Source organism: Candidatus Borrarchaeum sp., assembly GCF_019058535.1.
In the GTDB taxonomy this organism is placed as follows: Archaea; Asgardarchaeota; Sifarchaeia; order Borrarchaeales; family Borrarchaeaceae; genus Borrarchaeum; species Borrarchaeum weybense.
In genome coordinates, this window is record NZ_JAHPYX010000173.1 from 1 (window position 1) to 45,920 (window position 45,920).

Consider the following 45,920-nt stretch of genomic DNA (forward strand, 5'->3'; position numbering starts at 1 on the left):
ACCCATGCCCATGCCGCGTCCCATACCCATACCACGACCCATGCCCATGCCCATGCCCGCATGCATTGGAGCGGTAGGACCTGTAACGGGTGTTAAACTTCCTGCAAGATACTGATCTACAGCTTCTTTTACAGAAATGCCGAAAACACCAGCATGAATTTTTATTCCCAGTTGCTGGAGGGCTATGAAGGCGTTAGGGCCAAAATTTCCTGAGATGACGGCTTTAGCACCCAGATTACCGATTAATTGTGCGGCTTGAATGCCTGCGCCTCCCATAGCGCCCATAGCGGGATTATTTTCCGTGGTAACTTCTTTGATTTCCTTTTTATCCAAATCAATATCTACGATCGTATAGATAGGACATCGTCCAAACACGGGTGACACCATGTCGTCCAATCCCCCTTGACTTTGTGAACTCACAACAATTCGTTCGATCATATTTTCACCTCCAAAAAATATACAGATTTAAAATCTAAGGTGATCATAATAGGTCAATCCTTAAACAAGATTTGCTTTGAAATGTCTATATAGCAAATTCTTAAAGTCTTTTAGTCCAAATTCTGCCATTTCATGAAATTTGGGGTTTTACGAATGAAGTTCATGAAATTTATTAGCTGAGTCATAGTTTCAGCATGAACCACATGTTCCATTTTGCACGCATCTTCTGACGCAATTTTTTTATCGATCCCAAGAAATCTTTGTAGGAATTCTTTCAATACTTCATGCCTTTTGACTACGGTTTTTGCTAAAACCTCACCATCTTGCGTTAAAGTTATGGGATTGTAACGTTCATAGGAGACGAAGCCCTTTTTGTATAACTTTTGAATCATTTCTGTCACACTAGCTGGTCGAATAGATAGTTTCTTAGCAATATCAGAAACTCTAGCTTGACCTTTACTTTGTATAAGTTGGTAAATGGTTTTTAGGTATTCTTCTTCGATTTTGTTTATCTTATTTTTCTCCATTTTTTGTTCAAACACCTAAATCTGATTTTAAATACTAGGATTTTTCAGGGTGCTTTTCTTTCGCCTATCTCGGTAATTATATCCTTAAGTAACTCATGCTTGGTTTCAATAACTTGAATGTAAAAACTATCGAATGTGATAACAAGATTAATTTATGGGTGATTTAGGTAAACCTAAACCTGTATTTATGTGCTTATGCACAATTTATAAGTCTTACTCTGATAACGAAATATGATCATAAATGTCAACTAAAATAATGAACTGCATTAATCTAAGAAGAAATCAATCTTATTTTAAGTTTCACTTTGTTCAGGAACTATTATTAATTCTCTTCCTTCAATTAGCATTTATATAGATCGTTAAGTATGTATTAAGTGAGTATCCATGACCGACTCAGTTACTTTTAAAGGAAAGCAATATTTTGTTGAAAGAGAAGCTGAAACAGGTAGATCCCGGCTCTTTCGTTATCACGAGGGAATTAGCGACATTGAAGAGATCGAAGATTTGGCAGATCTTACTTCTCTCCAAAGTCTTATTCTCTGTGAGAATACGATAAAAGAAATTTCGGGTCTGGAAACGCTCACCAGCCTCCAAGAGCTGTACCTCAATAAAAACCAGATCGAAGAGATTAAAGGTCTGGATAACTTGACGAAGCTTAGAAGATTAGGTCTATATCGGAACAAGATTAGTGAGATCAAGGGTCTGGAAACGCTTACAAATCTCGAATATCTGAATCTCTCACGCAACCAAATTTCTGAGCTTAAGGAATTGGAGACGCTGATCAACCTTAAAGAGTTGGATCTCACCATCAATCAAATAACTGAGATTAAGGGATTAGAAAAACTCGCCAATCTCGAACGAATAAGTCTTAGAGTCAACCCGATAAAACAGGAACACCAGCATTTACTGAGCAGAACGTGGTTTCATGGGCAGAAGTTTGTTAAATTCTGTCAAGAGCAAAGTTAAAAAAGAATTTTTATGGCACCTTTTTTTTGCTGATCTCCGCTATTATGTCCTTCAGTGAATCAAGTTTAGTTTCGGTAACTTGAACATAATAGCTATCGAACGCATACGTTGGTCCCTTCTTTAGGGGCTCTTTAATGAATACCTTATCGACTTTTTGTTGATCGCCTAACCATTCAGCTATCAATATTCCTTTCCGTTTTGGTTCATTCCTAAACGGGTTTTCTAAAATTGTCATATCGGATAACGCATCATCTCTTATATCAATAATGGCAAAATACGCGGTCTCCCCGAAACGAGGAAAAACTGGAGATTTTAAACCTTGATCCTCTTCTATTGGTACAGCGATGCGTATCAGTTCCTTTTTCTTAGGTTCTAGTAAGATGAGGACGTTATCGATATTCTCCACTTGGTTTTTTATGTTCGCTTTAAGTTTCTCAACTAGTAGTTGAGCCTTCTCCACATCAATGTGTGCATCTACCTCAATCTTCAATTCAGCGAAAAAATACTTGCCAGAACCTCGTGCACGTATCCACTGTACTTTTTTGACACCAGAAGTTTCTAGGGCTATTTCTTTTATCTGCTCTCGGGCGTCATAAGGAATAGAAGCATCAAGTAACACTTTTGTAGAAGCTTTGAAAGTTTCATAGCCAGCCCTAATTACAAAAATTGCTGCGATAATTGCAGCGATGGCATCCATAATATATATGCCGAAAAATGCCCCCGAAACTCCAATTAGCACAGCCAACGAGGCAAAAACATCTACACGGCTGTGTTCGCCATCAGCAAGCAAACTTGGAGAGTTAGTTTGTTTACCGATTTTGATTTTATATGTGGAAATTACGAACAGTGTGATGATAGAAACAATTGCAGTAATAATTCCAACTATTGGATTTTCTATTACTTGAATAGCCACAAAACGATCAATAGCTGCTGTTATCATTTCATAAGCGCCATAAAAAATAGCGAGGGAGATAAATAAACTGACGAAATTTTCGATTTTATGGAATCCATACGGGAAGTCCTCAGTAGGTGGGCGTTCTGAAATTTTAATCCCGACGGCCACTGCAAGAGATGGGAAGACATCTGACAAAGAGTTAATTCCATCAGCGATGAGAGAGATACTTGCCGTAATAGAGCCCGCTAAGAATTTTATAATTGAAAGAAAAACGTTTATGCCCGTGCCTATTATCGCTGCGTTTCGAATTTTGGCAATATCTGATTCTTTTGTCAATTAGTCCACCTAAACACGCTCTCTGCAAAAATGGATGGACAGGTAATTATGCCATGATAAATCATTCAATGCCGATGTGCCTGACATGCTGTCTCATCAGTTACTTCTTGCAATTCCCCTCGTTTCCATGCCTCAATGGTGTCCTTTACGGTCCCCATTGCACCAACGTAAACCATTATACCCATTTGCTCGAACATTTGGACTGCCCGTTGACCCAATCCAGAGCATAACATAATGTCCACTTTATGTGCGTGCATAAGTTCAGGCGGGAGGCCTGTTCCACCCATATGCTCACTTGTGTTTGACACAATTTCGACTTTCTCGGTTTCTGAATCCCAAATTGTGTACGTCGGCACTCTTCCGAAGTGCTGTCCTACCATATCTTCTAAGCCTTTATTTCCCATACTTGGAACACTTATTCTCATTTTTTACCCTCATTTCACTGTGCAGGTCTTAAATTTATATTATTAAAAGGTGATCTCTTTTTAATTATAACAATAGTATGATGTTTTGTGAGGCCAATTTTTATAAAGTTTATTATGCACAAAATTCTTGTAGAATTAAATATCTTTTTGTTGAGTAATTAACTAAAAAGTCGAATTTAATAATTCATAATGCAACAAACATTTTAAATAGTTAAATTCTATTGAAATACAGAAATTTAATAAGACATTGACAGAAAAGTAAGTAAGTTCATCACAGAAAAATTTATATATTTTTGTGCATAATCCCATTATTGATGATAATCAACAAACTAATGAGGTGAATAAAAAATGTCATATGGTCAAGGTGGTAGAGGTGGTAGAGGACGCTATCGTTGGATGTATCAGATGACTGGGCTTCCTGGATGGATGCGATTTGGTTTCTCTCCAGGGTGGTTGGGTAGATCTCCGACTGGATTGCCGCCTGCAGCACAGTGGATTACGCAAAGCGGATTATTACCCCAATTTACATCATATCTTCAATCAGGGCAACCAACAACTGTACCAACTCCTGGTATGATGCCACAAGTACCTTTCCAACCAGGGACAGTTCCAGTAGTACAAGAAAAACAAGTGCTTACACAACAATTAGATTTCCTTAGAAATCAAATAGAAGGCATTCGCAAGAGACTAGAAGAAATTGAGAGGGAGGGGTAAAGATGAGACGGGGTAGAGGTGTCAGATTAGGTTCTACTACCTCTTGGTCCTGCAGATGGTTTCCATGGCTGCCTAGAAGGTGGTGGGCAATGCCCTATCTTTGTAGCCTTCCTATCTCTAACAGATTAGTGAGGTGATGAAAATGGGTTATCGATATCGTTGGATGTATCAGATGACTGGGCTTCCTGGATGGATGCGATTTGGTTTCTCTCCAGGGTGGTTGGGTAGATCTCCGACTGGATTGCCTCCAACCGCACAATGGATCATGCAGAGCGGACTAATGCCGCAGTTTTTGTCCTACCTCCAATCAGCACAACCTACATCAGGAGTACCAACTTTAGGCATGATGGCGACAACGCCTTTCCAACCAGGGACATTACCAGCTGAGCAAGAAAAACAAATGCTCACACAACAACTACAGTTCCTTGAAGATCAAATAGAAACCGTTCGAAAACGATTAGAAGAACTTGAAAAGGAGGGATAAAGCTGGGACGAGGTGGACGCGGTAGAGGTGTCGGATTCGGTCCAAATACCTCTTGGTCCTGCAGATGGTTTCCATGGCTGCCTAGAAGGTGGTGGGCAATGCCCTATCTTTACGGATCTGGTGCTCCCTACAAATCTAGTCCAATAGTTCAGCCAGAAGCTATGCCGCCACCACAAGAAAGAGAAATGCTTGAGCAAAACTTGACATTGTTAGAAGGTCAACTAGGCGAAATTAAAAGTCGACTTTCAGAACTTGTAAAGGATAAAACCAAAACAAAGTATAAAGGGATGTTGCAGAGTAGAATTAAAGTATGTCCTTATTGTGGTGAAACTAATATTCCTGAGAGTCTTTTCTGCACGCAATGTGGTGCTTCTCTTACTCCCGAAAAAGATTTTGTACCTCCATCCCCTGGTACAACATCAATGTCCCCAAAATACTCGCCTGTTCCGAAGCCTTATCCGACTCAGATGACAGATGCACAACTTACTCTCGCAAGGAAAGACGAAGGCATCTCTGTTCTTTTAACTATCGTCCTTGCAGGTCTTGGACATTTGTTTGTAGGTAAAATTAGGCGTGGTCTTGTCTTCCTTGTTATTACTATTGGATTATGGATCTTTGGTGCAGGTCTATCATGGATCTTTGGTGCAGGTCTATCATGGATCTTTGGTGCAGGTCTATTCATTCTGCCTGCGCTTGTGTGGTATTTATATGCAATCTACGATAGCTACCAATTAACGAAGCGATATAATGGAGCACTTTACAATTTGAGACGCCCACCGCAAGAAGACGAATTTTAAATAAATGGGTTTTTGATGCCCGCTTCAATAATTTTTTTATTATTTGCCACACGCTTGTGCATTCTCACAAGGTCATTCTTGTATAAGGTCTCTAACATAATTCGATGAAATCGCAAGAATAATTTAAAATTCAAGGCATATCTCCAACAAATGCAGACAGTCGCATAGGCTGCCTGCTATCAACAATTTTTTTAAAATGCGTGTTATGTTTCGTCGCACTTGGTTACGCTGACTACTTTCTAGGGAAAAACTTTGATAATATTTAAAAAAGAACACGTCCTAAGATAAAGCGTTATTGCATTAACGGATGGAATCTGCGACAATCATGTGTATTTAGCTATAACAATTCATACAGTACTTTTTGTTGGATACTCATCCAATTCAAGGTAAAGGCGCAGAACATCGGATGAATTCAAATACCCATTCTTTCCGATCTCCTATAAATTGGCTTCTATACAACAGATTAAGAACTGTGTAGATTCTTGGGAGAGAATAAATTGTTGGACACTAGATTTGAATGGAAAAAACGAGTTTTAGATTTGGGCCATTATGAAAAGATATCCCTTGATGAAGCGATCTCTCTAAAGTTAAATACGCTTGTTTTAGATGAGGCCAACCTTAATCGGCCTCTTAGCATTAGTTTAATTATTCCTACTAAAATAGACATTGAGAATGGAGAGACTCGAAAGTTAGAATTAAAGGTTCTTGGTGAAGTTTTGTCAGAATGTAGCAAACTTGTAGATCTTGGATATCTTGACGAAATAATTGTAATTGATGGCTCAACAGATAGCCAAGGGAAGCCTTCATATACGGTTCTAGAAAAAGTTGTTGAAACGGCATCTGAGGAATTAGGGTTATTCAAAGAACAGATTAAATTGTTAAATGCCTACATGAGTGAACGCATTAAAGCGAAGAAAGGCTTTTTTGATTTTGTTTTAAAGGTTGTAAATCAGTTTGATGAGAATATGGGTAAAGTATTAGCAAAATATGGGGCATTTAACGTTGCTGGGAGATTTGGCGTCCCTCCAGGTAAAGGCGCAGGGATATGGCTATCAACCCCGATTACTATCGGTGACGTCGTATGCTTCGTAGATTCAGACATAAAGGGTTTTAAAAAGGAGTTTGTTGTCGGCTTATGCCACCCGATCATTTATACAAAAACCGTAGAAGATTCCGCGATTAAATATGTAAAAGCCTATTATCATAGATTGACAACACGATTAAGCGATAAAAGTGATGTAACAAAACTCGGAGGACGTGTCACTCGTCTTCTCGCAAAGCCACTAATGAAAGTGATTGCAAATCATTTCAATGTATTTGAAGGAATCGAAACTTTTAGATATCCACTTTCTGGTGAAGCGGCCCTATCACGAGACGTTCTTGAAATGTTACGGATTCCATATCATTATGGAATTGAAATCTCAACTCTGCTACAATTATGTGAAACGATAGGTATAATTCCTCTAGCGCAAGTCGATCTTGGACTTTTCCAGCACATAGGACAGTCCTTAACTGGTTTGTGGAAAATGTCCGAACAGATTATCATGACATTGAAAGATCATCTTCATTCGCATGGTATAGATTTCTCCCATGAAGATTTACTCAAAACAATACTTTCAGAATATGAAATTACAGCAAAAGAAATGTTAGAAGCCGATGCGAATACAGTTGAAACACTTCAAAATAAATTCGAAGAATTCATTAAAAAAAAGTTTGTATTCTCATTAGAGGAGGAAACAGAAAGGATCAACAAATATACTGAAATTATTCGAGCACTGTTAATAAAAAAGTGGCTTGAAAGCGAAGGAAAAACGCTTTACCTACCACCTTGGCGAATGATTGAAAAAGAAACAGATGCGTACTTTCAAATTCGTGAAATGTTAAGAAGAAGGAGCATTCAAAGTACCTGGTCACGTATACATGCAGTAGGCTTGATTTAGGACAAAGAAAATCCACTTTAATTTTGTCACAGCAAATAAATGGATGAATGTGTACAGTTTTGAAAACGTTTTGGAGTTGAAACGGTGGAACGTAGAACGATTGGAGTCTGTTATTCCGCATATATTAACGAAGATTGTACCCCTAATGATTTGGCAGAAAGTATTCTGAAGATTCACGAAGAATTTAAAGAATCAAGTTATGATGTAAAATTTTATGTAACTATTTTTGATCCAAATAAACAGAATGCCGTTTCAGTTATAAAAGAATTGAGAAAAAAACATCGGTTACCGCTCCGCATACTAGAAGAACCTCTAGATTCCAAATATTCAGGTTATTGCACAAAAGGCCATTCGATGTCAAACGGTGCCATTATAGCGTATTTAAATGGTTGTGATTTCGTTGGTTTCATGGATGGCGATGAAACCATCCCTGAAGGTAAGTTTCCTCATATGCTTGAATCAATAAAAAAATACGATGCAGATATTTGTTTTGTTGATATGCCGCGTTCGGCATTTTCAGGATTAATAACAAACTCCTTGCTAGTCTATTTTACATGTTATCTCGATTACAACGTGCCTGGGTTTATTTCAGGTTACTATTTACTTACAAAAAACTTAGCGAAAAAACTATTTAATATTCAAAACGAAGAGCAAATAAAAGAAGAATTGGATAACACTATCGATATCTCTCCAAATATGTTTATCAAATTATCCAATTCTCTTGAGAGTTCCATCGACAATTACAGAACATGGGCCATTGATACGTCAATTGTTGTATTAAGTCTTTTGGAACACAACGCCAAATGCTGTGCTGCGAAAGTAACACCAAAGGTAGATCGAAGTGCTCTAAGATATGATGATGCGGGTGTTGGTACAATTGAAAAAATGTTCAACGAACTGATCGGTGGAATTACACGGATGATTGCACTTTTAGATATCAATAAACGAACACCAACGATTCCAAAAAACCCACCAACTTATGGTGACCTAGAAGAAGAGATTGAACATAAGCCAATTGATACTGATCCCTATAAAAAAATAGTTGTACAATATAATAAGGAAAGAAAGGACGAATATGAAAAACTTGTCTCAATACGTCCTGGCTATTTTGAAACAGCGCTTAATGTGACGAATTTAGACATTGTTTGTCAGAACCATGGAACGTTGCTTAGAAAACTCATATCAGAGATAGATAAGACAAATTACGGATTTATCGGTCGTTGTCTCGTTACAGTCTGTATGCAGTTTATGATATTACGAGTCGAACTTTTAAAAAAGGCATATGCTGAAGGAAAAGAACTCGAAGCATTTGCAGATGAAATTCAATTGAAAGTGACTGAAACACTTGTTAGTTAATTTTTCCATCAGTTCACTAAGAACTCAAAGATAACAGAGAGTTAGATACTAAATTAACTGAATAACAGAGGTAAAACCTTATTTTTGACGATTTTTGACCACATGAAGTTTTGCAAGACGTTTCTGAAATTCAGATCCACAGCACTAGAGATAAGAAATCTATGAATTCGAAAGGCAATTGTTTTAGGGGGCTCATCTAAACCAAACATATATGCTTCAATGTTGTCCCTTACTAATTCTTCGAAAGGGTCTATTCGACTACAAAATAATGGTTTTCGACTTGCACCAGCCTCAATGATTGGCAAACCAAAGCCTTCCTCTTTGCTGGGAACAAAGACTATATCTGCAAGATTATAAATGTCAGAGATACCCCATTTGATAATCCGACCTTCCTTCCTGACCCTCTCTTTACTTATGAGGTTATGACAAAAAATGACATCTTTAGATACGCCTAATTTTGTTGAAGTGTCTTTCAAGTAGCGCATATATTTTTTACCAGCTATGTATGCCTGGTTATCAGGCGGTCCAGATATCAATAATTTAATATTACCAGTGCGTATCAGATTGCGCAACTCATTAACAACATAGAGCGCAAGTTCAATATTTTTCCGAGGAGTCACCCTTACGGGGACTAAAATAATATAATCATTGTGATTAATCTCCAGATGTTCTTTAAGTTCCAACGTGTGTTTGTCTAACTTTAAAAAATCATCGAGATCGATTCCATTTGGAATTACTGTGATATCTTCTATCCTAAATTGTTCATGTTCTGTTTCTGCAAACTGCATGGCTCTAAAGTGAGTAATTGTGACGTATTCAATATTTTTGTGTGCATGGTGTACTTCTGTGAATGGATATTGGTTGAGTCGATCCTGATACATATCCCGAAATACTATGGAATCGTGAATCCAATATATCATTTTGCCGCTACATTTTTCAGCGACTTCGTTGATAGCTACAAGCGCTGGAAAATTGAAGGGCATTGAAGGGATATTGTGGACTATAATCTTGTCTATTTCATTTTCCTCAAGAATTTGACACAGTCGGGTTTTAATTCTTTCTTTTATTCTGTTAAAGCCTACTAGATTCTCATCTGACAAGCCTTTTTGAAAGATAATATCCTGTATTAGCACAATATCTGGATGGAATCCATGTAATTCTGGGATCTGATGTTCAATGACGTTTTTACCCTCCCATCCGCCTCCACCACGTCCAAAAATTAGATGAATTTCATCCAAATATTCACAAAGGTGTTCAGTATGCTCAGAAATTACGCTTTCAACACCTCCGTGTTCCAAATGTGGCGCCGTATAGTGTATAATTGCTAACTTTTTCTTTTCTGATGGGGTCATCATCAGTCCCTCAAAAGAGATACTTTAACTCTATATATATAGTCTTTTTGACTTTTTATGAAAATATAGTTGATTCTGCTTCTTTATTCTGACGTAGAATCGGATAATACTCAAACGTAAGATCGTAGTGTTCCTTTTAAATTTTTGAAATTAGTCTGATTATGCTGTTCCAACTTTCCACAAAATCTTTTTCGACTATTAGATCCACATATTCTGTAAGAGTAAAGTTTCTTGGAGTGACACCTATCGCTACTTTCGCATGTTTCAACATACAAATATCGCCACTACTATCACCAAAGGCAATTATTTTATCCATAGGCACATTATATTTGTTGATTATTGATTCTAAGGCATGTAATTTACAAACTGAATGTCTTTTGCATCTAGGATCATTATTTCTCCAGCAGGGTTGCGTAATTAATTTGCCAGTCAGACGACCTTCATTTATTTCGACTATGTTTCCCCAGATCTCATCGATCTGTAGTTTTTTAGCTAGACGTTGAATAAGAAAGGTATAAGAATCGCTAATTATTGCTGTTAAAAACTTTTCTTTTTTTAGAAAATTAATTAGACGCTGGGCTCCTCGGCGAATTTCTATTTGATCAAAAATATCAATAACTCTAGAAGCGGAAACATTTTCAAGCAAACGAGCGACTTCTATACTGATTTGATAGGCATATTTGCCTTTTGACGCTTGATCAATTTGCACAAGCTTTTGCTTAAAATCCAATTCATTGGCCAGTACATCAATTGTACGCTTTGCTAAAAGGGTTCCATCCATATCAAATGCAGCCAGTCCTCTCATTAGGAGGTCACCTTTCGTTTAAGACTTTTTTATAGACATTTAATGTTCTTTTTGCAGCTAATTCCCATGTGAATAGGCGTTCAACTCGTTTTCTTCCAGCATGGCCAAATTTTTTTCTTAACTTTTCATCTTGTAAAAGAGTGATGACGGCCTTAGCTAACTCATTATGATTTTTAGGTGGAACTACGAATCCACATTTATTTTGTTTTACTACTTCTGGAACTGCACAGTTGTTAAAAGCAACAACAGGTCTTTCTGTTGCCATTGCTTCCGCTGGAGGTATGCCGAACCCCTCCCATAAACTTGGGAAGCAAAACACATCACATGCCGCGTACATCAGTGGAACATCTTCATCTGGAACAAAACCTGTGAAAATTACAGAAGATCTATGCTCTTTCTTAACAAGCTGCTTTAGATTAAGAATGTCAAAACGTGCGCCTCCTGCAATAAGGAACTTTGCATTAGGGAGCTCTTTTAGGATCAGGGGAACGGCCTTAAGTAGAAATTGCACGCCTTTGTAGGGAGCTAAGCGTCCTAAAAATAGTATAACAGGTAGTTCTACCTTATATCTCTCTAAAATTTGATGTGCATACTTTACATTTTCCGGTGTGAACCGGGTGAGATCAATACCATTGTAAATGACGGTAATCTTTTTTGGGGACACTTTGTATACAGAACAGAGTTCTTTTTTCAAATAGTTAGAGACAGTAATAATATGGTCATTTCCTTTTCTCAATGCAAAGAATGTCTCGATCTTATGGTCAATCATTTTTAACTTTTGACCAATATCGCGCCATATCCACGTGGGTGCAAATCCATGATAGGTAAAAACGTGGGGCATAGTCTCTGTGAGATTCAGATAATTGCCAACATAAATCCCAGGATGGTACATAGTGTGGACGAGGGAATAGTCTCTTAATAACCCTTTAGTGTAAAACGGTGTTAATATATTTCGAAGAAACTTAATCGTCGATCCTCGGAATTTTATCTCGTTTAATTTTATTTTTTCTCTATCCGCTTCAATTTCACATCCTCTTGTAAAAACATCAATTTCTAGTCCTAGTTTTACTAAGCGCTTAGCCAATTCAAGAATGTGAACTACCTGGCCAGAACCTTTATGAAGCGTTGAACGGAAAATGGCAACTCGCATAGATTCACAACACAATTTAATATCTACATATTTTCTTCATTTTACAAGAGAATTATTCTATTCATGAAATTTGATCTAAATGTCTGAAAAATTAGGATAAACTGAAAGAGTTGATGTGCAATACTATTTCCTTTTCTTTGTTCGTTTGCGCTGCATTTTTCGTTATTTTTTCTTTTTTCATTTCGCGCGCATTTATCCACGACCTAACTTTTCGATATCTTATCGTTTTCGTTTAAGTCCACCAACAAGTTTTTTTAAGCCCTGTTTCAGTGAGTCAACCTCTTTTTTGGCTTTATATTCTAATGATTCGACGATATCTCTAAATGAAGTCAACTTTAAGACCATTTCGACAATTTCCAGTTGATTCTTAGGTGTATCAAGGTTAAGGGGATAAGAAACGACTTTCATGCCATAGCGCGTAATCCGATTCTTGAGAGGTTCCTCTATTTTGTCAATCACATGGACATCGACCAAGCCACGTAGGACTTTTGAAAGTCCAATGGCGGAAGCTGCCAATCCCGTCCCTTGAAATGCTAGAAGGCTATCTGAATCAAGTTTTGTTTCTGTAATTGGACTAACAAAAATAATCTGCCCTACAGCATTTTTTAGGGCTTCTTGTAAATGTTGGATCCTTAAGATCGCTAATATGGACCTGGCTGGAGGCTTTGGAATAAGAATAACTTCTGAATTTAAGATCGCAGTTTGCGCCTCCTGTGAAAGTGTAACGGATTCAAATGCATCATACATCGAAGCTATGGAAATTTTTTGTTTACTAGGCTCTTCACCTTCACTTAATTCTTTAGAGTTTAATTCTAATTCAAGTTCATCATTTGAAAGAGGCATAACTGATGCTTCTGTAATGTTTTTTGAAATTTCGTTTATGCAAGTGCTTAATTGACGATTTTTTTTAAGGCCATGAGTAATAAGAATATTTGGTGCAAGAAAAAGATCACCCATCTCATCAAGTTCTTTCACTGCAGGAAAATTCTCGTCAATTTTCTGAAGAAAAGTACTAATTTCCAGTGAATCATTATGTTTTCCAGTCCACTTAGTTTCATTTAATTGATTCATAAGAAGCAGCAATACATTTGTTAATTGTGGGTAGACGCGAATATCATAAAAATTGAAAAAATCAAAGGTATCCACAATTACATTAACATCTACGTCTTTTGGAGAGATAATTTGTAAGAATCCGTTAAGAAACTTTAAACTTTCCTTTCCGCTTACAAGGATACTTATCAATTTAATCTCCGCATACCTATCATTTGATGAATCTTAAATAGTTTTTGAATACGTTTTTAAAAGTCCGTTGGGAGAACAACGGGCTAGGATTATCCTATTTTTCAAGAGAGGTAATGAAAATCTTTTTAATTTCAAAAACTCAAATAGTTTACAAGATTAATTACTATCAATTTTGTTTTCTAAGCACCGCCGAAGAATTAAAGCTGTGTTCTCGATGGGAAAAATAGACAACTTACGTAGAAAATTCAAGCGCTACAGCGAAATAACCCAGGTTGATGAAATCGCACGAAGACTTTTTGTTATGAATGCGTTCGACGGATGCTTGACAATCTTAGGAATTCTTGTTGGAGCATACGTTGCGGGAGTCTTTGAGGCACGTATTATTATCGGCGTTGGTTTCGGTTCAAGCATAGCCATGGGCATGTCGGGACTATTTGGTGCGTATATGGCTGAAGCAGCAGAGAGAAAAAAGAAAGTTCAAGAACTAGAGCAATCACTTCTAACGAATTTGGAAGATTCCATTATAGTAAAAGCATCTCGTTTTTCGTCAATTTACGTTGCAATTATTGATGCTTTAGCACCCTTTGTTGCAGCCCAGGTCTCATTAATACCCATATATCTCTCACTTTTTGATATATGTGCTGTTAGACTAGCTATGGAAATATCAATGGTTCTAATAATCGCCATACTTTTTATGTTAGGTGTTTTTCTCGGTCGCATCTCAAAGGATAATTTAATTATCTCAGGATTGAAGATGGTGGTCGCAGGTCTTATAACATTCGCAATAATTCTTATTCTTGGAATTTAACGAGTCTACCTTAAACGCTCAGGAGAGACACCACTCTTGAATAAAATATTCTTTGAAAGAAAATTAAAGAGATTCTGAGGACACTAACTACAAAAGCGTGTGAAAAATGTAGGCGCGCAATACAAATTTAAAATAATATTGCAGAACGTGTATTCATTAGTCTTGGATTACAGATTTTTTTGAGAGCTTTATAGACATTGTTTACGAAGAGCTGTTTATGGAGTGTAATCAAAAGATTCGTGCTCCATTTAATAAATGGACATTACAAACCTATACATATGCCATTTCGCCAATGTCCATAAAGATCTTTTCAATTTCATTCTGATTGTTATCTTTGGTAATTGAGCCTGACAAAATGTAATGGTATCTTATGATGGCGATTTAGTTCACATCACGAATCTTATGATATTTTAATGTGTCCATCTTGAGAATCCTTGGACAAATATTTGCTTGAGGGTTGGTTGATCTTGTATATAAATATTTCTTTGTATAATTATTAGAAAAGGCTTATATATTAGTAAATTTATACAAAACGAACATTATACCAAAAAAAGAATATGGGAGAACTAGAAAAATGCCATTTGCAGGTGCTGTTGGAGTACCCGCACCCGCTGTAACCATTGGTATGAGCGGTTTAATTTTTCCATTATGGGCAATCGGTGCTGCTATCTTTTTAGGCTATGAATTTACCCCAGCAGAGGGTAAAGCTCTCGGTGCCACCTGTCTAGTTGGTTGCTACTCGTTGAGTTTCCAGGGGTTTTGGCATATTATTGCTAACCCACTAGGTGGTGTCTTCAGCATCATCTTTGCCACAATCCCATTCATGTATGCCGTTACCTGGCTCGTCGGATTCATGGTTAATACTTTTGGATTTGATGGCAAAGTATTAGGGCAAGTATGTCTACAAGAAATGGTACCGCAAATCATAGCCTCGGTAGCATGTTGGATGGCTGGTGGAACTCAACCAATGTTGCAAATTGACTTGTGGTTCTATATCCTTGTGCTATTTGGATTCTTCCTCTTTACACATGGATATGGCGGAAAAGGCGGTGCGTATTACTGCGGGTTGTTCTGTTTCCTCTCCTGGATTGCGACAATACATCTACAGTTCTGGTGGAGTGGAATATTCGATCCAGGTCCCTTCTGGTGAGAATTCCACCATTTTTTATCCGGTAGAGGTCATATCCTCCTTTTTCTTTTTTTTTTAATTCTATAATATCTTTTTTAAGAAAAAATGTACGCGTCTCTTCTTTAAACACAAATACTTTAACTTAAACGGCAGGAAGCCTCGTCTAACAAGTTGGGAAGGAGGATGTCACGTGCCTATTTTCTCTTTGTATTATATATGGGTGAATATCATGAGTTATATTCTATTCATCCAGAATAGTAGCCAATTTCTTTAGCATAACGATAAGCCTCAAGAATTGATTCGACATGCATCCCCTTAAACAAACTATTTGCTGAAGAAAACAAATAACCTCCTCCTGGTGCCCCTTGTTCAATACATCGCTCCACGTCTTTTTGTACCAAGTGGAGATTAGATTGAGTAAGCACATTTGTTACATCTAGGTTTCCTGCTAAAACAAGTTTTTCACCATATTGTTCCTTAATCTTACCCATATCCACACCGACATCAGGTTCAAGTGCATGAACTCCTGCGAATCCTGCTTCGATAATTAAAGGAAGTAATTGCTCAATCTGTCCATCAGAGTGCCATATCACTGGGACTTCGGAAGCTGCAACAATTTCCTTATATCTTGGGAGAATCATATCGCGAAACGTTTCGAGGGAGATCATGGGACCTTTACTATCAGCTACATCATCACCGATCATAATAAAATCCACTTCAGCAGCGTTAGCTTGTTCAATCATTGCAATTGTCCATTCAGTACTCCGTCTTATTAAAGCTTCAACCAACTCCCGATTTCTGTGTATTGCAACAAAGAAATTCTGTATGCCCATGCTCATGTAGCTTAATACAAAACAAACATCGTGAAAGGCGTAGTACAATGCATGATCTCCGTAGTTCTTTCTAGATTCTTTCATCATTTCTGTAGGAAACCATTCTTCTGCGAACTCTAGCGGTGGTGAGTATTTTTCTACATCATCTAAAGCCTTTACAACGCCTCCCAAATACCAATGATTTTTGAAAATCCGTCCCCATTCATCAGTTCCAGTTCTCCAAGCGTTAGTGCTTTTAGGGTGTCCAACTGCTATTGGCATACAATCAATACCAAGTCTTTCGCGAGTTTCATATGGATCTCCATCACCATTACAAATTGCATCCATTATTACCCCTTCAATCCAAGCTTCAAAGAGGGGAACTCGGTCGGGTTCTTTAAACTGAAATGTTGTCAAAACTCGTTCTCTTGAATTCATAATCATCCAACCGATACAGGATATTGTCTAAAGAATGATATTAATTTGTTCCTTTAATTTCACTGAGGTTTCAGTAACTTCACATCGATAAGCAAAAATTTCTACACCCTCTGAAACAGCCAGTCGTAATGTATCTGCAAAATCGGGATCAATCTCATCATTTGGAGAAAAAGCAGATGCGTCCCCTCTTTGAATAACAAAAATGACACAAGCACGATATCCTTCTTTCTTAGCTTTTATCAATTCTAGTATATGTCTTCTGCCCCTTATTGTTGGGGCATCAGGAAAAAAGGCATGCCCATTTTTAACTAGGGTGCAAGATTTAACCTCTAACAAGCATTGTTTTTCATTCGATTTTAGAAAAAAATCAAACCGACTAGAGCCGTATGTGTATTCTCTTCGAACGAGTTCATATTCAGAGAATTCTTTTAACCGGGAATCTTTTAGTGCTTCAGTTATCAAATCATTTGGGAGTCTGGAGTCGACAGAAACTAAGCCTGTCGGAGTATAAACTCCTAACATATCCCAGTTAGTCTTTCTTTTTTCATTCAAGGTAATTTTTCGTAAGAGAATTTCAGTTTTAGGTACTAATAACTCTGTCATGCGCCCAGGGTCAGCAACATGTGCAAGGTGCTTTTCGTTATTAACTTCGACCTCTGCTACAAAACGATTTAAGCGCTTTAAAAAAACACCTTTGAGCAATTCACCAGTTATTTTCATAGTCAACTCCATCTAAAAATATGATAAAACAAATAACTTTGTTTTGTTATAGCGAAAAAGTCTTTTACAAAAAGTTCAGTTCGCATTGTTGTAGTATGACTCATCTTTAAGATACTTACAGTTTTTTACATCACGTAAGTTGCAAATATCATTTACAAATTTTCCCCCAATCGATCCCTTGATGAAATTGCAGTAGTTTCCAATTCTTTTCTTTTTCAAATACGGGCAAGGAATCTTATAAATTGCTTTCTCAAGAGCTGCTGTAATCTCTTGCTCTATCCAAGGAATTTTTTCAATTGCTTCTGGATTGATCCTTTTTTGCTCAAGAATCGAGATAATTGGATAGAGAGCTGTTGAGATTTCTTTCAAAAGTAAATCTGTACCGTCGCTTGTGTTTAAATCATTTTCAGCATCTTCAACAATACCAATGACGATTTCACTACTGAGTGGTTGAAAAGCTGCTCGAACATCGTGAAATGATATCTTATTGATTTTTCTTTTTTCTAATACTACACGTCCCAATTGAAACATAGTGTCAAGTAAACCCGAAAACATAACTTCATCTAAACTCTTCTTCGTTCCCGTTTTGTAGTTGAATATACAACGTTCATTTTTAACCAAAAGTATATTATGTATCATCAGACTTCAAACCAAAACCTAACTGATTTTTTGTATGGTCATTACACTTATTAAACCTATAAAGACTTTTCGTACTCAGTCTTTTAAAGCGTTTAAACGGTTCAATTTAACTTTCAATTCTTCCAATTTGTCAATCCTTTAAAGATTATTTACCTTATTGTGTTGTGTGCCCGTAGTTTTACTTTGGGAAATTTTCTGACAATGTTAACCAAAATACTTAATTATAACAAATACGTGCAAAAGTCAAGGGAGTAGTCACAGAGATGGAAGCAGAAAACTACATAAGAAGAGGCAAAGTTTATCATAGCAGAGGACAATACAGAAAAGCCATTGAAGACTATGAAAGGGCTGTGAAAGCCGATCCAAGAAATATAAGCTTTCAAGCATGGGTCGGTATGGGAAAAGCATACCTTGCATTGGAAGAATATGAGAAGGCGATCGAATCTTATCAAGAAGTTGTAAGAATCAAGTTCAAACATATTGCGGCATGGATCAACATGGGGGTAGCATACTTCAAGTTAGGTGAGTATAAGAAGGCAATCGACTGCTATCAGAAAGCATTGAAAATCAACTCTATGCATACGGGTGCATTATACAACATGGGATTAGCATACGAAAAGTTAGACAAGTACAAAGTGGGGTTAGCACAAGAAAGTCAGCACTTAAAAAAAGCTATTGAGTGCTATCAAAAAGCGTTGAACATCAACCCGAATGATACAAAAATATGGTTTAGCTTGGGATGGATTTACAATGATATGGGAGAGTACAATAAAGCAATTGAAGTCTATCAAAAAGCCGTGGAAATAAAACCTGCATATGACGATGCATGGATTCAAACGGGCGTAGTGTATGAAAATTTAAATAATATTTTTAAGGCTATTGTATGCTACCAGAATGCATTGAATATCAACCCTGGCAACACAGAGGCTTTAGAATATATGGGAATAGCTTATGAGAAATTAAAAAAGTATAGAAAGGCTATAGAATGTTATCAGAGGCTAGGAAAGCATGAAAAAGTCATTGAATGCACAAAAAAGGTAGTAGAATCAAATCCTGGAGATATAGAAGCATGGTACAATTTAGGTGTTCATTATGAAATGATAGGAGAGTATAGAGACGCGATAACTGCTTTTCAGAAAGTAGTAGCCATCAATGAAGATGATAAGGACACATGGTACCACTTGGGATTGACTTATGGAGAGTTACATGAATACAGCAACGCAATTCACGCCTATCGAAAAGTAGTGAACGTTAACCCTGCGGATGCAGATGTATGGTTCAATATGGGTGGAATTTATAGAGAGTTAGGCGAATTCGATAAGGCTATCGATTGCTATCAAAGAGTTTTAAACATAAAACTTCATGATGAAAATGCATATCTTAACATGGGATTGGTTTATGGGATTTTAGGAGAGTATAATAACGCTATTGAAACATATCAGAAAGCTGCAGACATCAATCCGCATGAAAAAACGTATTTTAACATGGGCATAATTTGCGGAATTTTAAATGACTACAATAATGCAATAAAATGCTACCGAAAAGCTGTGGAACTAAATCCAGAATACGCAAAAGCATGGAATAATATGGGAAATACAGTCAGAAAGTTGGGAGCTCATAATAGAGCGATTGATTTCTTCAACAAAGCCGTGGAACTCAACCCTGAGTTTCTAGATGCGTGGTTCAGTATGGGTGTTACCTATGGAGAATTAGGAGAATATTCTAAAGAGATTGATTGTTATGAAACTGCCCTGAAGATTGATCCAAATCACAGTAATGCTAAAAATAATCTAGCAAAAGCACTCAAAAAACATTCAAGAAAATAGAAAAGTAAAAAAGTGCTTTAGAAAACAGATCTATTAATTATTTTTCTTCTCTTTCATCAAGAAGACGTTTTGCTTTACCTTCTTGCCTAGGTATCCCATCCTCTTCAACAAGTTCAACATTAACTCGAATTCTGACAGTTTCATACAATGCTCTTGTTATATCTCGCTGAAGAGCAATTCTAGCGTGTGTATCATTAAAGTTATTTGTTTCAGCGTATACAGTAATTTCATCCATAACCCCTTTTGTCCATAATTTGATATAATAGTTGTAACCAATCTCTGGAAACTGCATAATGACCTCTTCAATTTGTTTTGGAAAGATATTCACACCTCTAATAATGAATCCATCATCAATTCTACCTTTAATTCGTGAAATCCTCTGATGAGTTCTACCACATCCGCAAATATCTCCTTCTAATACTGAGCAAAGATCACCCGTTCTGAAGCGAATACAGGGAAACGCTTCTTTTGTAAGCGCAGTAAGGACCATCTCTCCGTCTTCATTAGGACCTAATAACTCATCTGTTTCTGGATCAAGAACTTCAAATAGAAAATGATCTTCCCAGACATGCATTCCATTCTTTTCTGGACATTCGCAAGATACGCCAGGACCAACAAGTTCTGTTAGACCATAGTTATCATATACATCAATCTGAAGACCTTCCTCAATTTTCTTTCGAGTGCCTTCAGACCAATTCTCTGCTCCTAACATTCCTATTCTAAGGGATAGTTCACCGCTAATGCCTTCCTTCTTTGCCGTTTCCGCCATTTTCAAGCCAAAGCTTGGGATCGCATGAAAAGATGTCACTTTGAAATCTCTCATAAACTCAAGTTGTTTAAGCGTCATTCCACCACCGAAAGGAATCACCATGGCACCAACTCGTTGAGCTCCTTGTAAATACCCCATCCCGCCAGTAAATAACCCATGTGAAACGGTATTCTGAAATCTATCCGCAGCAGTTACTCCGATGGATGTAAGGTTTCTTGCAATGAGTTCAGTCCATGTATCGATATCTTGCGCGGTATAAAACGCTGTGGAAGGTGTCCCTGTGGTACCAGACGTCGCATGAATACGAACAACCCTTTCTATCGGAACCCCTAATAGCCCAAACGGAAATGCTTTTCGAAAGTCTTCTTTTGTCATAAATGGAAGGGTGCGAATGTCATCCAGCGTACGAATTTCATCAGGAGTAATTCCGTGTTCCTTCATTTTCGTGCGATAATAAGGCACTTCATAGCCTCTTGAAACAGTTTCTTTTAGCCTTTTAAATTGTAGTTTTTTTAGTTCTCGTTTTGGTAAGGTTTCTTCCTTATGACGAATCAACGTATGTTTTCCTCTGTTAATTGTTGTGTTCGGCAGTTAATGCACATGTATTTCCTCAAATAACCATTCGGGTACATCTTAAAAGTTTCAATTAAAAACTTTTATGGAAAATGAGAATTTTGAAAAAATCAGTCAACATGGTTTAACCATTTTCCATATTGTACGAGTCCCCACATTGCAAAAGCTGCACGTTCAGGGATTGGGTATACAGGTATGTCGAATTTTTCCAATTTACGTGAGAAAACAGCTGCCAGTTCTCCCCCAACGCAAGCAACAACAATAGGTTTTTTGAATCTTTGTGCGTTCTGTACAACTTCCACTGCTTCAATTTCTAGAGAAGGGGTTTGAAACAGGAGAATTACTAAAGCTGCATCAATCTCGTCAGACTTAAGACCCAGTTCCAAGGCAATACGATATCTCTCTGCGTCAGTATCCCCTGTTAGATCAACAGGATTACGAGCAACACAATAAGGAGGATAATGTTGCATCATCTGATGTTGTACATCTTCAGAAAGTAGCGGAACCTTCAAACCAAGTTGTTCTAGTTTATCTACAGACATAACACCAGCTCCTCCTCCGTTTGTGACAATCAGGATTCTATCACCCTTTGCATATGGTTGAAAGGCTAATGCATTTGCTAAATCGAGCATCTGTTCAGAATTTTCGACACGGAGAATTCCTAATTGCCTGATCACCGCATCAATTACTTCATCGGTACCCGCTAACGCACCAGTATGCGAGGCAGCGGCAGAAGCACCTCCTTTTGTCCTACCGGCTTTCATAAGAACTATAGGTTTCTGTTTCGTCACCTTCTTTGCAACGCGAATAAATGTATTACCATTCTCAATGCTCTCTAAATAAGCAGTTATAACCTTAGTCAAAGGATCGTTTGCAAGATATTCTACAAGATCACTTTCGTCAACATCAGCTTTATTACCTATACTGATTGCTTTTGACAGCCCTAATCCTTCTGCAGCAGTCCAGTCAAGTAATGAACTCATAAACGCTCCGCTCTGACTCACAATTGCTATCGGACCTGAATTTGGTCTTGACATCCTTACGATCGGGAGAAAGATTGTGTCAACATGGGTATTGGAATCAAACACCCCAATGCAATTTGGACCAAGCAGCCTCATGTGAAACTTTTTGGCGAGGTGTATTATCTCTTGTTCAAGAATTATCCCCTCGCCCCCGATCTCAGCAAATCCTGCGGATACGACAATGACGCACTTAACACCTTTTTCGCCACATTCTTGCATTACTTGGGGTACAAATTTAGCAGGAATTGCAATAACAGCTAAATCTATTTCTTCTGGAATATCTTTGACACTCGCATAGCATTTTATACCGATAATTTCATCTAAACGAGGGTTTACAGGGTATGCTTTTCCTTTAAACTGCCCCATCGCAAAATTCTGAAAAATTACATTGCCAATTTTGCCTATTGTAGATGATGCACCAATAACTGCAACGCTTTTTGGTGCAAAGAAGCATTCTAATGAACTCATATCATGAAATATATCAATCATCGCCAAACCTCATATTATACAGACATACATGTTTATGCTTTTTATTTTGATTAAGTTGGTAAACTTAAGAATAATTAGCTCATACAAAATTATCGATCATGTGAAGTACCTCAACAGCTTCACAAAAGTAATAATCTAATATATCTTAAAAAAGATATGGGAGATTCACTGAATAAAAAATAGATCTATAAGAGTCCCAGAGAATTGCAATGAGAACTTAAATAAACTCTTGGAAATTTAGAAACGTCCAGAGGTGGGAATCACTCTTTGAAAAGAGCTAAAGAACTTGACACAGGCAATGTCGAATATAAACTTACTCTAACGAATCTTCTAACAAATCAGCAGAAATTAGATAGTCTAGCTACACAAATGCACTTTCGCCTTGGTGAAGGTGGCGGCGAGGCAATCTACTTAATAGGCGTAGAAGATGATGGTAGGCTTATTGGAATCTCAGAAACCGAACTTGAAGAATCAGAAAATACTCTAACAGAAATTGCAGCATTAATCAACGCACAAGTTTCTCGAATACGTATAAGAGATGGTGAAGAGGGGAAAGTTGGAGAATATCTCATACGGAGAATCATCGGCGCAGAAGATCTGCCAATTGACATCACAATTGATACTGTGGGTAATGTAGATTCTGGGAAAAGTACAATAATCGGCTGTCTGATCTCTAATGATTTAGATGACGGGCGAGGATCTGCCAGATTAAAGGTGCTTCGCCATCTACATGAAATTGAAAGTGGTAGAACAAGTTCGGTTTCGCATCAAGTGTTAGGATTTGACGCGAAGGGGCGAACTGTTAATTATTCTTCACCTTCTGCTTCAGTTTCTCCATTAACGATGAGCGAAGTGGTTGAAAATAGTTCTAAAATTATTTCATTCGTTGATTTAGCTGGGCATGAACGTTATCTTAAAACTACGATTTTTGGACTCGCAGGGTATGCACCAGATTACAGTCTCCTTGTAATAGGTGCTAATGCAGGCGTTCTTCGAATGACCAAGGAACATCTTGGGGTTTCAGCAGCTCTAAAAATTCCAATGATTGTGGTAATAAATAAAATCGACTTAGTTAACCTAGAAATAACAAAAAGAACCCAGGATCAAGTAAAATCAGTTTTAAAATTACCCGGCGTTGATAAAATCCCTATGATTATTAAAAATTATGATGATATGGTTGTTGCTTCGAAACACATTCCATCTGGTCGTGTTGCACCTATATTCAAGATTTCTTGTGTAACTGGAGAAGGATTTGACTTATTACGTAATTTTCTTAACTTGGTTCCTGCTCGTTTGAAATGGGATGAATACGAAGATGATGAGTTCCTACTTTATATCGACGAAGTATTCAGCGTTTCAGGCGTTGGAACTGTTGTAAGCGGTACTATAAATCGAGGAACAATTCATGCAAATGACATTGTAAAACTTGGACCCTTTTCAGGAGGAAACCCATTCAAAGAAACAAGGATCCGTTCAATTCATTACAAAAGAGTACCCGTCAAGCATTTACACGCTGGACAAAGTGGAACATATGCTTTACATGGCATTGATTATAATGATGTGCGTAAGGGTATGATATTGACGCAGAGAAATGATATCCCAGTAGTTAGATCATTCTCAGCTAATGTTTTCGTTCTGTATCATCCAACAACGATAAGAATGGGTTATGAAGCTGTAATACACGTTAATACTGTTCGACAAACCGCAAAAATAATTGAAATGTCTGAAGCTCCGTTAAGGACTGGTCAAAGAGCAAATGTCACATTTCGCTTTAAATATAAGCCAGAATACATTATGGAAGGTCAAAAAATCCTATTTCGTGAAGGGAGAACAAAAGGAATTGGAATAATCACATCTATAGAGAATTGAGTTGTTGAGTGTTGATGCACACATATCGTTTCAATGACCGTGAAATTTGATTCACCTCGTTATTCTTTTTTCGGTGTTTTGTGGCGACTATATCTGGCTTTTTGCAAAAAGTATAAAAATAATGTTCAAACACTGTGTCGATGATATAATATGGACATAAAAGATTTCGTAAAACGCCATCCGTTATTGATCTTCTTTGTTCTGGCGTTTGCTCTATCATTGATCAGCTTACTTTTTGTAGTCGGGCCGAGCGTAATCTTGGGCACCACGGAGCCAGCAGAGGAACTGCTCCTGTTCATGATCTTGGCTATGCTCGTCGGCCCCAGCGTAGCAGGTATCCTGCTGACCGGGCTCGTCTATGGGATGACGGGCTTTCGGGAGCTTCTATCCCGGTTGATCAGGTGGCGGGTAGGCGCTCGCTGGTATGCAGTAGCACTCCTGACCTCCCCGATCTTGGCGACGGCGACACTCTTCGCACTTTCACTAACCTCCCCGGTATTTCTCCCCGGCATAGTCACTACGGACGACAAGGCGTCCCTTCTGCTGTTCGGTATCGTGGGTGGGCTTATGGTGGGCTTCCTTGAGGAACTAGGCTGGACGGGGTTCGCTGTGCCCAGGCTGAGGCTGCGTTACGGTGTGCTTGCTACCGGGCTCATCATGGGCGTCTTGTGGGGAGCGTGGCACCTCCTTATTCCAGGATATTTGACTATCTTCCCCGCGTTCTTTTGGTCTGTTGTGATACTGCCGGCCTACAGGGTGCTCATGGTGTGGGTCTACGACCGTACTGGAAGCCTGCTCGTGGCGATGCTCATGCACGCGAGTCTTTCAGCTAGCGTGCCCCTGATCCTCATGCCACTGGCGATATCAGGGGTGCCCCTCTTGACCTGGTACCTCGTATTGGCCGCCGCGCTGTGGGGCGTCGTTGTAGCCACTGGAAAGCAATTAGTACGAGCACCTCGCGATATTGAAAAAATATAAGTGTAAAAAAAGACCCTGGTTAATTCATTTTTGAAAAGAAAAGATTTCATTGAAAAGATATGAGTGTATCATCAGAGATTTTCTGAAGAATATTTCATTCTGTTTTTTCTACTCGGATTTTGCTGCCAGCACGAACCTTTTTGAAAACCTTAGGATCGACAGGTATTTTTCCGAAAACGTTAACTTCGCTTGCAGGTCTTATTTCATTCCCTCGACTCATAGGAGTTGGACCAAAGAAAATACACATCGCAGTACCAGGAGGCCAATAGGCTAGATCACCCATATTAACTGTTTCCTGAGCATTTTCCTCATCTGTTTCTATTGGGATGCTAAAATAGATTTCATCACCCCAGGTATTTGCACTAGCCTCAAAAGGGAGTGCATTCCAAATTGCTTCAGCTGTTTTAGGGTTTTTCTCAGTTAATTCTGCAATTACTTCTCCTGTAGCCTCAGTAATAATCTTAATTTTTTTTGTCATCTAAACTAACCACCTGCAAATCTGTTAAAAAAATTTACTCGTTATTATTTTCTTCTTCATAAAACTCGGCTCAATCAAGATCTTCGTCTTCTAAATCTTCGTCTTCTAAATCTTCTTCGGCTCCTAGTGCTTCTAGTTCTGCCTCCAAGTCAGTAAGATCAATTTCTTCTTCGTCCTCTCCTTCTTCCTCTTCTTCCTCAAGGTACTTTTGTGCATTCTTGATCCATTTTCTCAATGATTTGGTCGACACATCTGCTGTTTCCGCTACCATATCTACTTCAAGTGTAGCCAACTCTTCAATTGAGGTTACACCCAAGCTAATTATTTTTTCAGCACTTTTCTTGCCAATTCCATCTAATTGCATAAACTCTTTCGATATTTCTGCTATTTCTGCCTCTGAAAGTCTTTCTTCTGGAACTTCTTCTAATTCTTCCTCTACTAACTCATCTAATTCTGCTTCTATCTCTTCCTCTCCTAGTGCTTCTAGTTCCGCTTCTAGATCTTCTAGTTCCTCTAATTCTTGTTCAACAGCTTTCTTACGAGCTTTTTTAGTCTTCTCTTTGATCTTTCTTTTTAGAGGCTCTGCACGCAAAGCCCAATAGTTTTTACTATAATGATAATCTTTATTCCCGATGCCCCAGTTTCCTTCACACTTCGGACACGTTGCAGGAAATTTATCGAGTTTATTATACCCAGGTTGGTTGAAGCTTAAAATCTCACCACAATGATGGCAAATAACTCTTGTTTGAAATGTAAATCGATCATCAATCGTCCATTCACTACTCAAAAGAAATCACCGTATTATTCAGTTGATTTTGTATTAAAAAAATTGCTTTTTAAACATATCTTTTCAGTTTATGGGCTTATTAGGTTGAGCAAAATTAGCCTGTAAAAACTAATTTATTTAACAGCAAAGAAAAAAAATCATATTTGCTGAGAACCTGAGAAATCATATTCTTGGCTCTAATAAAACTCAATATTTGAGATTTGCGCATTTCATCCCCCTTCTGCTTGGGGTCTTGCGAAAATAGTATAAAAAATTTATTCGCGGATTATACAATACCTAAAAAGATAGGCGTTAAATACCTCGACTATAATTGTTCCAGACTTCTTTATGTAGTCGTTCGGGAACGCCACCACCTTCAGCAGCCACATCTAAGTCAAATCCATGTCCTACACGGTTGCCATTTTTTAGAGCAAAGCCGATTTTTGCTATACCTCTAGCTTGTCTTTCAGCTGTTCTGCGTTCAACAAAGCCTGACTGGGGGGAAACTTGAAGAACAAGTTTTTTGTTTGACTCATCAATAAGCAATGTTATTGGGCTATCTGAGGAATTTCCTTCAATGAAGTCTGTGCCTACAAAGGATAGAATAACTTCACTAACCATATCAATCACCTAAAGAATCCACACGTAACTTTTTAATAAACATTATGATAGTAGTCTCCGCAAAATTAAAAGAACTTTTAAACTTACTAGTAAAATCTTCCTCAATTAAGTTCGATCGAGAGAGACAAAATGATTGCAATTTATAATTTAGACGAACTAACTAGTGAAGATCGACAGAAGCTAACTGAAAGATCTAGAGTACTCGAACGCTCAATAATAGAAACAGTTAACGAAATAATTACTTCTGTAAAAACATCTGGAGACAAAGCTCTTATTGAATTAACTGCAAAATATGACAGAGTTACAATTCAGAACGTTGAAATAAATGAAATTGACATAACTAAGGCATATAATAAAACCCCTGAGAATCAGATACACGCGTTAGAAAGATTATTCAAGCTGCTTTTTGAATATAACACAAAATTCTTTGAGCGGTTTCCAAGACACTTCGAGATGTCATTAAGCAATGAGGTAAAGATCACTAATAGATGGATTCCTCTAGACAGAATAGGCATTTATGTTCCGGGTGGAAAAGCTAGATACCCATCAACTGTCCTCATGGCAACCGTTCCAGCAATAGTTGCAGGTGTTGAAGAAATTGTTATATGCTCACCGCCAACACTCTCTGGATTGATTGACAATGGAACTCTTGCAGCAATTCAAATTATTAAGAATCTTTCACAATGCAAAGTCAGAGTTTTTTCGGTGGGAGGCTCGCAAGCGATTGCAGCGATGGCTTATGGAACTGAAAGTGTACCAGTCGTGTCAAAAATTTTAGGGCCAGGAGGACTTTACCCAACAGTAGCAAAATACATAGTAAGTGGGGATGTTGGAATAGATATGCTAGCAGGTCCTAGCGAAGCTATAATATTTGCCACAGATGAGACTATAAATCTAGAAGCGATTGCTTGTGAACTTTTTGCACAATCTGAACACGGAAACGATTCTGCAGCGATTTGTCTTACAACGAGTAGAGATTTAGCTGAACAGGTAAAAGTTTTTGTGGAAGAGTTAATCAAAGATTCACCCAGGAAGCGATATATAGAAGAAAGTCTAGGACGTTATGGTGCAATTATCGTTACCAAAAAGATAAGCCAAGCCGTTGAATTTATCAATGATTATGCTCCTGAACACTTACTTATTCTCTCTAGTGACCCAACACCTATTAGTAAATTGATAAAAAATGCAGGAACAATTCTTCTCAATACTCCAATACCATTTGAAGATTATGGTGGTGCTGGCTCAAATCATATTCTTCCAACTGGAAAGGTCGCAAAATGGAGAACTGGTCTATCTGTACTTGATTGCGGTAAGTTTGTTCCAATAGTTGAGGCACCAAGTTCTGCAGTTGAAGATTATGGTCCGATAGCGAAGATTTTGTCAGAAATGGAGAATCTACCAGCCCACTACAGATGCTTTGAATATCAACTTTGAAACTTATCGCTTTTTGAGAAAGAGTTATATATTCTTAAAAAAAATGCAATTGCGCGGGGATTGTTAGGTGAAGCTGATGTGGAGGAATCGTTTCCATCTATTTAACCAAGTTTCTTTCTGATTTTCACTCCATTAACGTGATCTTTGACCCCGCAAATAAGTTTTCTCAAGTTATATCGTTAGACACACTCATAGAGTGTTTAGTTTTTACTCATATTATGTAAAGGTGTTGATAAAATGCAACAATTGAAATTAGTAATTCCCAAAGGATCACTAGGGGAACGAACACTGAAATTATTTTCAGAGGCAAATTATGCCATTAAAGGCGATGACAGGACATACAGGCCATACATAAATGATCCTGAGTTAAGCGTAAAAATCCTTAGACCACAAGAGATCCCCTCTTTGGTTGAACAAGGCGCACATGATATTGGGATAAGTGGTGAAGATTGGATTCAAGAATCTCAATCAGATGTAGAGATTTTAACAAAACTAGAATATGGACATGTGAAGATCGTATTAGCTGTTCCAGAGATATGGGAAGACGTAAAAAGTTTTTCTGATCTTCTAAGAAAATTCTTTGTTAAAGGAAATCCATTAAGAATTAGTACAGAATATATTAATACAGTTACAGAATATATACTCAAAAATGAAGAATATAAGGAACGGTTTGGTGACAAAAAGCCATTGGTTATTACCCCTTGGGGTAAAAGTGGTGAAAATCCATCAGTAATCCTTCATCTATCATTTGGTGCAACAGAATCTAAGCCCCCAGAAGATGCTGATGCGATTATTGATAACACAGAAACTGGTACAACAATTAGAGCAAACAATTTGAAAATCATAGAACAAATAGGTGACTCTCAGGCTGTTTTATTGGCAAATATGGAGAGCCTGAAAGATCCTTGGAAACGAGAGAAAATGTCTGATGTGCTTACCTTATTGCAAGGCGTCGTTGATGCACGGAAACGGCTTCATATATTTATGAACGTCAAGGAAGAAAATGTAGACACCCTCCTTGCCACTTTACCTGCATTAAAACGCCCTACAATCTCTCCCCTTGCTGAAGAAGGATGGGTTGCACTCAATACTGTAATTCCTCGAGATTTATTTATTGAACTAATTCCTAAACTTAGAAAGCTTGCTCAAGGTCTTGTTGTACACACACCAAGACAAGTTCTTTCTCTTGAAGAGATAAGAAAATTAAACACTTTCAAATCATAAAAGTAGGGAATTTAAATGGACTGGGAAAATCTCATTAGAGAAGAAACAAGGTCATTGAAATCATGGGAAGATCCTGCCCTTGAACTATTAAGTGATAGCAAACCAACAGAAATAGTTCGCCTAAGTACCAGTGAAAATTACTTCATTGAAAAAGAATGGCTTGATACATTATTCGAAGATGCCATGAAAGAAGTAGACATAAGAGCCTATCCTACTGAACGGAGTTTAAACGCGCGTCGAGCAATGGCAGAATTCTTTAATATAAAAGTAAGCGAAGTTGTAATTGGGAACGGATCTGACGAGTTAATTGAGCTGCTCCCACGGATATTCATTAATCCTGGTGATGAAATAATCGCTATTGATCCTACATTTTCTGTTTATAAAATTACTACAGAACTAGCAGGAGGACGATATATCCCAGTTTCCCTAGGAAAGGATTTCAATCTCGACTGTAACGAGATACTGGAAAAGACTTCTGACAAAACGAAGCTTATCGTAATGTGTTCACCAAACAATCCTACTGGCAATCAATTTTCTGAAGAACAAATAAGAGAACTACTTACTCAAACTGATAAAATCGTCATAGTGGATGAAGCATATGTGGAATTTGCAGATTACTCGGTGTTACCACTAATTCGCGAATTTGATAATTTAATCGTGTTCAGTACATTCTCAAAATCAGCAGGAATTGCAGGTTTGCGACTGGGGTTCTTATTCACCAATGAGATGTTAGCATCCTATTTTCTAAGAGTCATTGGTCCATTTTCAGTGAATCTCATTGCACAACAGATGACAATTAAACTACTTCAAAATTTTAATTATGTTCGAAAGAAAGCTGAAGAAATAAAAAAAGAACGCGAATACTTAGGAAAGGAATTATCACAGTTTCCTGTTAAAGTCTTTCCATCGAAAGCAAACTTTCTCCTGGTTAAAATTCAACATGATGACCTATCGGCGACAGAAGTCGTCAACGAATTAATGAAAAAAGGTATCTTAGTCAGAGATCTAAGTAGTCATCCACTGCTACAAAATTGTTTTCGTACTGCAGTCGGGACGAGAAAAATGAATAACACTTTGTTGATCAATTTGAGGGACATTCTGGAGAGATAAGGAACATTACCATACTGAGTTTATTGGAAACTTCATTTTTAGTTCACAGAAACCTTTTACGGACTTCTTTTTCTGGAAAGTAAAGTTACCCCTTAGTTTGGGTGCTGACGGGGATTTTCCCTGCAGTGTTTTTCCACGTTTGGACAGATGTCGGGGAAGCCGTTGCTGGTATTGTTGAAACCTTGATTATTTTACGCCAATATGTTTCTTTTTTATCGTCGGTCATGGTTACTCCATCCTTGTATCCGCTACTAGACGATAGGGCGAACAAAAAGGCATGACTGAAATAGCATGCTCTACGTTTCCGACAACAAAGTAAATCCATAGATACCAAAAAGCGATCATTTAGTCATCGTCTTTATTTAAGTGAACTTCACTTGAATGAAACTGTTTGGCATGAAAAGATTTGAAAATATTTAAACACTCTTGGCCTATTGCTACTTGTTTGACAAAGTTGATAAAACTAGTAAGCCGTGCAAGTGTCTCTGTTTTCGGTATACCTAATAAAAGTTTGTATGCCAACTTTTTATAACTTTCTTAGGTGATATAGGGATAGCACTCTCCTAATGGTCTTTACTGTGTTATATGAAAAAGTTTCCAACCATTTTTTCATAAAAATGCCAAAAAGAGACTGAACTCATATTTTAATCCGAAATTTACTGTTTAAGATGACAGAAATCAGTTTTAATTCTGTTACACAAATTCTGGTTTTTGAGGAAAAGTTTCAACCAATTGACTATCGTTTTACACGTTATAAGTTTTTTTAAGCGCTCAGTCATGGTTCTCTTCAATTTAAGGGTATTTTTTTTCTTCCACCGCAAGTGCAATTTTCCTGAGATAGGTGTTAAAGAAATGCTGGGCATGGGCGAAAAGTTTATAAAAAAGTTAGGTATCCCTAAAATATAAAAAGTTAGGTATCCCTAAAATATAAAAAGTTAGTACACCTAAAACTCCTAATGACTATTCGTTCACCGTAAAATACTCTGAAATCTATGTCTTTTAGAAAATAAGAACGGAGAATATGAGAAATGACCGAACAAACATTGAATAAGTTGAAACCCGGAGAAAAGTGTATAGTCAAGGCAGTTAAAGGCAAAGGACCAGTGAGCCGTAGAATCCGCGATATGGGTATCGTTCCAGGGACCAAAATCGAGGTGATTAAAGTTGCACCATTAGGTGACCCTGTGCAATTCCTTTTGAAGGGATATCACCTTACTCTACGAAATGCAGAAGCTAAAAACGTTTTTGTGGAGGTCATATAACCAATGAAGTCAATTATCCTAACAATTGCTGAACGAAAAAGGAAGTTTAGTGGAGGGAAGTTGTTTTGAAAGAGATTGTAGTTGCGTTAGAAGGAAATCCAAACACAGGGAAGAGTACTGTCTTCAACAATCTCACAGGTGCCCGTCAAAAGGTAGGTAATTGGCCAGGCAAGACTGTCGAAAAGAAAGAAGGGATCTGTAATTACGGTGACTATAGAATTAAATTCGTGGATCTTCCTGGTACATACTCTCTCTCGGCATATACTATCGAAGAAGTGATCGCTAGAAACTTTATCATCGAAGAAAAGCCAGACGTAGTGGTTGACATCGTTGATGCCACCAATCTCGAAAGAAATCTCTATCTTGCCATTCAAACAATCGAACTTGGTGCTAAGATAGTTATTGCGCTAAACTTAATGGACCAAGCAAAGAAATCAGGGTACAAAATTGATGTTAAGGAGCTATCACAGCAATTAGGTTGTCCTGTGGTCCCGACTGTAGCGACTAAGAAGGAAGGGATGGAAAAACTATTGGAAACTATTGCCAATGTAGCAAGTGGGAAGATAAGAATGAATTACAGGAATATCGATTATGGGCGTGACGTGGAATCAAAGATTTCTGAACTTGAAATCCTTATTGAGAAACATAATTCAGGGCTGAAGCAAAAATATTCGATACGATGGCTTGCAGTTGCACTCCTAGAAGAAGACCCAGATGTACTTAAGACCGTTTTTGGTATTGGAGGTGAAGAAGAGTGACGGCAGTATATACTAAAAAACGGCGAAACATATATGATGAAGCAGAAATCATTCTGAAAGATTTGAAAGAAAAATATGAAGACGGCTTAGAGACTATAATTGCAGATGCGAAATATCGCCGTATAGGACAAATCGTCAACAAGACCTTAACAAAGCCATCAGTTGAAGTCGAGAATCTCTCTGATAAGATCGATAAAATTATGACACACAGGGTTTTAGGAATTCCGATTTTTTTGGGAATTATGTACTTAATGTTTGTATTCGTGTTTAATGTAGGAGGCCTTTTCATCAATTTATTCGATGAGAGTTTCGGCGTGCTCGGTGAAACTGTAACAGCAGCAATGGAGGCAGGTGGTGCCCCACCATGGCTTATTGGACTTGTTGTTGATGGAATCATAGCTGGTATCGGTTCAATATTTGTATTTTGGCCGCCTATCATATTACTTTTCCTTGTGTTGACTATTCTGGAACAGAGTGGGTACCTAGCAAGAGCAGCATTTGTTATGGATAGAGTTATGCACGCAATGGGGCTTCATGGAAAGACTTTCATTAGCCTATTGCTTGGCTTTGGATGCAACGTGCCCGCAATCATGGCGACACGAACCCTTGAGACGAGAAGAGATAGACTAATTGCCATCATGGTAAACCCTCTAATCCCATGTGCAGCGAGATTGGAAGTTTTCGTTTTCCTTGGCGCCGCACTTTTTGTACCGTTACATGCAACGCTAGTAGTCTGGTCATTAGTGATTCTGAGTTTAATATTAGTCGTACTCGTAGGACGTGCAATCAGGCACTTCTTATTGCCTGGACCAACTGCTCCATTTGTGATGGAACTGCCGCCATATAGAGCCCCTACTATCAGGGGGGTGCTAATGGCAACCTGGGAACGTGCATTCACCTTTTTGAAAAAGGCTGGAGGAGTCATTGTGCTTCTAGTCATACTTATCTGGGCTTTAGCGTACTTCCCAGAGGGTGTAGAGTACGGAGGTAAAGAAAGTATCGCTGGTATGATAGGTAGCGGTTTGGCAGAAGTGTTAGAGCCTACAATGGGTGCGGACTGGAGAGCATCTATGGCGCTAATATTTGGATTCTTGGCAAAAGAGGTTGTCATTGCCACGTTTGCAATCTTGTACGGCGCTGGAAGTGAAGAAGGACTTGTAGCAACTCTCCAAATGTCTATGACACCATTGGCAGCATACAGTTTAATGGTATTTACCTTGCTCTATATACCGTGCCTGGTAACTATTCCCGTCATTAAAAAAGAAACGAATTCTTGGAAATGGACTGCGTTCGCTGTGCTATATGGAATAGCGCTGGCATGGGGTCTTTCTACTGCCATATTCCAGATTGGTCTAGCGCTGGGGTTAGGATAACTGTGTTCGTCTTTCCTCTTTCCAATTCCTTTTTTATTTTTGACAATCACTTTTTTATAACGTACCTGGGGATGTTTCAAGAATTATGATCATTGAATTACTAAAAATAATAAAAGAAAAAGAATTTGTAAACAAAAAAGAACTCAAAAGAGATCTAAATGTTAACGAGCATGTTATTGAGAGTATGATCGAGCATTTAATCCAAAAGAAATATTTAAAATTACTTGGTGATGCTAATGTCACTTTTGAGCCAATTAACTGCTCAATCCTTACTTCTGATGGTTGCATTGGTTGCCACAAATCGCTTGGAGGGTTATCTACAAAATTATATCTACTTACAAATAAAGGATCAAAATTTATCAGTAAAGTAACGCGCATGCGTCAGGCACATTCTGATAGTGTGGAGGGAAAGGGATGAGTCTTAGAATAAAAAAATTAATGGAATGTTTCTTAGAATTGATCGGCTCAAAAGGGTCATATAAAGATGAAGACTATCTGGCAATTGCTGAAGAACTTAACGTATTACCTGCTATGATGAAGCAGGTTGTTGATTTCGCATTAGAACAGAATTATGTAACGGCCAACGGCGGAAAACTATATCTTACGGATAAGGGAAGCGAACAAATAGAAATTCATCGACAGCAATATATCCACGATAAATTTCTCTTTCCAAAAAGGAGGCGTAAAAGGAGGAGGTACGGACAATTAAAAAGTGCTAAGGAATGGCATGAACACTGGCATGACGCGCATGATTTGGATGATTATGAAATTAAAAAGTTTGTTGAAGATGGACTGTTAAGTCCGTCGATTGATCGCATAGAGCACGTTATTCCATTATCTATGGTGGAAGGAGGGCAAAGAGTGCTTCTAAAGTTTATGTTTGGAAAGAGAAATTTACTTCGACGGTTGGCAGAGTTAGGTATGACGCCCGAGACAGAAATAATTGTCAAGAAAGGTTCCCATATTAAGGGATCTGTGCGGATCAACGTACGAGGTATGTTCTTAGCTCTCGGTCCAGACGTTGCACGATTTATTTTTGTTGAACCTTTTCCTTAATTAATTCTAGAAACTCTCTGGAAGACAATCGATCCTAATTATAAACTCTTCTTGTTGCTTTGCTTTGACTTCTTGATTGAAAGCGTTGATTACTGGCAAATCCTCAGCAAGCAATAAAGAGGAGCGTCAGTCGGTAATTCAAGCCAAGGATTGTCCATCTTCTCTTGATCTATTTCGCTCAACTCCAGTAATGAGCATTAAAAATTCGTTCATAGACTTTTACAATTATAAGTTCACACAACTAATAATGATACTCGTTTTAGTTAATTTCATAAACTAACAGACTTCACATAGAATCTCGAATTTTATGTTTCTTTATTAAATAAAAACAAAGTTTTTGTAGGTTACCTGTTCAGTTTTTGGATAGTTGAAAACTATTAACAAACAAAGGGGAATGATGTATGCGAGTTGGAAAAATAACTCGAAAGACGAAAGAAACTGACATTTCCGTTAAAATTGAACTAGACGGAATGGGAAAAAGTGAAATTGATACTGAATTCCACTTCTTAAATCATTTATTAACAGCTCTTTCGAAACATTCTTTAATTGATATGCAAATTACGGCTAAAGGTGATCTTGCCCACCACATCATCGAGGATGTTGGTATATGCTTGGGTCAAGCTTTTAATAAAGCACTGAAAGATAAAAAAGGAATTAAACGTTTTGGAAGTGCTTATGTCCCGATGGATGATGCTTTAGTTCGTGCAGTCGTGGACATAGGCGGAAGACCTTGGCACAACATTGAATTGAATTTTAAGTCAACAAAAGTCGAAGATGTGACTGCTCAAGACGTATACCATTTTCTCGTTTCGTTTACCTATAATGCCATTATGAATTTGCACCTTACTACGCTTACAGGAGATGACAATCATCATATCTCAGAAGCCGCATTCAAGGCACTTGCATTAGCACTTAAAGATGCTGTACGATTCGATGATATACAATCTGAAATTCCATCAACGAAAGGTGTTTTGTAGTGGTTAGGATTGCGATTATTAATTATGGGGCCGGAAATCTCCGTTCAATATCTAATGGGCTGAGAAAAGCAGGAAGCGAACCACAGATCATAACAACACCAAGTGAGATAAAATCGATGGATGCTGTTATCCTCCCAGGCGTTGGTGCATTTCGTGATGCAATTAACAATCTGAAAGAATTCATAGAACCAATAAAAGATGCAGTAAACGAAGGAAAAACACTTCTTGGCATTTGTTTAGGGTTACAACTCCTCTTTACTGAAAGTGAAGAAGGAGGACTATATCAAGGGATGGACCTGCTTCCAGGAAGAGTAGTCAAACTACCAGATACTGTGAAAATTCCACAAATCGGCTGGAATGACCTAGAAATCGTTAAGAAAGACAATCCATTATGCAATGGCAGATCCCAAATTAAAAATGGTTCATTTGTTTATTTTGTCCATTCTTACTATAGCAATCTTACAAAAGAAGACTTAATAATGGCAAAAACGGAATACGGTGTTACTTTTCCATCAATTATCTCAGATGGGCAAATATTTGCCACTCAATTTCATCCAGAGAAAAGTGGTGAAGTCGGCTTGAAGATGCTAGAAAACTTCGTTGATTTCATTAAAAAATAGGCTATTTCTCAATGTAGAAAATCAGGTGTTAAATAATGCAAATAATGCCAGCCGTTGATCTCAGAGAAGGGAAATGTGTTAGATTGACTAAAGGTAAACCTGGAACGGAAGAAACATATTATAACGATCCAATCGATGCCGCAAAATATTGGTGGGAACAGGGTGCTACAACTATCCATATAATCGATTTAGATGCCGCATTAGGTTTGGGAGATAATATAGAGATCATAAAAGCTATAGTGAAAGAAGTAGACGCCGAGTTCCAAGTTGGAGGTGGAATCAGCGATATCGAAAAAGCATTGACACTGCACAAACTTGGGGTGGAACGCGTTATCATAGGTACTTCAGCTGTGAAAAATCCAGAAATGATTACAATGTTAAAGGAAAAAATCGGTTCGAAACACATTATGGTTGCTTTAGATCATGTGCAAGGTAAGGTTGCAATCAAGGGATGGAGAGACGTATCAACATTTACTGCCTTTGACTTAGCTAAAGTTATTGAAGACAAAGGAGCAGGATCAATTCTTTTTACAGCGGTAGAAAGGGACGGCATGCTTACTGGACCTGATATTGAAAACACGGAAAACATGGTCCGTTCAGTGAACATACCTGTCGTTGCAGCAGGAGGCATTGGCAAGGTTAAAGATGTGGTGGAATTAGCCCGAACAGGTGTTTACGGAGCAGTGATCGGAAAAGCCTTCTATCGAAACCGTTTTACTTATGAAGAAGTCCTTGACGCTCTTAAATAGTTCTTTTTTATACTGAGTTTTACCTTAAGTTGCGTAAAAGGAGACGAAATTAAAATAATTCTTGTCCGAACTTCGTTATTCTTTGTAATGTTTGTCTAATATCATCCTCAGTAGTCCGAGGGTTTATCGTACACATTCTGAGAACTACCCTGTCTCTTAATTGAGTGGTAGCGACCATAGCATATCCATCGATTATTATTTTGTCAACTATGCTTCTGTTTAACTCGTTTAGCCTTTCATCAGGTAAATCACTAATAAATCGAAATGTAAGAATCCCCATTTGCGCGGGTGTTATAACTTCAAGTAAAGGATTTTCTCTAACAAGATGTTCAGTATATTCGGCTATTTTGAATCCCTTTGTTACAGCACGTCTAAAGGCATTTAGGCCAAAGCATTTTAGCGACATCCACAATTTTAAGGCACGAAAACTTCTTGTTAATTGAGTTCCATAATCACAAAAATTAATTTCTTCTTTTGATCTATCAGTATCTTTCAAGTACTCTGGTAAAATGCGAAACGTATCTTTAAGTAGCATACTATTTCGAACAAGTAGACAACTGATTTCATAGGGCTGGAAAAACCATTTATGAGGGTCAATAACAAGAGAATCCGCATGATCTATGCCTTGCAACAGTTTTTCCCCTTTCGAATCTAAAATTCCAGCTGCACCAAATGCACCGTCTACATGTAACCATAAACCTTCATTCTTACAAAAACTTGCCAAGTCATTTAATGGGTCAACTGAACCCGTATTAGTAGTTCCTGCATTTGCAACGACACAGAAGGGAATCTTGCCACTTATCTTATCTTCTTTAACTTTTTGTGAGAGCATTTCAATCGAAAGACGAAAATTATCATCTGAGGGGAGTTTACAACAATTTTCTTCAGAAAATCCAAGAACTTTTAGACCTCTTTCAACGGATGAATGAGTTTGATCTGAAAAATAAACAACAGAGTTAGCAATTCGATCTTTTAGTTTTACGCGTCTAGCTACTGCAATTCCTATTAAATTGGCAGCCGACCCTCCACTTAAAAATAATCCTCCCGCTTCTTCTGGCATTCCAAAAATTCTTCTTAACCAATCAACTGTCACTAATTCAATTTGAGCCGCTGAAGAGCTTTCTAGCCATGTACCAGCAAAAGGATTAAACCCAGCAACTAGAGCATCAGCTAGAACGCTTATAAAATTATTTGCCGTTGGCACAAATGCAAAGAAACGGGGATGATCTGTATACATAATATTTGTAAAAATTTCCTTTTCAATAATATCGAGAATATGCTCTGGATTCGTGCCATGATCAGGGATTGGCTCCCGAAATGTTTGTTCCATGTCTAAACGAGATGCCTTTCGTGTAACTGGTTTATTTCTAAGCTCCTCAAAATGCTTGACAATCATGTCTATGGTTTGATAACCAAGTTTTTTCATTTGCTTCTTCGATAATTGAAGATAATCTTCAGACTCTTGATTCAATTTTAACACCTAAACTCGCAAATAATAACTACTCAGAAAAACTTGTTCATCCCACTTCATCCGACTGTGATTTCCGCTTAAATTGTGAATCAAAAAGTGATCGAACCCTTTGAATGGTATCAGCTTCATTGGGAGTCTTGTCATAGCGAATACGTTTGATACGCGCAAATCGGAGTGCCATTCCTGATGAATATCGGGGTGAACGTTGAATTTCATCATACTCAACTTCAACTACAATTTGTGGTTGGACAACTACAATTCTGCCGGGTTGATCAATCTTAAGCTCTAATAAGCGTTGTGTAATTTCCTCAAATTCTGCATCTGTTAGCCCCTTAAAAGTTTTACCCAACATCTGAAAATCGCCGGTTTCTGGATCTCTTGCACCTAAGTGATAATCTGATAACCATTTATGACGACGACCAGTTCCCCATTCTGCAGCAATGATCACTAAATCAAGAGTCTCCATTGTTTGTTTTATCTTTAACCACAGTTTTCCCCGGCTACCAGGTTTATAGGGACTATCAATACGTTTGGCGATAAGACCTTCGTGACCCTCTTGTATTGCTTTTTGGAAAAACCGTGTTGCCTCTTCAGTATTTCTAGTGACAATTTGGGAAACGAGCGGAATCGAACCACAGATAGAACTTAGGCTTTCTCTTCGAATTCCATATGAGGAGTCAATTAGCACCTCACCGTCTAACATTAGCAAATCGAAAAGGAAAAGAGTGACGGGTATTTTTTCAGTCATCATTTCCACTTCCCGAATCCGTCGAAATCGTCGCATAAGATTTTGAAATGGTAATGGACGTCCATCAGGTCCAAGAGCTATAACTTCGCCTTCAAGAATACAACTAAATACACTTATTTCCTGTTCGACTAAATTAACTACATCTGGCAAACTAGCGGTAACATCGGTAAGTCGACGGCTGTATATACGAGTTTCTGTTGCCCCATTATTCTCTTGCAGATGGATTTGTACGCGGGCGCCATCGAGTTTCATTTCGAAGGCCCACTCATCATCATATTGCTGCAAAACATCATCAATATCGGTTGCTCGGGCAGCCAACATAGGAAGAAGGGGCGTAAACGGACGAAGTTTCACTTTTTGCAGACCATCGACACCTTCTGCTCTAGTAATACGTGCTAATTCGCCAACATTCCCACGAAGCATATTTGCTCGCTGAACAAGTTCCAAAGGCGCGTTATATTTGCGTGCAATGGTACTCTCTAACATCCCCTCGCTAAAGCCAATTCGTTGATCACGAAAAAGAAGCTTTGTTAGGTATTTTGCTTCGAGTGGAGTCACTCTAGTGAAGAGGGAACGAAGTAAAGTCATTTTTCTTTTGCGAGAACCAGATCCTTGAATATCAGCAATTTCTGAAAAGGTTTGATAGACATCTAGAATAGTCAGCGGGATACTGAATAGAGTTGTTTGTCGGATTCCACCAGATTTTTGGTAAATTCGGCGAACTACTTCACCTATATCACCAGTTTCGCTGAAAAATTGGCTTATCGTGTTCGGAGGAGGGTTAAGTAACTCTTGAAGGATCTGAGAAAGGGCAGACCAATCGAGATCTAATGTTCGCTGGCTAGTGCGGGGAAACGGTTGTCCGATTAGTAGTAATGACGCAGCTTCTACCTCTTCTAGAGGTATGCTGTCAAGGAACTCACCTGCCAAATACATCTTTTTTAGACGTTTTGTGGCAGCTTCAATTTGTTCTCCAAGTTCAGAGAGTTTTCGGAAGGGAGTAGATGATCTTAATGACGAGTTCGACATGCCAGTAACCTTTTTTGTTTGGTACTTCTGTTTTTGGTACTAGTAGCCAGCAGAAGTCTAATATAAGGAAAACTTGGTCATATAATACCTACATGATCGTGTATCCTTTCTGCTCAGTTCTTTTTTTGATATTCTTTTGAATTTGTACTTATTTGATATTCCTTGACTAAGAGTGAATTCAAGTTTGTCATTTGTAAAAGAAAACTATATATATAAGTTGTCATATATAGTAATTTAACTTGTCATAAACTGATAAGTTGTTTGTCATATAGCGACAAACGATCTATCAAAACTTGTACTATGACAAGTCGTGGGGGAGGGGGTGATTTCACCCCCAGTCGAAAGAGAGTCGATACCTGAGGAGTTGTATGAATGATTCTCAGGGAAACATGACTCTTACACCTCCAGGCGCCGAGGAGGGGCGCTTTATAAGTACCCAGAATAGGGAGGGGATGAAAAAATGCCAAGATTTGTTGGAATATCTAGATGGAAGCCTGAACAAACGCCAGCGGTTTTACAACGCTTTGCAGAGTTTCTAAAGGGAAAGGATTCAGCAGCTACGGAAGCTTTTAAACGGTTAAATTTCATTACATGGGATTTTCCTAGCGCCTACGGTCAAACTACGAGTGTCTATGTGGCTGAGGGTGATATGAGGGATTTATCGGCATTTAATCGCTATTGGATGGATCTACTGGAGTATGAAATATTACCCTGTGTCGATTTTGAGACCATCATAAAATTCTATCCTGATAAAGCTATTACCGCTCTAAACCCTTAAAACACGCTGCCAACCGCAGGATCTCAACTTTCAGTTTCTTTTTTTTTATTTAACTTGAAGATATATTTATTGTTCGCATATCAACTGAAATCATTTTTTGTATCGCTCGGGTTTTTCTTGTATTTTTTAGATGATTTTTGTGATTTGAAGCAACTTTGAGCGAATTATTTGTTTCCAGCTCTCTAGTTGCTATTACCAACACATTTGCATTTCAAACTAGTTTTAAAGCTGAGAATAGCGAATATAAGTATAAAAGTGAGAATAGTATAGAAACGAGAATAGCGAATAATAAATGTACCCTAGTAATTCATGTAGAGTTTCTAGAACCTTAAATAACGCCGAAAGACTGGAGAGGAGGAGACTATGGTTAAGAAAGTGGCGATACCTTTGGAATTTAAATATGATTTTGTTTTAGGAGCATGGACAACTATACTCAAAGGGTTCTTATATGCGATTCGCAAGAAATACGGAGCCTTTGCAGCACTCGAAATTTATGAAATGGTCAGTAAAATGGATGATAGAATAAGGAATATGACAAAGTCACTTATGAAGATCTTTAAAATAGAAGGAAATGATATTGAAAAAATAGAAAAGTTTTATGATATATGGTGGGAGGTCACTGGTGCTGAAAGTTCTTGGCTTGAGCGATCTAAGACAAGCATTACACAAAGAATTACTGAATGTCCGTTTAAAACAGAACCAAAAGATATCAGTGAATGGGACTTAATCTTTCCAAATATCGTTGTTAAAACTATAAACCCAAAGGCTGCGGTTGAACGTCCAAAATCCATGTGTGCAGGGGACCCCTATTGTGAATTCATATACAAAATAGAGGTGTGAGGATTCTATCTAATATAATATATTTTTGCACATGATGATAAATGTGTGCAAATCAAAAGTATAATTACTATTTGCCAAAAGTGACTTCTTATCCTTTCAGAGGATTATTATATTTCTATGAATAATTATACGGTTTATAAGAACTTATTCGAGTTTAAAGACTGGAGATACCAATGAGTCTAACATTGAAAGAACTTCGCGCACAAAAGGAAAAAAGAAAAGAGAAGTTGTTTCAAGGGCTAAAAGAAATTACACAACAACTTAAAGAGATGGGAGTTATAAGAATAATATTGTTTGGCTCTGTAGCTCATGGAAAAGTCGGTAGATGGAGTGATTTAGACCTCTTTGTTATTATGCCTCCCACAAAATCAGGAAAAGAATGGATGAAAGAGATCTATGAGATTATAGAGAGGGCTGTAGACTGTGATATACTAGCGTATACAGAAGAGGAACTAAATGAACATATTCCAATTAGTAGATTCTTACGGCATGTATTAAAAACAGGGAAGATAATTTATGAAATCAGACCCTTTCCGTGAATTTTATTGAGTGTGTTTATTAGCCCGAGACTAGTTTGTCAATTATCTGAAACCGAACCTTTAGAACTTCACTAGATATTACCACGGGCTGCTTTGTTTTGCAGTCCCATCACATTCTCTTTTTTATCATCAAATTGAATGTGCATAGCCTGATTCCGTAATTTTGCACGTTTCCCAACGATGAGTTCTACACTTTCAGAAATTTCTGCTTTAAGTTTGGAATTCTTTGGAATAGGCAGAATGATTTCTCGCAGTCTATTTCCAAGAGTCGAGATAGTAGCCTGGCGAAATGTTTTCGCTTCTATTTGATTCTGAACTATTCTCAAACCTAACAGATAAAGCAAAAGATACGGCGTCAAGTCACTCCAATCAAGAACACGAATTTTTCTAAAATGACTTTGAATAACAATTTTCACATCAAATTCTGATAGAATTGCAGTTCGACCAACTAAGTAGGTCCCATCATTTACAATAAGAATATCGTCTTTCTGTAGATCCTGCTTTGTTCTGTACATCTCATAGATATCTTCTGAAACACAATGAGTCGGATCTGCTGCAATCTCCCAGTTACTTATTTCAGAGGTGCGAATGAAAGGAATATCTCCTGTGCCATAATTTATAGAACCTATCTCGTGACCACAACTTATCTGGAGTGTGTTTTGTCCCTCCAACTCTCCAATACTTACCAAATCATAATGGCCTGTTTCTTTAAGCCTCCTTAATTCATTCTTGATTTCTGGGTTGTAATATTTTGGCATGAGAATTCCTTTTTTTAAATTCTGTACGTCAATGAAAAAACCTAGATGGTCATATTTTTCATTAAAATTTTGACGTAGATCATGATATCGCTTACCTATTTGCAAAAGATCATCATCGAGTTGTTTATCTCCATTCTTATCGATTTTATAGCCTTTAACTTATATTCTTAGATATATAAGAGACCAAAAATCAACTAAGGTACTATAGATTTCCCAAGGTTGCCTTGTTTTTTATACCCATAACACTCTCTGATGTTCCATTGAATTCAATATTCATCGCCTTATGTCTTAGCATCGAGCGCTTCTCAACTATGTTAGAAACTTGCTCAACAATTTCTTTTCTTACTTTTTCATCTTTTGGTAGTGGGATTCTGATTTCAAGAAGTCTGTTTCCTAGAGTAGAGATAGTAGCTTGTCTAAAGGATTTCGACTCAATCTGTTCTTGAACAATTCTCAATCCTAAGAGGAACAACAAAAGATAAGGGTGAATAAATTCTCGGTCTAAGACTGTAAGAATTCTGATGTGACTTTGAACAACAATTTTTGTATCATTTTCAGAAAGTATCGCGGTTCGACCCATTAGGTACGTACCATCATTTATAATTAAGATATCATCTTTTTTTAGTTTCTGGCGATCCTTGTATTCCTCGTATATATCCTCGGCTAAACAATGAGTAGGATCGGCAGTTAGTTCCCAATTTGATATTTCCGAAGTCCGAATAAACGGGATATCGCCAGTTCCATAATTCACAGATCCGACTTCATGGCCTCTCCTTATCCACAACTTTCCCAGTTTAACTAAATCACCTATAGAATAAACGTCATATTCACCAGTCTGTCGATACGCTTCTAATCTCTCATTCAATTCTGGATTATAATATTTCGGTAACAGTATACCTGACTTTAAATCGTCAAGATAAACAAGAAATCCCTTCCTATCATATTTATTAACTCTTTCATATCTGCGAGCAAAATGCTTTGATATTTCATAAATGTCATCATCAACAACATTTTGACCAGCTTCACCGACTTTATAGATGATCTTCCCTCTCTTATCATGTCCACAAGTTTTCGCGTAGGCCATAAAGATTGGATAGTTCCCCTCAGGTTTTTTCTTTCTTAAGAACAAAATATGTGTCTTCGTGGGTGTATTAGGTAAGAAAGTACTCATTGGTAAATCGACGAGTCCAATGATCTCAGCATTATCCTTGATATACTGTGTAATATAACCATCGCTGGGATTGCTTAATAAACCATCAGGTAAAACGATTGCCATTCTTCCGTTTGGAGCAAGAAATTGTAAACATCGCTCAATAAACAGAACTTGCGGTGGTCTTTTGTCTGCCTGTTTATTACCCTTCTTCCACTTACCAGTTTTTTTGTTTTTATTCCATTTAAAGCTTAACTCGAACTGAGAATACAATGATTTCTTGATAGTGATCTTTGATCCGAAGGGAGGATTAGTAAATAGAACATCAAATTTACCAAGCATTATTCTTTGTTGGGTAGTCGCCTGCCATTTTTCTGGGAATTCTAAAGAGTTTTCACAGAATATTCCGCCTCTACCGTCACCTATTAGTGCCATGTAAGCCTTTGTGACTTTTGCTAGGAACATGTCCTTGTCAATTCCACCAAAAAATTTGCTCGCAATTTCTGTCTTTCTTTTCTGTAGCATTTCGGTTGACCAATTCTTTCTTTTAGCTTCAATCTTAAGTTTTTGCCACACATGTTCCATTGCAAATATTAAGAAACCTCCGCTACCGCATGCAGGATCAACGATATGTTCGTAGGGTTGTGGGTCAAGTATCTCAACAGCCATTCGAACCACAT

The 45,920-nt window shown here is 37.8% G+C and carries 46 protein-coding genes; 25 read left to right on the forward strand and 21 right to left on the reverse strand.

What is annotated here, in order from left to right:
- On the reverse strand, positions 1-438 hold a 438-nt coding region (locus QVB70_RS10040; RefSeq protein ID WP_287585621.1), incomplete at its 3' end, for a NifB/NifX family molybdenum-iron cluster-binding protein.
- A gap of 110 nt (positions 439-548) precedes the next feature.
- On the reverse strand, positions 549-965 hold the full coding sequence (locus QVB70_RS10045) for a metal-dependent transcriptional regulator (protein ID WP_287585623.1): 417 nt from the start codon (positions 963-965) through the stop codon (positions 549-551).
- Positions 966-1,349: 384 nt separating this feature from the next.
- On the opposite strand from QVB70_RS10045, the gene QVB70_RS10050 reads away from it, so the two are divergent.
- A complete protein-coding gene (locus QVB70_RS10050) occupies positions 1,350-1,931 on the forward strand; it encodes a leucine-rich repeat domain-containing protein (protein ID WP_287585625.1) in 582 nt (193 codons plus the stop codon).
- A gap of 10 nt (positions 1,932-1,941) precedes the next feature.
- Here QVB70_RS10050 and QVB70_RS10055 read toward each other — a convergent pair whose 3' ends face one another.
- Both QVB70_RS10055 and QVB70_RS10060 read right to left on the reverse strand, forming a co-directional pair.
- Entirely contained in the window at positions 1,942-3,162 is a 1,221-nt protein-coding gene (locus tag QVB70_RS10055) for a cation diffusion facilitator family transporter (RefSeq protein ID WP_287585627.1), read from the reverse strand.
- A gap of 65 nt (positions 3,163-3,227) precedes the next feature.
- Complete coding sequence (locus tag QVB70_RS10060; protein ID WP_287585629.1) at positions 3,228-3,587, reverse strand: NifB/NifX family molybdenum-iron cluster-binding protein; 360 nt, start codon at positions 3,585-3,587, stop codon at positions 3,228-3,230.
- A 348-nt stretch (positions 3,588-3,935) separates the two neighbouring features.
- Between QVB70_RS10060 and QVB70_RS10065 the strand changes: the two genes are divergently transcribed.
- The 5 genes from QVB70_RS10065 (at position 3,936) to QVB70_RS10085 (ending at position 8,878) form a co-directional block, all read left to right on the forward strand.
- On the forward strand, positions 3,936-4,301 hold the full coding sequence (locus tag QVB70_RS10065; RefSeq protein ID WP_287585631.1) for a DUF5320 domain-containing protein: 366 nt from the start codon (positions 3,936-3,938) through the stop codon (positions 4,299-4,301).
- Between the two features lie 142 nt (positions 4,302-4,443).
- Complete coding sequence (locus tag QVB70_RS10070) at positions 4,444-4,785, forward strand: DUF5320 domain-containing protein (protein WP_287585632.1); 342 nt, start codon at positions 4,444-4,446, stop codon at positions 4,783-4,785.
- A gap of 98 nt (positions 4,786-4,883) precedes the next feature.
- Positions 4,884-5,582: a zinc-ribbon domain-containing protein gene (locus QVB70_RS10075; RefSeq protein ID WP_342766558.1), complete on the forward strand. Its 699-nt coding sequence runs from the start codon at positions 4,884-4,886 to the stop codon at positions 5,580-5,582.
- A 497-nt stretch (positions 5,583-6,079) separates the two neighbouring features.
- Positions 6,080-7,522 carry a hypothetical protein gene (locus tag QVB70_RS10080; protein WP_287585634.1) on the forward strand — a complete coding sequence of 481 codons (1,443 nt, stop codon included), beginning with the start codon at positions 6,080-6,082 and terminating at the stop codon, positions 7,520-7,522.
- A gap of 84 nt (positions 7,523-7,606) precedes the next feature.
- Positions 7,607-8,878, forward strand: coding sequence for a hypothetical protein (locus QVB70_RS10085; RefSeq protein WP_287585635.1), 1,272 nt, complete (start codon positions 7,607-7,609; stop codon positions 8,876-8,878).
- A gap of 53 nt (positions 8,879-8,931) precedes the next feature.
- On the opposite strand, the gene QVB70_RS10090 is transcribed toward QVB70_RS10085, so the two are convergent.
- The 4 genes from QVB70_RS10090 to QVB70_RS10105 form a co-directional block, all read right to left on the reverse strand.
- Positions 8,932-10,233: a glycosyltransferase family 4 protein gene (locus QVB70_RS10090; protein ID WP_287585637.1), complete on the reverse strand. Its 1,302-nt coding sequence runs from the start codon at positions 10,231-10,233 to the stop codon at positions 8,932-8,934.
- 133 nt (positions 10,234-10,366) lie between these two features.
- Positions 10,367-11,035: an HAD family phosphatase gene (locus tag QVB70_RS10095; RefSeq protein WP_287585639.1), complete on the reverse strand. Its 669-nt coding sequence runs from the start codon at positions 11,033-11,035 to the stop codon at positions 10,367-10,369.
- 7 nt (positions 11,036-11,042) lie between these two features.
- Positions 11,043-12,185, reverse strand: a complete 1,143-nt coding sequence (locus QVB70_RS10100) for a glycosyltransferase family 4 protein (protein ID WP_287585641.1) — start codon at positions 12,183-12,185, stop codon at positions 11,043-11,045.
- 219 nt (positions 12,186-12,404) lie between these two features.
- A complete protein-coding gene (locus QVB70_RS10105; protein WP_287585643.1) occupies positions 12,405-13,427 on the reverse strand; it encodes a 2-phospho-L-lactate transferase CofD family protein in 1,023 nt (340 codons plus the stop codon).
- 214 nt (positions 13,428-13,641) lie between these two features.
- On the opposite strand from QVB70_RS10105, the gene QVB70_RS10110 reads away from it, so the two are divergent.
- Positions 13,642-14,235, forward strand: coding sequence for a hypothetical protein (locus QVB70_RS10110; RefSeq protein ID WP_287585645.1), 594 nt, complete (start codon positions 13,642-13,644; stop codon positions 14,233-14,235).
- Positions 14,236-14,809: 574 nt separating this feature from the next.
- Positions 14,810-15,385 carry a hypothetical protein gene (locus QVB70_RS10115; RefSeq protein WP_287585647.1) on the forward strand — a complete coding sequence of 192 codons (576 nt, stop codon included), beginning with the start codon at positions 14,810-14,812 and terminating at the stop codon, positions 15,383-15,385.
- Positions 15,386-15,609: 224 nt separating this feature from the next.
- Here QVB70_RS10115 and QVB70_RS10120 read toward each other — a convergent pair whose 3' ends face one another.
- The 3 genes from QVB70_RS10120 to QVB70_RS10130 all read right to left on the reverse strand — a co-directional run bounded on the left by QVB70_RS10120 (position 15,610) and on the right by QVB70_RS10130 (position 17,973).
- Positions 15,610-16,614 (reverse strand): uroporphyrinogen decarboxylase family protein, encoded by a 1,005-nt coding sequence (locus QVB70_RS10120; protein ID WP_287585649.1) that lies wholly within the window; start codon positions 16,612-16,614, stop codon positions 15,610-15,612.
- A 27-nt stretch (positions 16,615-16,641) separates the two neighbouring features.
- Positions 16,642-17,334: a DNA/RNA nuclease SfsA gene (sfsA, locus tag QVB70_RS10125; RefSeq protein ID WP_287585651.1), complete on the reverse strand. Its 693-nt coding sequence runs from the start codon at positions 17,332-17,334 to the stop codon at positions 16,642-16,644.
- A gap of 75 nt (positions 17,335-17,409) precedes the next feature.
- Positions 17,410-17,973 carry a hypothetical protein gene (locus QVB70_RS10130; RefSeq protein WP_287585652.1) on the reverse strand — a complete coding sequence of 188 codons (564 nt, stop codon included), beginning with the start codon at positions 17,971-17,973 and terminating at the stop codon, positions 17,410-17,412.
- Positions 17,974-18,236: 263 nt separating this feature from the next.
- Between QVB70_RS10130 and QVB70_RS10135 the strand changes: the two genes are divergently transcribed.
- Positions 18,237-19,799 (forward strand): tetratricopeptide repeat protein, encoded by a 1,563-nt coding sequence (locus QVB70_RS10135; protein WP_287585654.1) that lies wholly within the window; start codon positions 18,237-18,239, stop codon positions 19,797-19,799.
- A 37-nt stretch (positions 19,800-19,836) separates the two neighbouring features.
- On the opposite strand, the gene QVB70_RS10140 is transcribed toward QVB70_RS10135, so the two are convergent.
- A complete protein-coding gene (locus tag QVB70_RS10140) occupies positions 19,837-21,123 on the reverse strand; it encodes a phenylacetate--CoA ligase (RefSeq protein ID WP_287585656.1) in 1,287 nt (428 codons plus the stop codon).
- 128 nt (positions 21,124-21,251) lie between these two features.
- Positions 21,252-22,652 (reverse strand): acetate--CoA ligase family protein, encoded by a 1,401-nt coding sequence (locus tag QVB70_RS10145; protein WP_287585658.1) that lies wholly within the window; start codon positions 22,650-22,652, stop codon positions 21,252-21,254.
- 267 nt (positions 22,653-22,919) lie between these two features.
- Here QVB70_RS10145 and QVB70_RS10150 point away from each other — a divergent pair, with 267 nt between their 5' ends.
- Together QVB70_RS10150 and QVB70_RS10155 are read left to right on the forward strand one after the other, a co-directional pair.
- The gene (locus QVB70_RS10150) at positions 22,920-24,521 is read left to right on the forward strand and encodes a GTP-binding protein (RefSeq protein WP_287585660.1); all 1,602 of its coding nucleotides are present in this window, start codon (positions 22,920-22,922) and stop codon (positions 24,519-24,521) included.
- 150 nt (positions 24,522-24,671) lie between these two features.
- Positions 24,672-25,499, forward strand: coding sequence for a type II CAAX endopeptidase family protein (locus QVB70_RS10155; protein ID WP_287585662.1), 828 nt, complete (start codon positions 24,672-24,674; stop codon positions 25,497-25,499).
- A 94-nt stretch (positions 25,500-25,593) separates the two neighbouring features.
- On the opposite strand, the gene QVB70_RS10160 is transcribed toward QVB70_RS10155, so the two are convergent.
- From QVB70_RS10160 to QVB70_RS10170, 3 genes are all read right to left on the reverse strand, one after another.
- Positions 25,594-25,977, reverse strand: coding sequence for a cyclophilin-like fold protein (locus QVB70_RS10160; RefSeq protein ID WP_287585664.1), 384 nt, complete (start codon positions 25,975-25,977; stop codon positions 25,594-25,596).
- Positions 25,978-26,047: 70 nt separating this feature from the next.
- Positions 26,048-26,764 carry a helix-hairpin-helix domain-containing protein gene (locus tag QVB70_RS10165; protein ID WP_287585666.1) on the reverse strand — a complete coding sequence of 239 codons (717 nt, stop codon included), beginning with the start codon at positions 26,762-26,764 and terminating at the stop codon, positions 26,048-26,050.
- A 291-nt stretch (positions 26,765-27,055) separates the two neighbouring features.
- A complete protein-coding gene (locus QVB70_RS10170) occupies positions 27,056-27,364 on the reverse strand; it encodes a hypothetical protein (RefSeq protein WP_287585668.1) in 309 nt (102 codons plus the stop codon).
- Positions 27,365-27,493: 129 nt separating this feature from the next.
- Here QVB70_RS10170 and hisD point away from each other — a divergent pair, with 129 nt between their 5' ends.
- The 3 genes from hisD to hisC all read left to right on the forward strand — a co-directional run bounded on the left by hisD (position 27,494) and on the right by hisC (position 31,132).
- Positions 27,494-28,798 (forward strand): histidinol dehydrogenase, encoded by a 1,305-nt coding sequence (gene hisD, locus QVB70_RS10175; RefSeq protein ID WP_287585669.1) that lies wholly within the window; start codon positions 27,494-27,496, stop codon positions 28,796-28,798.
- A 237-nt stretch (positions 28,799-29,035) separates the two neighbouring features.
- Positions 29,036-30,022, forward strand: coding sequence for an ATP phosphoribosyltransferase (gene hisG / locus QVB70_RS10180; protein WP_287585671.1), 987 nt, complete (start codon positions 29,036-29,038; stop codon positions 30,020-30,022).
- Positions 30,023-30,037: 15 nt separating this feature from the next.
- Positions 30,038-31,132 carry a histidinol-phosphate transaminase gene (hisC, locus tag QVB70_RS10185; protein ID WP_287585673.1) on the forward strand — a complete coding sequence of 365 codons (1,095 nt, stop codon included), beginning with the start codon at positions 30,038-30,040 and terminating at the stop codon, positions 31,130-31,132.
- A gap of 85 nt (positions 31,133-31,217) precedes the next feature.
- Here hisC and QVB70_RS10190 read toward each other — a convergent pair whose 3' ends face one another.
- Positions 31,218-31,358, reverse strand: a complete 141-nt coding sequence (locus QVB70_RS10190; protein ID WP_287585676.1) for a hypothetical protein — start codon at positions 31,356-31,358, stop codon at positions 31,218-31,220.
- 802 nt (positions 31,359-32,160) lie between these two features.
- On the opposite strand from QVB70_RS10190, the gene QVB70_RS10195 reads away from it, so the two are divergent.
- The 8 genes from QVB70_RS10195 (at position 32,161) to hisA (ending at position 37,927) form a co-directional block, all read left to right on the forward strand.
- Positions 32,161-32,394, forward strand: a complete 234-nt coding sequence (locus tag QVB70_RS10195) for a FeoA family protein (RefSeq protein WP_287585678.1) — start codon at positions 32,161-32,163, stop codon at positions 32,392-32,394.
- A gap of 65 nt (positions 32,395-32,459) precedes the next feature.
- Positions 32,460-33,152: a FeoB small GTPase domain-containing protein gene (locus QVB70_RS10200; protein WP_287585680.1), complete on the forward strand. Its 693-nt coding sequence runs from the start codon at positions 32,460-32,462 to the stop codon at positions 33,150-33,152.
- On the forward strand, positions 33,149-34,525 hold the full coding sequence (gene feoB / locus QVB70_RS10205; RefSeq protein WP_287585682.1) for a ferrous iron transport protein B: 1,377 nt from the start codon (positions 33,149-33,151) through the stop codon (positions 34,523-34,525). Before QVB70_RS10200 ends, feoB begins: the two co-directional genes overlap by 4 nt.
- Before the next feature lie 85 nt (positions 34,526-34,610).
- A complete protein-coding gene (locus QVB70_RS10210) occupies positions 34,611-34,943 on the forward strand; it encodes a hypothetical protein (RefSeq protein WP_287585684.1) in 333 nt (110 codons plus the stop codon).
- A complete protein-coding gene (locus tag QVB70_RS10215; RefSeq protein WP_287585686.1) occupies positions 34,940-35,581 on the forward strand; it encodes a FeoA family protein in 642 nt (213 codons plus the stop codon). Before QVB70_RS10210 ends, QVB70_RS10215 begins: the two co-directional genes overlap by 4 nt.
- 401 nt (positions 35,582-35,982) lie before the next feature.
- Positions 35,983-36,558 carry an imidazoleglycerol-phosphate dehydratase HisB gene (hisB, locus tag QVB70_RS10220; protein WP_287585688.1) on the forward strand — a complete coding sequence of 192 codons (576 nt, stop codon included), beginning with the start codon at positions 35,983-35,985 and terminating at the stop codon, positions 36,556-36,558.
- Positions 36,558-37,178: an imidazole glycerol phosphate synthase subunit HisH gene (gene hisH / locus QVB70_RS10225; protein ID WP_287585690.1), complete on the forward strand. Its 621-nt coding sequence runs from the start codon at positions 36,558-36,560 to the stop codon at positions 37,176-37,178. The genes hisB and hisH overlap by 1 nt, the downstream gene beginning before the upstream one ends.
- A gap of 35 nt (positions 37,179-37,213) precedes the next feature.
- Positions 37,214-37,927, forward strand: coding sequence for a 1-(5-phosphoribosyl)-5-[(5-phosphoribosylamino)methylideneamino]imidazole-4-carboxamide isomerase (gene hisA, locus QVB70_RS10230; protein ID WP_287585692.1), 714 nt, complete (start codon positions 37,214-37,216; stop codon positions 37,925-37,927).
- Between the two features lie 49 nt (positions 37,928-37,976).
- On the opposite strand, the gene QVB70_RS10235 is transcribed toward hisA, so the two are convergent.
- Positions 37,977-39,398: a pyridoxal-dependent decarboxylase gene (locus tag QVB70_RS10235; protein ID WP_287585693.1), complete on the reverse strand. Its 1,422-nt coding sequence runs from the start codon at positions 39,396-39,398 to the stop codon at positions 37,977-37,979.
- Between the two features lie 46 nt (positions 39,399-39,444).
- On the reverse strand, positions 39,445-41,175 hold the full coding sequence (locus QVB70_RS10240) for an ATP-dependent DNA ligase (RefSeq protein WP_287585694.1): 1,731 nt from the start codon (positions 41,173-41,175) through the stop codon (positions 39,445-39,447).
- A 460-nt stretch (positions 41,176-41,635) separates the two neighbouring features.
- Between QVB70_RS10240 and QVB70_RS10245 the strand changes: the two genes are divergently transcribed.
- The 3 genes from QVB70_RS10245 (at position 41,636) to QVB70_RS10255 (ending at position 43,332) form a co-directional block, all read left to right on the forward strand.
- Positions 41,636-41,953: a DUF3303 family protein gene (locus tag QVB70_RS10245; RefSeq protein WP_287585696.1), complete on the forward strand. Its 318-nt coding sequence runs from the start codon at positions 41,636-41,638 to the stop codon at positions 41,951-41,953.
- 363 nt (positions 41,954-42,316) lie between these two features.
- Positions 42,317-42,793: a hypothetical protein gene (locus tag QVB70_RS10250; RefSeq protein ID WP_287585698.1), complete on the forward strand. Its 477-nt coding sequence runs from the start codon at positions 42,317-42,319 to the stop codon at positions 42,791-42,793.
- Between the two features lie 173 nt (positions 42,794-42,966).
- A complete protein-coding gene (locus tag QVB70_RS10255; RefSeq protein ID WP_287585700.1) occupies positions 42,967-43,332 on the forward strand; it encodes a nucleotidyltransferase domain-containing protein in 366 nt (121 codons plus the stop codon).
- A 71-nt stretch (positions 43,333-43,403) separates the two neighbouring features.
- Here the strand turns inward: QVB70_RS10255 and QVB70_RS10260 are convergent, their stop codons facing one another.
- On the reverse strand, positions 43,404-44,195 hold the full coding sequence (locus QVB70_RS10260) for a restriction endonuclease subunit S (RefSeq protein WP_287585702.1): 792 nt from the start codon (positions 44,193-44,195) through the stop codon (positions 43,404-43,406).
- Between the two features lie 97 nt (positions 44,196-44,292).
- Positions 44,293-45,920: N-6 DNA methylase (locus QVB70_RS10265; RefSeq protein ID WP_287585705.1), on the reverse strand; the 1,628-nt coding region annotated here is incomplete at its 5' end.

Bases quoted from the DNA above. Each gene is read 5' to 3' on its own strand.
- QVB70_RS10135 (WP_287585654.1), top strand. From the start codon at position 18,237: ATGGAAGCAGAAAACTACATAAGAAGAGGCAAAGTTTATCATAGCAGA.
- QVB70_RS10045 (WP_287585623.1), bottom strand. From the start codon at position 965: ATGGAGAAAAATAAGATAAACAAAATCGAAGAAGAATACCTAAAAACC.
- QVB70_RS10110 (WP_287585645.1), top strand. From the start codon at position 13,642: ATGGGAAAAATAGACAACTTACGTAGAAAATTCAAGCGCTACAGCGAA.
- hisC (WP_287585673.1), top strand. From the start codon at position 30,038: ATGGACTGGGAAAATCTCATTAGAGAAGAAACAAGGTCATTGAAATCA.
- QVB70_RS10250 (WP_287585698.1), top strand. From the start codon at position 42,317: ATGGTTAAGAAAGTGGCGATACCTTTGGAATTTAAATATGATTTTGTT.
- QVB70_RS10095 (WP_287585639.1), bottom strand. From the start codon at position 11,035: ATGAGAGGACTGGCTGCATTTGATATGGATGGAACCCTTTTAGCAAAG.
- QVB70_RS10240 (WP_287585694.1), bottom strand. From the start codon at position 41,175: ATGTCGAACTCGTCATTAAGATCATCTACTCCCTTCCGAAAACTCTCT.
- QVB70_RS10245 (WP_287585696.1), top strand. From the start codon at position 41,636: ATGCCAAGATTTGTTGGAATATCTAGATGGAAGCCTGAACAAACGCCA.
- QVB70_RS10120 (WP_287585649.1), bottom strand. From the start codon at position 16,614: ATGAATTCAAGAGAACGAGTTTTGACAACATTTCAGTTTAAAGAACCC.
- QVB70_RS10255 (WP_287585700.1), top strand. From the start codon at position 42,967: ATGAGTCTAACATTGAAAGAACTTCGCGCACAAAAGGAAAAAAGAAAA.
- hisB (WP_287585688.1), top strand. From the start codon at position 35,983: ATGCGAGTTGGAAAAATAACTCGAAAGACGAAAGAAACTGACATTTCC.
- QVB70_RS10195 (WP_287585678.1), top strand. From the start codon at position 32,161: ATGACCGAACAAACATTGAATAAGTTGAAACCCGGAGAAAAGTGTATA.
- sfsA (WP_287585651.1), bottom strand. From the start codon at position 17,334: ATGAAAATAACTGGTGAATTGCTCAAAGGTGTTTTTTTAAAGCGCTTA.
- hisA (WP_287585692.1), top strand. From the start codon at position 37,214: ATGCAAATAATGCCAGCCGTTGATCTCAGAGAAGGGAAATGTGTTAGA.
- hisG (WP_287585671.1), top strand. From the start codon at position 29,036: ATGCAACAATTGAAATTAGTAATTCCCAAAGGATCACTAGGGGAACGA.
- QVB70_RS10060 (WP_287585629.1), bottom strand. From the start codon at position 3,587: ATGAGAATAAGTGTTCCAAGTATGGGAAATAAAGGCTTAGAAGATATG.
- QVB70_RS10190 (WP_287585676.1), bottom strand. From the start codon at position 31,358: ATGACCGACGATAAAAAAGAAACATATTGGCGTAAAATAATCAAGGTT.
- QVB70_RS10090 (WP_287585637.1), bottom strand. From the start codon at position 10,233: ATGATGACCCCATCAGAAAAGAAAAAGTTAGCAATTATACACTATACG.
- QVB70_RS10215 (WP_287585686.1), top strand. From the start codon at position 34,940: ATGAGTCTTAGAATAAAAAAATTAATGGAATGTTTCTTAGAATTGATC.
- QVB70_RS10075 (WP_342766558.1), top strand. From the start codon at position 4,884: ATGCCCTATCTTTACGGATCTGGTGCTCCCTACAAATCTAGTCCAATA.
- QVB70_RS10070 (WP_287585632.1), top strand. From the start codon at position 4,444: ATGGGTTATCGATATCGTTGGATGTATCAGATGACTGGGCTTCCTGGA.
- QVB70_RS10155 (WP_287585662.1), top strand. From the start codon at position 24,672: ATGGACATAAAAGATTTCGTAAAACGCCATCCGTTATTGATCTTCTTT.
- QVB70_RS10210 (WP_287585684.1), top strand. From the start codon at position 34,611: ATGATCATTGAATTACTAAAAATAATAAAAGAAAAAGAATTTGTAAAC.
- QVB70_RS10145 (WP_287585658.1), bottom strand. From the start codon at position 22,652: ATGATTGATATATTTCATGATATGAGTTCATTAGAATGCTTCTTTGCA.
- QVB70_RS10130 (WP_287585652.1), bottom strand. From the start codon at position 17,973: ATGATACATAATATACTTTTGGTTAAAAATGAACGTTGTATATTCAAC.
- QVB70_RS10115 (WP_287585647.1), top strand. From the start codon at position 14,810: ATGCCATTTGCAGGTGCTGTTGGAGTACCCGCACCCGCTGTAACCATT.
- QVB70_RS10050 (WP_287585625.1), top strand. From the start codon at position 1,350: ATGACCGACTCAGTTACTTTTAAAGGAAAGCAATATTTTGTTGAAAGA.
- hisD (WP_287585669.1), top strand. From the start codon at position 27,494: ATGATTGCAATTTATAATTTAGACGAACTAACTAGTGAAGATCGACAG.
- QVB70_RS10160 (WP_287585664.1), bottom strand. From the start codon at position 25,977: ATGACAAAAAAAATTAAGATTATTACTGAGGCTACAGGAGAAGTAATT.
- QVB70_RS10065 (WP_287585631.1), top strand. From the start codon at position 3,936: ATGTCATATGGTCAAGGTGGTAGAGGTGGTAGAGGACGCTATCGTTGG.
- QVB70_RS10100 (WP_287585641.1), bottom strand. From the start codon at position 12,185: ATGCGAGTTGCCATTTTCCGTTCAACGCTTCATAAAGGTTCTGGCCAG.
- QVB70_RS10170 (WP_287585668.1), bottom strand. From the start codon at position 27,364: ATGGTTAGTGAAGTTATTCTATCCTTTGTAGGCACAGACTTCATTGAA.